Here is a 56,404-nt window from a genome sequence, read left to right as displayed (position 1 = left end):
GCGGCTCGGGTGCGGTCGTGGCGAGCATGTCGATGAGCGACCGGTGCCCGGGCGCGCTGTCGCACACGAAGATCTCCCGTATGCCGCCTGAGAGTTCGGCGGCGCGGCGGGCCGTCTCCAGCAGGGGTGAGACGGTGACGATCCAGTGGGCGCCGCTGTCGCCGAGCTGTTTGGCGAACTCCTCGGGCGTGGCGAGCGGGTGCACCGTGGTGACGGAGGCGCCCGCGCGTGTGGCCGCGTAGAAGGCGGTCGGGAAGGCGATGGTGTTGGGGCTGTGCAGGGCGAGGACGTCGCCCTTGCGCACGCCCGCGTCGGCGAGACCGGCGGCGACGCGCCGGTGGAACCGGTCCAGCTGCTCGTACGTGAGCGTGGTGCCGTCCGTGCCGTCGATGAGGGCGGGGCGCTCGCCGAACTCATCGGCGCGGCCCAGGACGGCCTCGTGGATGGGGAGTGCTACGGGCGGGACGTCTGCGTACTCGCTGCGGAACACGGTTCCTCCAGGACGGTCGGCGCGGCCGCCTAGTACGACTTGGGCAGGCCCAGCGTCTGATGGGAGACGTAGTTGAGAATCATCTCGCGGCTCACCGGGGCAATACGAGCCACGCGTGCGGCCGTTATCAGCGAGGCGAGCCCGAACTCGCGCGTGAGCCCGTTGCCGCCGAGGGTGTGCACGGCCTGGTCGACGGCCTTCACGCAGGCCTCCCCGGCCGCGTACTTGGCCATGTTGGCGGCCTCGCCCGCGCCGATGTCGTCACCGGAGTCGTAGAGGTGGGCCGCCTTCTGCATCATCAGCCGGGCCAGCTCCAGGTCGATGTGCGCCTGCGCCAGGGGGTGGGCGATGGCCTGGTGGGCGCCGATCGGGGACTTCCAGACGGTACGGTCACGGGCGTACTCGATCGCCTTGGCGAGCGCGTACCGGCCCATCCCGACGGCGAACGCGGCGGTCATGATCCGCTCGGGGTTGAGTCCGGCGAACAGTTGCAGCAGACCGGCGTCCTCGTCGCCGACGAGCGCGTCGGCGGGCAGCCGTACGTCGTCCAGGACCAGCTCGAACTGCTTCTCGGCGGCGGCCAGTTCCATGTCGATCGGCCGTTTCTGGAAGCCCTCGGCGTCGGTCGGGACGATGAACAGACAGGGCTTGAGGCGTCCGGTGCGGGCGTCCTCGGTACGGCCGACGATCAGGACGGCGTCGGCCATGTCGACACCGGAGATGAAGACCTTGCGGCCGGTGAGCAGCCAGTCGGCGCCGTCGCGGCGGGCGGTGGTGGTGATGCGGTGGCTGTTGGAGCCGGCGTCGGGTTCGGTGATGCCGAAGGCCATGAGACGGGTGCCGTCGGCGATTCCGGGGAGCCAGGTCTGCTTCTGGGCCTCTGTGCCGAAGCGGGAGATGACCGTTCCGCAGATGGCCGGGGACACGACGAGCATGAGCAGGGGTGCGCCCGCGGCACCCAGCTCTTCGAGGACTATGGAGAGTTCGGCGATGCCGCCGCCTCCGCCGCCGTAGGCCTCCGGCAGGTTGACGCCGAGGTAGCCGAGCTTTCCGGCCTCGGACCAGAGTTCGGTGGGGGGCTTTCCGGCGGCGACCGTCTGGACGAGGTAGTCGCGTCCGTAGCGCTTGCCGAGGGCGGCTACCGCTGAGCGGAGGGCTTTGTGCTCTTCGGTTTCGATGACGGGAGACATGAGGCTCCTAAGAAGAGGTTTCCTGCACTACGGCGAGCAGCGTTCCGGGTTCCACCTGCCGGCCGGTCCTGGCGTGCAGCGCGGTCAGAGTTCCGGTGACCGGTGCCGAGATCTGGTGCTGCATCTTCATCGCCTCCAGCCAGATGAGGCCCTGACCGGCCTGAACCGTTGCCCCCTCCGCCAGGCCATCGGCGATGCGGACGACCGTGCCCGGCATCGGCGCGAGCAGGGAACCGGGGGCGAGCTGGGCGGTGGGATCGGGGAAGCGGGGCAGGGCCGTGAGGCGGGTGGTGCCCACGTACACCTCGTCGCCGTAGCGTGTGATCCTGAACTTCCGTTCCACACCGTCCACTTCGAGTACGACCGCACGCTCTTCGGCGTGCACGACCCGTACCCCGTCCGCAGCCAGGCCCTCCCTCGTGTGCCAGTAGCGGACCTCCTGCTCCTCCCCCGCCACCGCGTACCGCTTCACCTGCGGCTGTGAGGGCAGGTTGCGCCAGCCGCCGAAGCGGGAGCGGCCGTGGGCGTCGGCGAGGGCGGCGGCGAGGGGGGCGTACGGGTCGGGGGCGGGCTCGGTCAGTGCGGTGAGGTGGCGGTCGTAGAAGCCGGTGTCCATGCGGCCGCTGGTGAACTCCTCGTGGCGCAGGGAGCGGACCAGAAGGTCGCGGTTGGTGGCCGGGCCGTGGATCTCCGCGCGCTCCAGCGCTCCGGCGAGCCTGCGGATCGCCTCCGCGCGGGTGGCTGCGTGGGCGACGACCTTGGCGAGCATCGGGTCGTAGTGGACGCCGATGGTGTCGCCGTCGGTGTAGCCGGTGTCCAGGCGGACCCCGGCCGGTACGGCGAGGTGGTGCAGGGTGCCGGTCTGCGGGGCCCAGTCGTGGGCGGGGTCCTCGGCGTACAGGCGGGCCTCGATCGCGTGGCCACGCGCGCGTGGCGGGTCCTTTTCGAGGGTCCCGCCCTCCGCGATCCGGATCTGTTCGGCGACCAGGTCGATGCCGAACGCCTCCTCGGTCACGGGGTGCTCGACCTGGAGGCGGGTGTTCATCTCCAGGAAGTGCGCGCGGCCGTCGGCGACCAGGAACTCGACGGTGCCGGCGCCGACGTAGGCGACGGCGCACGCGGCCTGCACGGCCAGCGCGTACAGGTCCTGCGTGAGCCCCTCGGAGAGGCCGGGCGCCGGGGCCTCCTCGATGACCTTCTGGTGGCGGCGCTGAAGGGAGCAGTCGCGGGTGCCGAGGGGCCAGATCGTGCCGTGGGTGTCGGCGAGGATCTGCACCTCGACATGGCGGCCGTGCTCCAGGTAGGGCTCGATGAACACCTCGCCGTCACCGAAGGCGCTCGCGGCCTCGGCGCGTGCGCTCTCCAGTGCGGCGCTCAATTCCTCCAGACGGCGCACGATCCGCATTCCCCGCCCCCCACCGCCGGCGGCCGCCTTCACCAGCACCGGCAGATCGGCCTCCGTGACCTGCGCCGGGTCGAGGGGCGCGAGACCCATCAGCTCCTTCGCGCGGGTCTTGGACGCCATCGCCTCGATGGCCTCCGGCGGCGGGCCGATCCAGGTCAGGCCGGCATCGAGCACGGCGCGGGCGAAGTCGGGGTTCTCGGAGAGGAAGCCGTAGCCGGGGTGCACGGCGTCCGCGCCGGCGGCGAGGGCCGCCTTCACGATCAGATCACCGCGCAGATACGTCTCGGCGGGCGCCGCGCCCGGCAGCCGTACCGCCGTGTCGGCCACGCGCGCGTGGAGCGCGTTCTCGTCCGCGTCCGAGTGCACGGCGACCGTCCGGATTCCCAACTCACGGCAGGTGCGGAAGATCCGGCAGGCGATCTCGCCCCGGTTGGCGACGAGCAGAGTCGAAATCACGTGATCCCTCACATCCGGAAGACGCCGAAGCCGCCGCGCGCGCCCTCGTAGGGCGCGGTGTGGAGGGCCGACAGGCACAGGCCGAGGACGGTGCGGGTGTCGCGCGGGTCGATGACCCCGTCGTCGTACAGCCGCCCGGACAGGAACATCGGCAGCGACTCGGACTCGATCTGCTGCTCCACCATGGCGCGCAGGGCGGCGTCCGCGTCCTCGTCGTACGGCTGCCCCTTCGCCGCCGCCGACTGGCGGGCGACGATCGACAGCACGCCCGCGAGCTGCTGCGGCCCCATCACGGCGGACTTGGCGCTCGGCCAGGCGAACAGGAACCGGGGGTCGTACGCACGCCCGCACATGCCGTAGTGCCCGGCGCCGTACGACGCCCCCATGAGCACGGACAGGTGCGGGACCCTGCTGTTGCTGACCGCGTTGATCATCATCGATCCGTGCTTGATGATCCCGCCCTGCTCGTACTCCTTGCCGACCATGTAGCCGGTGGTGTTGTGCAGGAAGAGCAGCGGGATGTCGCGCTGGTTGGCGAGCTGGATGAACTGGGCGGCCTTCTGCGACTCCGCGCTGAAGAGCACGCCCTGCGCGTTGGCCAGGATGCCGACCGGATATCCGTGCAGGGCGGCCCAGCCGGTGACCAGACTGGTCCCGTACAGCGGCTTGAACTCGTCGAAGTCGGAGGCGTCGACGATCCGGGCGATGACCTCGCGCGGGTCGAAGGGGATCTTCAGATCGCCGGGGACGATGCCCAGCAGTTCCTCCGGGTCGTACTTGGGCGGCTCGGCGGGGCCGGGATCCGGGTAGGCCTTGCGGTGGTTCAGCCGGGCCACCACCCGGCGGGCCTGGCGCAGGGCATCCGGCTCGTCGACGGCGAAGTAGTCGGCGAGGCCCGACACGCGCGCGTGCATCTCGGCGCCGCCCAGGGACTCGTCGTCGCTCTCCTCGCCGGTGGCCATCTTCACCAGCGGGGGCCCGCCGAGGAAGACCTTCGCCCGCTCCTTGACCATGATCACGTGGTCGGACATGCCGGGGATGTAGGCGCCACCGGCGGTCGAGTTGCCGAAGACGACGGCGACGGTCGGGATGCCTGCGGCGGAGAGGCGGGTCAGATCGCGGAAGATGGCGCCGCCCGGGATGAAGATCTCCTTCTGGGACGGCAGATCGGCCCCTCCCGACTCCACCAGGCTGATGCAGGGCAGCCGGTTGGCGCGCGCGATGTCGTTCGCCCGCAGGGCCTTCTTCAGGCTCCACGGGTTGCTCGCGCCGCCGCGCACGGTCGGGTCGTTCGCGGTGATCAGGCACTCCACGCCCTCGACCACGCCGATGCCGGTGACGATCGAGGCGCCGACCGTGTAGTCACTCCCCCAGGCGGCCAGCGGGGACAGCTCCAGGAAGGGCGTGTCCGGGTCGAGGAGCAGCTCGATCCGCTCCCGCGCGAGCAACTTGCCGCGTTTCCGGTGCCGTTGCACGTACTTCTCGCCGCCGCCCGCGAGCGCCCTGGCGTGCTCGGCCTCCAGTTCGGCGAGCTTGGCGAGCATGGCCTCGCGGTTGGCCCGGTAGTCGGGGCCGGCCGGGTCCAGGGCCGAGGTCAGGGTGGTCACAGCAGGGCCTCCGGGATGTCCAGGTGGCGGGAGCGCAGCCATTCGCCGAGGGCCTTGGCCTGCGGGTCGAAGCGGGCCTGCGCGGCGACGCCCGCGCCGAGGATGCCCTCGACGACGAAGTTGACCGCGCGGAGGTTCGGCAGCAGATGCCGGGTGACGGGCAGGTCCCGGCTCTCGGGGATCAACTGCCGGAAGCTTTCGGCGGTCAGCTCGTGCGCGAGCCACCGCCAGGCCTCGTCACTGCGCGCCCAGACGCCGACATTGGCATTGCCGCCCTTGTCCCCGCTGCGGGCCCCGGCGACCAGGCCGAGCGGTGCGCGGCGGGTCGGCCCGGGCGGAAGGGGATCGGGGAGGGCGGGTTCCGGTACGGCGTCCAGGGGCCGGGTCTCCTGGGGCGGCGCCACGGGGACACGCCGTCCGTCGTGGAGGACGGCCATATGGTCGACGGCGCCATGGGGGACGTACACATCCTCGAAAACCCCATAAGGCGAGCCCTTCCCCGGTGGGGAGAGCACATGGAAGCCCGGGTAGCTGGCCAGCGCCAGCTCCACGGCAGCGCCGCTCAGCGCCCGCCCGACGACCCGCTCGTCCGCGTCCCGTACGACGAGCCGCAGCAGTGCGCTCGCGGTCTCCTCGGTGTCGGCGTCGGCCCGGTCGGTGCGCACGAGTTCCCAGCGGACCTCGGCGGGCGGCGACTTGGCGAGCACGTCGGAGAGCTGCGCCCGCACCAGCTCGGCCTTCGCCTCGATGTCGAGTCCGGTGAGGACGAAGACGACCTCGTTGCGGAAGCCGGCGAGCCGGTTGAGGCCGACTTTCAGGGCCGGCGGCGGTGCCTCGCCGCGCACGCCCTCGATCCGCACCCGGTCCGGCCCGTCCTGGCTCAGCCGTACGGTGTCCAGCCGGGCGGTGACATCGGGGCCGGCGTACCGGCCGCCACCGGTCTCGTACAGCAGCTGCGCGGTGACCGTGCCGACGTCGACCAGGCCGCCGGTGCCGGGGTGCTTGGTGATGACACTGCTGCCGTCGGCGTGGATCTCGGCGAGCGGGAAGCCGGGCCGGCGTACGTCCCCCTCCCGGAAGAACGCGTAGTTTCCGCCGGTGGCCTGCGTCCCGCACTCCAGCACATGCCCGGCGACGCCAGCCCCCGCGAGCCGGTCGTGGTCCGTCCGCGCCCACCCGAAGTGGGCGGCGGCGGGCCCGGTGACCAGGGCCGCGTCCGTCACGCGCCCCGTGACGACGATGTCCGCACCGGCCCGCAGACACTCGGCGATGCCGAAGCCGCCGAGGTAGGCGTGGGCGGCGAGGGCGCCGGGGTGGGAGGCGGTGAGGTCGTCGCCCTCGACGTGCGCGACGCGGACCGGGATGCCGAGGCGGCCGGCCAACTCCCGTACGGCATCGGCGAGTCCGGCCGGATTGAGCCCGCCCGCGTTGGTGACGATCTTCACCCCGCGCTCATGGGCGAGGCCGAGGCAGTCCTCCAGCTGGCGCGGGAAGGTGCGGGCGTAACCGGCGCCGGGGTCCTTCAGCCGGTCGCGGGCGAGGATCAGCATGGTGAGTTCGGCGAGGTAGTCGCCGGTGAGGACGTCGACCTCGCCGCCGGTCAGCATCTCGCGCAGGGCGCCCGTGCGGTCGCCGTAGAAGCCGGAGAAGTTGCCGATGCGGAGGCCGGTCACGCCGGGTCCTCCTTCGGCGGACGGCCGCCGCCGGGCGGGCCCGCGAAGGCCTGGGCGATGTCCAGCCAGCGGTCGGCGTCCGGGCCGACGGCCGTCAGGGCGAGGTCGGCCCGGTGGGCGCGCTGGGTGACGAGGAGGCAGAAGTCGAGAGCGGGGCCGGTGACGCGTTGCGGGGCGTTCTCCGGGCCGTATGCCCACGTCTCCCCCGTCGGTGCGATGAGTTCGACGCGGAACTCTTCGGCGGGAGGGGTGAGCTGGTGGACGGTGTAGGCGAAGTCGCGTGTGCGCACCCCGAGTCGGGCCACATGCCTGAGCCGGTCGGTGGGTGGGCGGACCACACCCAGGGCGTCGGCGATGTCCAGGCCGTGGGCCCAGGTCTCCATGAGGCGGGCGGTGGCCATGGAAGCGGCCGACATGGGTGGGCCGTACCAGGGGAAACGGGCGCCGGGCGGTGCGGTGCGCAGGGCCCGGTCGAGGGCGGTGCGCCCCTCACGCCAGGCCGACAGCAGCTCGACGGGCGCGAGCCGGGCGCCTTCCTCCGCGCCCTCGTCCACGAAGGAGTCGGGGGCGGCGAGCGCCTTCTCCACCAGCGCCTGGAAGGCGTCCGCGTCGGTGACGGCGAGCAGGGCCGAGTGGTCGGTCCAGGCAAGATGCGCGATCTGGTGGGCGAGGGTCCAGCCGGGGGCGGGGGTGGGCAGTGCCCACTGCTCGGGGCTCAACTCGGCCACGAGCAGGTCGAGGTCCTCGCTCTCGGCACGCAGGTCGTCGATGACGGGCGTCGGGTCGGCCATGGGGGGAGCATGGCAGTGCGGGCAGAAACAATCAAGCACGCTTGCATGAATTTGTTTTCCACAGGCCGACTCCTGCATGCACGCAGGTCACTACTCTCGGTGAACGGAGGTGGTGAAGGTGAACATCCGCAAACTCGATCCCAGTGCATCACCGTTGGACTACTACGGCTATGAGCTGCGCAGGGCACGGGAGGCCGCAGGGCTGACATTGAGCCAGCTGGGCGCGATCGTCTTCTGTACCGGCTCGCTGATCGGTCAGATCGAGACGGCGGCGAAGGTGCCTCAGCGCGAGTTCTCCGAGCGGGTGGATGCGGCGCTGGGGACGGACGGGTTGTTCTCGCGGCTGGTCGGGCTGGTGTTGCGGAGCCAGTTGCCGAGTTGGTTCCAGCCGTATGCGGAGATGGAGGCGAAGGCCGCGTACATCTACACATACCAAGCCCAGTTGGTCTACGGGCTTCTCCAGACAGGGGCCTACGCGCGAGCGGTGCTGAGCACCCGGGACGATGGCCGTCTCGAGGGAAGGGTCGCCGCCCGCCTGGAGCGTCAGCGCATCCTGGACCGTGAGCAACCGCCGGTGACCTGGGTGATCTTGAGCGAGGCCGTACTGCATCAGGAGGTCGACGGCCATGAGGTCATGCGGGAGCAACTGGCGCACCTGTTGCATCTGCAGAAGCGCAGGTGGCTGGAGATCCAAGTGTTGCCCTTCGAGGCCGGAGCCCATACCGGCCTGCTCGGCTCATACACGCTTCTCCGGTTCGACAAAGACCGGGACATCGTCTACACCGAGGACTTCGTTCAGGGACACATGACGGCCAATCCGGAAGCTGTCAGGGAAGGTTCGGTCCGTTACGATCATCTGCAGGCCGCCGCGCTCTCCGTGGACGACACGGCGGCGTTGATCGCCCGTGTGATGGAGGAGCGTTATGGAAACGAACCGCAACCTGACGGGCACGATATGGCGTAAGTCGTCGTACAGCGGCGACACCGGAGGCGAGTGCGTCGAGGTCGCCGATCTCACCCCCGCCATAGCCATCCGTGACTCCAAGCACCAGCAGGGGCCCGCCCTCCTCTTCCCCACCCGCGCCTGGTCGGCCTTCGTGCAGTCGGTCAAGGGCTGAAGCGACGGATCAGCCCCCGGCCGGAAGCGGCCGGGGCTGGGATGCGCTGCGTGGACGATCGGCCCCGTCGGCGAATTCACTCCGCGCCGACCGCCCGCCACCTGCTTGTCCAGGAAGGCGGGACGGTACCCGACGAAGCGGAGGTCGTCCGGCAGCACCTCCCCCGCCGCTGCGAGGACGCCCGGTTGGCTCACTGCACGACGAGGTCGATGGGGTGATGCGGGTCCCAAGGGCATACGGCGACGGTCAGGCGACCGCGGCCCGGCGAGACTCCGGTAGGGTCGTTGGCCCACAAGGTGTCCGCGGCTGGCTGGTCTTCGTAGGGGATCCAACTGGTCGTGCTGGGATCCCATTCGCGTTCGTCCGCCGTCAGCAGCGGGGCGAGTTCCGCGCCGCAGACGGAGCAGAGCAACGGCCGTGGCCCCGTAAGAGGCCACGCCACGTACCCGCCGACCTTCCAGCCAGGAGCCGTGGACAGATCCGAGATGTACCGGTCGCCCGCATCCTCAGGCCCTTCCCATGCGGCGATGCGTTCCTGCATGGCAGGGTCGAGCGTCATGAAGTAGGGATGCTCGATGATTTCCTCGGGATCCAGCACGCAAGGGGACGGGACGAGTTCTTCACGGCCGACGACTTCGGGCACCGGCTGCTGCGCCAGCGGTGTTCCGACGTCCTGGGAGTGTCGCCACCGTGGGTGCACGTAGAGTTCGTGGCGAGTGTCTTCGCCGTCCCACTGCCACTGCTCGCTACTCCCGTCGGGGCCGACGCGTGTGAGTAGCCGTCCTTCGGCATCCCAGCCGAAGCGAGACGTCTGGCCAAGCGCGTCGGTGAGTTCGAGGACGTCAGGCCTCCGGGGCCGGTTCCACTCTGGCCTTGCCCCGGCCCACCTGGGTGCGGACCGCGCCGATGCTCGCCGCGATGACCAGGGTGATGGCGGCGGCCTCCGTCAGGGACAGGGACTGGCCGAGGATCAGGAAGCCGGCCGTGGCCGCTATCGCCGGCTCCAGGCTCATCAGGATTGCGAACGTGGATGCGGGAAGGCGGCGCAGGGCCAGGAGTTCGAGGGTGTAGGGCAGGACGGAGGAGAGCAGGGCCACCGCCGAGCCGAGGGCGACGGTGGTGGGGTTCAGGAGGCGGGTGCCTGCCGCGGTGATGCCGATGGGGAGGAAGAGGAGGGCTGCGACCGCCATGGCCAACGCCAGGCCGTCCGCCTGGGGGAAGCGGCGGCCCGTACGGGCGCTGAAGAGGATGTAGATCGCCCACATGGCGCCGGCGCCCAGGGCGAATCCGACACCTGTGGGGTCCAGACTGCTGAAGCCTCCGCCGCTCAGCAGGAAGACGCCGAGCAGGGCGAGGCCCGCCCACAGCGCGTTGATCGCGCGGCGGGAGGTCAGGACGGACAGGGACAGCGGGCCGAGGACCTCCAGGGTGACCGCCGGGCCGAGCGGGATACGGGCCACCGCCTCGTAGAAAAGGCCGTTCATCGCCCCCATGGCGATACCGAACGCGATCACCGTGCCCCAGTCGGCACGCGAGTGGCCGCGCAGACGGGGGCGGCAGACCAGGAGGAGGACCACCGCGGCCGCGAGGAGGCGCAGGGTGACGACGCCCGGTGCGCCCGCGCTCGGCATCAGGGTCACCGCGAGGGCGCCGCCGAACTGGACCGAGATGCCGCCGGCCAGGACCAGGCCGACCGGGCCGAGCGAGCCGAAGCGGCGCGGTCCTCGGGCAGGGGTGACCGGGGTCGGCGTGGCGGTGCTGGAGGTGGCGGTCACGGGCGGTCCTGTGCTTGATCGGGTTCGTTCATCTCGATGTACTACCAGGTCCAGGGTAATGGACCTTGACAGGTGCGTGAACCCTTTAAGCAGCTGTCCCGGATGCTGGAATCAGATACCCGGCCACGCCTCCTCGTCACGGAAGGCGTAGGGGGCGTAACCGTACTGCTGCTGAGAACGGCCTCAGCGCAGGGTCAGGTAGACGTCAAGTGCCTTGTGCAGCAGGCGGTTCAGGGGGAAGCCCCACTCGCCCAGGTACTCCACGGCCTCGCCGCCCGCGCCCACCTTGAAGCGGAGCAGGCCGAGGAGGGGGTCGGACTCCTCCAGGGTGTCGGTGATGCCCCGGAAGTCGTAGACGTCCGCCCCGAGTTCGTGGGCGTCGCACATCATGCGCCACTGCATCGCGTTGCTGGGCTGCACCTCGCGTCTGCGGGCGGTGGAGGCGCCGTAGGAGTACCAGACGTGCCCGCCGACGATCAGCATCGTGGCCGCGGCGAGCACGTCGCCGTCGTGGTGCGCGAGATACAGCCGCATCCGGTCGGGGTCCTCGGCGGTGAGCGCGGTCCACATGCGCTGGAAGTACGGCAGCGGGCGCGGGATGAACCGGTCGCGCCGGGCAGTCTCGGCGTACAGACCGTAGAAAACCGGCAGGTCCTCGTAGCCGCCCCGGACGACCTTCACGCCCGCCTTCTCGGCCTTCTTGATGTTGCGCCGCCACTGCTGGTTGAGGCCCCGGTGGATGTCGTCCAGCGACCGTCCGGCGAACGGCACCTGGCACACATACCGCGGCTGACCGGCGGCGAATCCCTCCTCGCCGCCGGCCTCGGCCTGCCGCCAGCCCATCCGGCGCAGCCGGCCGGCCAGGTCCGCGGCGCCCTGTTCGGACGAGGTCGGCGGCACGTCCCGCAACCGGTGCGCGTCCGGGTCGGCGATCGCGGCCTTGACCGCCTCGGTACTCCAGCGCCGGGCCACCACGGGCGGGCCCATCTTCACCGAGAACGCGCCCAGCGCCTTGAGATGGGCGAGCATCGGCTCCAGCCAGCGCTCCAGGTCGGGCGAGTCCCAGTCGATGACCGGGCCCTCGGGCAGATAGGCCAGATACCGTCTGATCTTCGGCAGTGGCCTGAGCAGCACCAGCCCGGCCCCGGCGAGCCGCCCGTCCGGCTGGAACCAGCCGAGGCTCTCCGCCTTCCAGTCCGCCTTCACATCCCCCCACGACGGCACCTGCATATGACTGACGGAGGGTCGGCCCGCCACGAAGGCGAGGTGCTCGGCACGGGTGATGGCCCGGAGGGTGAGGGTCATGCGCGCTCCTTGGAGATCGCCGGTCAGGTCGTCCTATGAACCATCCCTCCCGTCCTTCGGTCCCCATGCCGCCAGCACCTGAGTGTCCGTCGCCCGGGCGTACAGGTAGTGGTCGGCCCACTCGGCGATCTCCGGGTAGGCGCACTCCGCGGTGAGCCGGGCGACGGCCGCCGGGATGTCGTACGGCGTCACGCGCAGGTCGGTGCCGGGGCCCAGGAGGCACCAGTGGGCGCCGGGGCGGCCGTAGGGCATGCCGACGCTGCCGGGATTGACCACCAGGCGGCCGTGCGCCAGACGGGCGTACGGCATGTGGGTGTGACCGCAGACGACCGTGCCGATGCCGGGGTCGAGGCCGGTGAAGACCTCCGCCCAGCGGTCGGGGCGGGAGTCCACCAGCACCAGCTCCTCGTCGTCGCGCGGGGTGGCATGGCAGAACAGGACCGTGCCGAGGCCGCCGACGCGCAGGGTGAGCGTGCGAGGCAGGCCGGCGAGGAAGTCGATCTGCTCCTCGCGAAGGGCCCGGGCCGCGTGCGGGCCGATGGGGTCGGGGATGTCGGTGCGCTCGCCGCGCCGGTACTCCACCAGCTCCCGGTCGGCGTTTCCCGCGAGCCACAGCACCCGCTCGCCCTGCTCCCGCAGCAGGTCCAGCACCTCGGCCGGCTGCGGGCCCGCCGTGATGTCGCCGGTCAGGACGATACGGTCGGCCGCCGCCACATCGGGTTCCGCCAGCACCGCCGCCAGGGCGGGCAGCACACCGTGGATGTCGGACAGCACGGCCACCCTGCTGTATTCCTCGGTCACTTCAAGTCCCTCGTCACTACGCTCCCCCTCGGTCACTTCACCTCTCCCGCCGGCTGGTCCAGCGCCTCCGCCAGCACCTCCGCCAGGTGCCGCCCCCGCACCCCGGCCAGCTGTGCCAGCTGGGTGCGGCAGGAGAAGCCGTCGGCCAGGATCACGGTCTGCTCGGATGCCTCACGGACCGCGGGCAGGAGCTGTTCCTCCGCGCAGGCCCGGGACACCTCGAAGTGGCCTTTCTCGAAGCCGAAGTTGCCGGCGAGGCCGCAGCAGCCGCCGCTCAGCTCGCCGGTGAGGCCCGCGGCCGCTCGCAGCCGGCGGTCGGGGGCGTCGCCGAGCACCGCGTGCTGGTGGCAGTGGGTCTGGCCGGCGACCGGGCGGTCCACCGCGGGTGGGGTCCAGTGCGGGGCGTGCCGCTGAAGGGCCTCGGCGAAGGTGACGACGGCCGCGGAGAGGCGGGCGGCGCGCGGGTCGTCGTGCAGGAGTTCCGGCAGGTCGGTGCGGAGGGCCGCGGCACAGCTCGGTTCCAGGACGACGACCGGGACCCCGGCCCGCAGCACCGGCTCCATCAGGTCCAGCGTGCGCCGCAGCACGGCACGGGCGCGGTCGAGCTGGCCGGTGGAGACATAGGTGAGGCCGCAGCAGACCCGGGCCCGGCGGGCGGTGAGCAGCGCGGTGGCCGGCCTGCTCCGGCCGTCGTCGGTTCCGCCGATCCTTCCCCCGCGCAGCAGCAGCGTCGGCGGCAGGGCCACCCGCAGCCCGGCGGCCTCCAGCACCCGGACGGCGGCCCGGCCGACGGACGGTGACAGATGCTCGGTAAAGGTGTCCGGCCAGAGCACGACCAGGTCCTCCGGGCCCGAGCCGCCCGGCGCCGGCCCCCCGGTGCCGCTGTGTGCGGGCTTCCTGCCGCGCCACCAGCCGGTGAACGTCCGTGTCGCCAGCCGGGGAATCTCCCGCTCGGGCGCGATCCCGCCCAGGCGTTTGCCGACACCGGCCAGCGGCCGCACCGAGGCGAGGGCGTTGAGCAGCGGCGCCGTGCGGGTGGCGGCGACCCAGCGCAGCCACTGCGGCAGCCGGCCCATGGAGATGTGCGCGGCGGGACGGCGCCGGCCGGCGTAGTGGTGGTGCAGGAACTCCGCCTTGTAGGTGGCCATGTCGACGCCGACCGGGCAGTCGGAGCGGCAGCCCTTGCAGGACAGGCACAGGTCGAGGGCGTCCCGCACCTCGGTCGAACGCCAGCCGTCGGTGACCAGTTCGCCGGCCAGCATCTCGTGCAGCAGCCGGGCCCGGCCGCGCGTGGAGTGCTCCTCCTCGCCGGTCGCCCGGAAGGACGGGCACATCACGGCCGGGCCGGACACGGTCGTCGTACGGCACTTGGCGACGCCGACGCAGCGGCGGACGGCGGCGCGGAAGTCGCCTTCGTCGGCCGGGTAGCCGAAGGCCACGTCGACCGGGTCGCGGGGCAGGACCGAGAAGCGGAGGTTCTCGTCCAGCCGGGCCGGGCGGACCAGCATCCCCGGGTTCAGCAGGTCGTCCGGGTCCCAGACCGCCTTGGCCCGCTCGAAGAGCCGGACGGTCTGCGCGCCGTACATGCGCGGCAGCAGCTCGGCGCGGGCCTGTCCGTCGCCGTGCTCCCCGGACAGGGAGCCGCCGTGCTCCACCACCAGGTCGGCCAGTTCCTCGGAGAAGCGGCGGAAACGGCCGATGCCGGCCCCGGTGAGCAGGTCGAAGTCGATGCGGACGTGGATGCAGCCGTCGCCGAAGTGGCCGTACGGCGTGCCGCGCAGGCCGTGCGCCGACAGCAGGGCGCGGAAGTCGCGCAGATAGGCGCCGAGCCGGGCGGGCGGCACCGCGCAGTCCTCCCAGCCCGGCCAGGCCTCGCTGCCGTCCGGCATACGCGTCGCCGTACCGCTCGCGTCCTCGCGGATGCGCCACAGGGTCCGCTGGGCGGCCGGGTCGGTCACCACCAGGGAGTCGGTCACGCCGGCCGCGCGGACGATGGCCTCCGCTTGTGCGCGTGCCGCGGCCGCCGAGTCCCCGCCGGTCTCCACGAACAGCCAGGCACCCCCCTTCGGCAGACCGGCCGGCGTGCGCACCAGGTCGGCCGCCATGCCCTCCACCGTCAGCGGGCCGTAGGGCAGCAGACCGGCGGCGGCCTCGGCAGCGGCGCTCTCGTCGCCGTACGCCAGCACGGCCAGGGCACGCGCGTGGGGGGCCTGGACGAGCTGGACGACGGCCGCGGTGAGGATGCCGAGGGTGCCCTCGGAACCGCAGAAGGACCGGGCGACATCGGCGCCCTTCTCGGGCAGCAGCGCGTCCAGCGCGTACCCGGAGATACGGCGGGGCAGCTCGGGGAAGCCGGTGCGCAGCCGCGCCAATTCCCCCTCGGCCAGCTCGCGCAGCCCGTCCGGCGCGCCCGCCCAGCCCTGCCCGAGCCGCAGCCGACGGCCGCGCGCGGTGACGACGGACAGCTCCCGCACGCTGTCCGCGGTCGTGCCCCAGGCGACCGAGTGCGAGCCGCAGGAGTTGTTGCCGATCATCCCGCCGAGCGTGCACCGGCTGTGGGTGGACGGGTCCGGGCCGAAGCGCAGGCCGTGCGGGGCCGCGGCCTCCTGGAGCCGGTCGAGGACGAGACCCGGTTGGACGACGGCCGTTCGGGTGCCGGGGTCCAGCTCCAGCAGGCCGTTCATATGCCGGGTGAAGTCCAGCACCACGCCGGTGCCGGTCGCCTGCCCGGCGATCGACGTGCCCCCGCCGCGCGCCACCACCGGCACCCCGCGCGCCCGGCAGACCTCCAGCACGGCGGCCACGTCGTCGGCGTCTCTCGGGGCAACGACACCCGCCGGAACGCGCCGGTAGTTGGACGCGTCCATGGTGACCAGCGCCCGGGAGGCGGTGTCGAAACCGACCTCGCCCCGGACGGCGCCGCGCAGCTCCGCTTCGAGACCCGAGTGATCCGTCATGCGTCCAGGATGCATCCGCTCACGGACAGTCACCGGAAGTTTTCCACAGCCTCCCGCAGATCGTCGTACGAATTCACGAGTCCAGGGCCCGGCGATCTCGTCTCATCGGACGGACACGGTTCCGCCCGGTTTCGCCCACCGGATACCCTCCGACTCGTGGCCGACATCCAGATTCCCGCTGACATCAAGCCCGCCGACGGACGTTTCGGCGCGGGCCCCTCCAAGGTGCGCACCGAGGCGCTCGACGCCCTCGCCGCGACCGGAAGCTCCCTGCTCGGCACCTCCCACCGCCAGGCGCCCGTCAAGAACCTGGTCGGCAAGGTCCGTGAGGGCATCTCCGAGCTGTTCTCCCTGCCCGAGGGCTACGAGGTGGTCCTCGGCAACGGCGGCTCGACCGCCTTCTGGGACATCGCCACCCATGGCCTGATCGAGAACAAGTCCCAGCACCTGAGCTTCGGCGAGTTCTCCTCCAAGTTCGCCAAGGCCGCGAGGCTCGCCCCGTGGCTGGCCGAGCCCACCGTCATCTCCAGCGACCCCGGCACCCACCCCGAGGCGCGGGCCGAGGCCGGCGTCGACGTGTACGCCTTCACCCACAACGAGACCTCGACGGGCGTCGCGATGCCCATCAAGCGTGTCGAAGGCGCGGACTCCGGTTCCCTGGTCCTCGTGGACGCCACCTCCGGCGCCGGCGGCCTCCCGGTCGACGTGTCCGAGACGGACGTCTACTACTTCGCCCCGCAGAAGTCCTTCGCCTCCGACGGCGGCCTGTGGATCGGCGTCTTCTCCCCGGCCGCGATCGAGCGCGCCGAGCGCGTCCACGCCTCCGGCCGCCACGTCCCGGAGTTCTTCTCGCTGCCCACGGCGATCGACAACTCCCGCAAGAACCAGACGTACAACACCCCGGCCCTCGGCACCCTGTTCCTGCTGAACCAGCAGCTGGAGTGGCTGAACGGCCAGGGCGGTCTCGCCTGGTCCACGGCCCGCACCAAGGACTCCTCGACCCGCCTGTACTCCTGGGCGGAGGAGTCGAAGTACGCCACCCCGTTCGTCACCGACCCGGCCAAGCGCTCGCAGGTCATCGGCACGATCGACTTCTCCGACGAGATCGACGCGGCCGCCGTCGCCAAGGCCCTGCGCGCCAACGGCATCGTCGACACCGAGCCCTACCGCAAGCTCGGCCGCAACCAGCTGCGCGTCGCGATGTTCCCGGCGATCGACCCGGCGGACGTCGAGGCGCTGACGCACTGCATCGACTACGTGATCGAGAAGCTCTGACCTCTCGGGTACGCCGATCTCGGGCACGATCCCAGGTACGACGATGAAGGGCGCCCGGCGAACACCGGGCGCCCTTCGGTCATGTCGCCGTGCGACGCGGCCTCATCGGCGCCGCCGCAGCCGCCGCAGCCCGAACAGGGCCGCCAGCCCGACGGCGACGACGACGGCGGCACCCGCCTTCAGACCGTCCCCGGTCCCGGCCGCACTCCCCGCCGAACCCGAACTCGCGCTCGCCGACGGGGACTTGGCGTCCGGCCGGCTCGGCGCCTGCTTCGCCACGACCTCGCTGCCCGCGCCCTCGCTGCTGTAGAGCAGCTCGGTCCCGTCGGGGGAGTACGAGACGCCCTCGCCCTGTCCCTGAAGGGGCACGTCGAGCTGGCCCTCCCGCTTGATCCGGCCGCCGTTCCAGTCGTAGTAGATCCCGCCCAGGTACCCGCGCACGGCGAGCTGCCGCCCGTCCGGTGAGAAGGCCGCGTCCGTGGCCCAGAGGTCGACGGGGGCGATCGGCTCGAAGATGTTCGCGCCGGAGGTGGAGAGGGTCGCCGGGCCCTCGTACAGGTGCCCGCCGTCCTCCTTCTTGTCGATGATGTAGACCCGCCCGGTCTTCGGGTGGACGATCAGCGACTCCGCGTCGCGCGGCCCGTTCGCGTACTTCACGACGTACTGCGTGGCGGTGACCGTCTGGTCCTTCAGCTCCTCGGGCTCGGGCAGCCGGTAGATCCACACGTACGGCCATCTGCCGCCGTAGTTGTCGCCGATGTCGCCCAGGTAGATCTCGTTGTGCGGCCCGATGGAGATGGCCTCGTCGTCACGCGGGGTGCCGATGCCGCGCAGGGTGATCCGGGCGACGGTCTTCCCGGTCCGGCTGTCCACGGCGTAGATGTACGGCCCGTCGCCGCTGTCGTTGTGCGTCCAGTAGATGCCAGGGTGGAGGTGGGAGGCGGCGAGCCCGCTGGACTCGGTGATCCGCGGGTCCTTGAGGGTGAACCCCTGGTCGCCGGCCCCGTCGGCGCTCTCGGCGGCGGAGGCGGGCAGCGTACAGGCGGCGGCGAGCAGCAACCCGGCGAGGAGGGCGGACGATGGACGCATGGGCCAAGACTGCCATTCCCTCCCAGGGGTGACCGGGCATGCTGCCGACGGGTCCCGTGGACGTGGTGGGCCTCACATCCCATCGGCGCGCGTGATCGTCCATCATGAGCGGATGCTTAGGTTCATGCCCGTAGGTGACTCCATGACGATCGGGAGCGCGGGCGAGCACACATGGCGTTACCGGCTGTGGCGGCATCTGTGCGACACGTACGGCGGCCCGTTCACCTTCGTCGGACCGCGCGAGGAGCTGTACGACAAGGCGACCGAGGCGCCGACCTCCCACGCCTACGCCGAGCCCGGCTTCCCCCGCCGCCACCTGGCCGGCTGGGGCGAGGGCTGGCTGCACATGGCTCCGCTGATCGGCGAGGCGATACGGGAGCACCCGGCCGACGTGCTGCTGGTCTCCCTCGGACTGATCGACCTGGGCTTCTACACCAACGCCGAGCAGACGGCTCAGAACGTGCGCGCCTTCGTCGCCGGGGCGCGGGCGGCCGAGCCGCGCATCCGCATGGTGCTGCTGCCGGTGATCCCGAACATCCGGGCCGCGGCGGACGGTTCCTTCGCCGAGCAGGTCGACCGCTTCAACGTCCTGCTCGCCAAGGCGGTCGCCGACCTGGACGAACCCCGGTCGCCGATCCTGCTGGCCTCGCCGCCGGAGTCGTACGACATCCACGTCGACACCTACGACGGCACCCATCCCAACGTGAGCGGGGAGCACCGGATCGCGGCGGCGTTCGCGGGGGCGATGTGGGAGGCGTGGGGGGTCGGACAGGCGTACGTAGCCGGAACAGGTTGACCGAATTACGGCGTCCCCTGGTCACGGTGCGTATCGTTGGACCGCGCGGCTGCACTCGTCCGTGGGCAGCCGGGGAGGAGCGCCACGATGACCATCCTGGAAGACAGGATCGAGATCAAGATGGCCGACGAGAACGCCACCTACCTGGACCAGTGGTTCGAGCGGTTCGAGCGCATGCCCGTCCCCGAGGGATACAAGGTCGAGATCGTCGGGGGCAACATCTTCATGACGCCACAGCGGGACATCCACTGGGAGACCATTCGCCATATCATCTGGGCACTTGAGGACCGCTTCGGAAGGCGTGCGCGGATTTTCACGGACGTCCGTATCGACTTCCCCGGCCCCAAGAACGGCTTCTGCCCCGACGTGGCCAAAATGCGCGAGGGCGCCGCGAAGGACGACGAGGGCCGCTGGCGGTACGAAGACATCGAGTTCGTCGCTGAGGTCACCTCGAAGGGCACCGCCCACAACGACTACGGCCCCAAGAAGACCGCCTACGCGGTGGCCGAGATCCCCGTGTACCTCATCGCGGACCCTTACCAGGGCCGGTGCTACGTGTACACCGAACCCAAGAAGGGCGAGTACACCTGTGAACTGCGCGTCAGTTATGGAACTGACGTTGACATGACCACCACCCCCCTCCGTCTCACCTTCAAAACCGCCGAGTTGCCTCGCGACTGACACCCGGTCCTCCCGAAAGCCCTTGCTTCGAGCGCACTTCAAGCCGTTGGCTGGAGAACCATGAAGTACACGCAGCTTGGACGCACGGGACTCAAGGTCAGCCGACTCGTCCTCGGGACGATGAACTTCGGGCCGCAGACCGACGAGGCCGACAGCCACACCATCATGGACGCGGCGCTGGACGCGGGCATCAACTTCTTCGACACGGCCAATGTGTACGGGTGGGGCGAGAACAAGGGCCGCACCGAGACGATCATCGGCAACTGGTTCGCCCGGGGCGGCGAGCGCCGTGACAAGGTCGTCATCGCCACCAAGGTCTACGGCAACATGGCCCCCGACGGCGAGACCGCCTGGCCCAACCACGACAAGCTCTCCGCGCTGAACATCCGCCGCGCCGTGGACGCCAGCCTGCAGCGGCTGCGGACCGACTACATCGACCTCTACCAGTTCCACCACATCGACCGCAGCACCCCGTTCGAGGAGATCTGGCAGGCCATCGACACCCTGGTCCAGCAGGGGAAGATCCTGTACGCCGGCTCCTCCAACTTCCCCGGCTACAAGATCGCCCAGGCCAACGAGATCGCCGCCCGCCGCGGCGGCACCATCGGCCTGGTCAGCGAGCAGTGCCTGTACAACCTCGCCGAGCGCCGCGCCGAGATGGAGGTCATCCCGGCCGCGCAGGACTACGGCCTCGGGGTCATCCCGTGGTCGCCGCTGCACGGCGGTCTGCTCGGCGGGATCATCAAGAAGGAGGTCCAGGGCGGCCGCCGCGCCACCGGCCGGGCCGCCGACACCCTCAAGGATCCGGCCGCCCGCGCCCGGATCCAGGCGTACGAGGACCTGGTCGACAAGCACGGCCTGGAGCCCGGCGAGGTGGCCCTGGCCTGGCTGCTCACCCGCCCGGGTGTGACGGGTCCCATCGTCGGCCCGCGTACGGCCGAACAGCTGGAGTCCGCGATCAGGGCTTCGGAGCTGGAGCTGACCGAGGAGCTGCTGGCCGGCCTGGACGAGATCTTCCCGGGGCCGGGCCCGTCCCCGGAGGCCTTCGCCTGGTAGTTCCGGGAGGTGCCGACGCCCCGTAAGGAGGGCGGGGCTGCGTTTGATACGCGGCCCCGCCGCGCGGGCGCGACCTGCCCCGACGGGCCTACACCCGGCAACCGGCCGCAGTTCCCCGCCGCCGCTCCTCCGTCACACCGCTACCTGACGGCCGCCGAGACAGCCACCACCACGAACATCAGCACAAGCACGCCGGCCATGATCCGGTTCCGAGTCTTAGGGTCCACACCGTCGAGCCTAACGGCCGGCGCCCAGTGCCCAGCGGGCGACCGCCTCATAGCGCGGCTGCTCCCCCACCATCCCCGACCGCGGCAGGTTGCTCCGCACCAGCACCAGCTCGTTCACCGTCCAGGTCCGGCTGGTGAACTCGCGGAGCAGATCGACATACGGCCGTACGTCCACCGAGTCCCGGCCGCGCGCCACCGTCAGGTGGGCCTTGTACCGCCGGTGCTCCCCCATCGACACGCCCGCCTTCCGCGCCGCCGACTCCGCCCGGTCGGCCAGCAGCCGCATCGCCTCCACCTCGCCGTAGGCGCCGGTCCACAGGGCCTTGCCGTGCCCGAACTGGCCGCCGCCGGAGAGGGCGAGGTCGAAGGGCGCCGTACGGCCGGCCGCGCGGGCCAGGCGGTCCGACAGGTCCGGTACGAGGTCCTCGGCGACCTCGCCGTAGAAGGCGAGGGTGAAGTGCCAGCCCGGCCGGTTGGTCCAGCGCAGCCGCTCGGCCCCGGGCAGCCGTTTCAACTTGGCCACTTCGACGGCGAGTTCATGGATGACATGCTCCGGAGGGAGCACCGCGGCGAAGAGTCTCATGCCTTCACCTTCGCAGACCCGTGCGGGCAGGATGGCCCCATGACGATCACCATGCGCGAAGGCGGCCCCGACGACCTGCCGGCGATACTCGGCATGCTCGACAGCAGTGTGCGGTGGCTGGTCTCACACGGGCGCACCGAGCAGTGGGGAAGCGAGCCGCTGTCGCAGAACCCGAGGGTCGCGGAATCGGTCGCCGGGTACATGACGCAGGGCACCACCTACCTCGCCGAGATCGACGGCGTACCGGCCGCCACCCTCACCCTCACGGACGCGCCCGGCGCCTACCTGTCGCATCTGCCGGCGCCGGGCGAGCCCGAGCGGTACATCCACTGGCTCGCCTCCGACCGCCGGTTCAAGGGACGGGGCGCCGGTGCCGCGCTGCTCGCGCACGCGGCCGAGGAGACCCGGCGGGCCGGGGTCTCCCTGTTGCGGGTGGACTGCTACGCGGGGGGCGACCGCAAGCTCGTCGCCTTCTACGAGGCGAACGGTTTCACGCCGACGCAGGCGTACACCACCGGCGAGAACGACTGGCAGGGGCAGGTGCTCGCCCGGCGGGTGTGACCGCGGGCGAGCACCTCACTACGCTACGGCCGACGGATCAGCGCTCGGCACGCAGGGTGCCGAGGAGCCCGTCCTTCTCGCCGTTGATGCCCGCGGCGAACCAGACGCTGTCCCTGCCGCCGGACCGGTCGGTGCCCTGCTGCAGGCCCCACAGGCCGTCGATCACGATCGCCCGGCCGTTGCGGTCCCTCAGGGTCCCCTCGAACCGGCCGCTGTTCAGGTCGAAGGCGTGGATGCGCCCGTCCCCGAAGTTGCCGACGAGCAGGTCACCGGCGAACTTCCCGAACCCCCTGGGCGCGACCTCCAGGCCCCAGGGCGAGTTGAGCTTCCAGTCGCTCGCGAAGCGCTTGATCAGCTTGCCCTTGGTGGTGAACACGTCGATGAAGCCGTTGCCCGGACCGGGGACGTCGTCGTGCTTGTCCGCGTCCTGCTTGGCGTAGGTGACGAAGATCCTGCCGCCGATGTCCTTGACGTCGAAGGGCGCGAACCCGTCGGGGATGTTCGGGTCCCGGAACGCGCCGGGCCGGTTCAGCCGGACGAAGCGGGAGTTGAAGACGTCGATGCGTGCGTCACGGAAGTTCGCGACGAGAAGGCGCGGCTCCTCGCATGAGCCGCTCTGGCCGTACCCCGCGCTCTTCTCGTGCTTCCTCTCGCAGTCCACGAGGGTCAGGCCCTTGAAGACGGCGTCGTCCTCCTGGACGACCTTGACCGCGTGCGTCGGATCCACGTTCGCGTTGAAGGCGAAGAGGCCGCCGCCCTCCCCCGCGAAGATGTACCGCGCGGGAGCCGACCTCTGGGAGACGGTGAAGCGGAAGTCGCCGGTGTCGTTGCGCACGATTCCGGTCGGGTCGGCGTCCTGGGGGAGCTGGATGACGGGAGACAGGGCGATGACCGGCCGGTTGTCCCGGGCGCCCGTGTACACCGTGGAGGTGTTGGTTCCGTTGTTGGAAACCCTGATCGCACCGCTCGGTGTGCGGACGAGGCCCCAGGGGTTGACCAGGTTGGGGTCCTGCAGCTCCGCCCTGTTCGCCTGGTCGGAGACGAGATCGCGCTCGCGGAAGCCGTGGTCGGCGCGGCGCGGCGCGTCCACCGCCCCGGACGGCACGGCGGCGGCGAGCGCGCCGACCGTGCCGAGGGTCAGCGCGACCGCCGCCAGCCGCCGCACGCGGGAGCGGGATCTCGGGGTCGATGCCGGTGATGCCATGCGGGTGCTCCTGTTCCCCTACGGGTGCCAGATAGGACTTACCGGCAGAAGTAATCTCATATAGGGGCAATCGCGCCCGCGATCGACACGCAGACGCACATCCGTACGAGCACTGGCGGTGGCGGTTCCTACGCCGCCGCCGTCGCCAGCCGCTCCCGCTCGCGCGGGACGAAGCGGACCCGCGGATGGCCGTGGTGCCAGCCGACCGCCAGCCGCAGACCGCCGATACGGGCCAGGACCAGGCCGATACCGGCGGCGGCCGCGGCCGAGATCAGGCCGCCGAGGGCGAAGCCGACCCGGGCGCCGTAGGTGTCGGTGATCCAGCCGACGACCGGCGCGCCCAGCGGCGTACCGCCCATGAACACCATCATGAACAGGGACATCACCCGGCCGCGCATGGCCGGGTCGGTGGCCATCTGCACGGCGGTGTTCGCGGTGACGTTGACCGTCAGGCCGAAGACCCCGATCGGGACCATGAGCAGCGCGAACAGCCAGTACGACGGGGCCAGTGCGGCCACCACCTCAAGTGTGCCGAAGGCGAGCGCGGCGGCGATCAGGATGCGCAGCCGGGCCGTGCCGCGCCGGGCGGCCAGCAGGGCGCCGCCCAGTGAGCCGACGGCCATCAGGGTGTTGAAGAGGCTGTAGGAGCCGGCGCCGGAGTGGAAGACGCCGTTCGCGTACGCCGACAGCCACACCGGGAAGTTGAAGCCGAAGGTGCCGATGAAGCCGACGAGGACGATCGGCCAGATCAGCTCGGGGCGCCCCGCCACGTACCGCAGGCCCTCGCGCAGCTGGCCCTTGCCGCGGGGCGCGCGCCGGACCGCGTGCAGTTCACGGGCGCGCATCAGCAGCAGACCGGTGATGGGCGCGACGAAGGACAGTCCGTTGGCGAGGAACGCCCAGCCGGTGCCCACGCCGGTGATCATCACACCGGCGACCGCGGGGCCGACCAGGCGGGCGGACTGGAAGTTCGCCGAGTTCAGGCTGACCGCGTTCTGCAGCTGCTCGGGGCCGACCATCTCGGAGACGAAGGACTGGCGGGCCGGGTTGTCGAGCACCGTGGCGAGGCCGACGGTGAAGGCGGCGACGTAGACGTGCCAGACCTGGACATGGCCGCTGAGCGTGAGGAAGGCGAGCGCCAGGCCCGTCACGGCCATGGCGGCCTGCGTGACCAACAGCGTGGGGCGCTTGGGGAGGCGGTCGACCAGGACTCCGCCGTAGAGGCCGAAGAGGAGCATCGGCAGGAACTGCAGGGCCGTTGTGATGCCCACGGCGGCGGAGGAGCCGGTGAGGCTGAGGACCAGCCAGTCCTGGGCGATGCGCTGCATCCAGGTGCCGGTGTTGGAGACGACCTGGCCGATGAAGAAGAGGCGGTAGTTCCTGATCCTCAGCGAGCTGAACATCGAGCCCTTGCGGGCGGCGGGGGTAGTAGTGACGGTCGGTGCGGGGGCGGAAGGTGTTCCGGATCCCGTACTCAAAAGGATTCGCCTCCTCGACAGCGGTTATAGGTGTGCGAGCTTCTCCAGCACGGGGGCGGCGGCGCGCAGTTTGGCCCACTCGTCCTCGTCGAGGCCCTCGACCAGGCCGGCCAGGAACGCGTTGCGCTTGCGGCGGCTCTCCTCGAGCATCGCCTCGGCCCGCTCGGTCTGGGTGACGACCTTCTGGCGCCGGTCCTCGGGGTGCGGCTCCAGCCGGACCAGCCCCTTGGCCTCCAGCAGCGCGACGATGCGGGTCATCGACGGCGGCTGGACGTGCTCCTTGCGTGCGAGCTCGCCCGGGGTGGCCGAGCCACAGCGGGCCAGGGTGCCGAGCACCGACATCTCGGTGGGGCTCAGCGACTCGTCGACCCGCTGGTGCTTGAGCCGACGGGACAGTCGCATCACGGCGGAGCGGAGGGCGTTCACGGCGGCAGCGTCGTCGCCATGGGTGAGGTCCGGCATGTTCTTTAGAGTAACTCATTACCCTCTCTAAAGAACACTGCGACACGCCCGAAGGCCCGTGATACCCGCCACTGAACCAATCGATCACCCAAACGAGTGAGTCGGTTCCCGAAAGTGACGCATGGGACGGCCCTATGTGGCGACCCTCGTACGCATGGCGACCAGTGTGCTCAGCCTGCGCATAGACGGAGAGCTGCTCGAAAGAATCCGGCAGCACGCGGCGAAAAGAGGAATGAGCGTGCAGGACTATGTGGTCCGCACGCTCATCCGGGACGACTTCGACGAGCGGTTCCAGGCCGCCGTCGAGGAGACGGAGCGGTTCTACGACGTCACGTGATGCCGTGGAACCGTGACGCCGTAGAACCGCAGCGGGCTCAGGTCAGGCCCAGGGCCGGCATCAGGTAGTAGAAGGCGAAGACCGCCGAGACGACGTACATGGCGGCCGGGATCTCCCGGAACCGGCCGGCGGCCAGGCGCAGCACCGTGAAGGTGATGAAGCCCATGCCGATGCCGTTGGTGATCGAGTAGGTGAACGGCATCATCAGCATCGTCACGAACGCCGGGATCGCGATGGTGTAGTCGGCCCAGTCGATCTCCTTGATCGAGTTCGACAGGATCAGGAAGCCGACCGCGACCAGCGCCGGGGTCGCCGCCTGGGACGGGACCATCGTGGCGACCGGGGTGAGGAACAGCGCGGCGGCGAAGAGGCCGCCCGTGACGACGTTCGCGAGGCCCGTGCGGGCGCCCTCGCCGACGCCGGCCGTGGACTCCACGAACGCCGTGGTGGCCGAGGAGGAACTGGCGCCGCCCGCCGCGACCGCGAGGCCGTCGATGAACAGGACCTTGTTGATGCCGGGCATGTAGCCCTCGGCGTCGGTCAGCTTGGCCTCGTCGCTGACGCCCATGATCGTGCCCATCGCGTCGAAGAAGCACGACAGCAGAACCGTGAAGACGAAGAGGACGCCGGTCAGCACGCCGACCTTGGAGAAGCCGCCGAACAGGCTGACGTGGCCGACCAGCCCGAAGTCGGGGGTGGCGACCGGGTTGCCCGGCCACTTCGGGACCGTCAGACCCCAGGACGGGATCGTGGTGACCGCGTTGAGGACGAGGGCGAGGACGGTCATGCCGACGATCGAGATCAGGATCGCGCCCGGCACCTTGCGGACGATCAGCGCGAAGGTCAGCAGCGCGCCCAGGATGAAGACCAGCACCGGCCAGCCGTGCAGATGACCGCCGGTGCCGAGCTGGACCGGGACGGTGGTCTGGGCGGCGTCCGGCATCCGGGTGACGAAGCCCGAGTCGACCAGGCCGATCAGCATGATGAACAGGCCGATACCGATCGAGATCGCCTTGCGCAGCCCGAACGGCACGGCGTTCATCACGCGCTCGCGCAGCCCCGTGGCGACCAGCAGCATGACCACGAAGCCCGCGAGGACGACCATGCCCATCGCGTCCGGCCAGGACATCCGGGGCGCCAGCTGGAGGGCGACGACCGAGTTCACGCCGAGGCCGGCGGCGAGGGCGATCGGGACGTTGCCGATGACCCCCATGAGGAGGGTGGTGAACGCGGCCGTCAGCGCGGTCGCCGTCACCAGCTGGCCATTGTCCAGGTGGTGCCCGTACATGTCCTTCGCGCTGCCGAGAATGATCGGATTCAGCACGATGATGTAGGCCATCGCGAAGAAGGTGGCGAAACCGCCACGGATCTCGCGAGCGACGGAGCTGCCGCGCTCGGAGATCCTGAAGTAACGGTCAAGGGCGCCCTGAGCGGGCACACCGCCCGGAATCTCGGGGGTGGGGGCCTTGGCGGGTGCCGAGGTGGACATGCGGGTCTCCATCACCAACGGGGTTCCCCCGAGCCTCGTTGGAGTTTCATACGAACAGAAGCGGACACAGACAAACGGTTTCAGTATGAACGTATGAGTACGAGATCGCCATCTCCGCGCGTAGAACGACCATCCGCTTAAGCTGTGCACATGGCCAAGTGGACCCCCAAGCACGAGGCGCCCGAGCCCCTGGAGGGCCCCGTGGTCGCCACCATCACCGGCGGCACGATCGTCTGGTTCGTCCTCTTCCTCGTCCAGCTCCCCTTCTACGGCTGGTTCCACGAGCACGGACATCTGTGGTGGCTGTGGACCTGCCTGGCCGGGGGCGGACTGGGGCTGATCGGCATCTGGTACGTCAGGAAGCGGGACGCGGCGATCAAGCGGGCGGTGGCCCTGCGGTCGACGTCGGCCGAGTAACCCGTAAAGCGGGCGAGGGGGCAAAACCGCACGTACCGTCGGATGCATGACCGACATAGACGCGGGCGCGGAACTCGACCCCGTGCATCCGGTGGCCCTGCCGATGACCAGGTCGGCAGGGCTGACCCGCGCCGAGGTCGCGGAACGCGTCACCCGCGGCCAGGTCAACGACGTACCGGTGCGCAGCAGCCGGTCACTGGGCGAGATCGTCCGGGCCAACGTCCTCACCCGGTTCAACGCGATCATCGGTGTGCTCTGGCTGGTCATGCTGTGCGTCGCGCCGATCCAGGACAGCCTCTTCGGCTTTGTGATCCTCGCCAACACCGGCATCGGCATCATCCAGGAGTGGCGGGCCAAGCAGACCCTCGACTCGCTCGCGGTGATCGGCGAGGCCCGGCCCACGGTACGAAGAGACGGCACGGCCATCGAGGTCGCCGTCCATGAGATCGTCCTCGACGACCTCATACAGATCGGTCCCGGCGACAAGGCCGTGGTGGACGGGGTCTGCGTCGAGGCCGACGGGCTGGAGATCGACGAGTCGCTGCTCACCGGTGAGGCCAACCCCGTCGTCAAACGCCCCGGCGATCCGGTCATGTCCGGCAGCTTCGTCGTCGCGGGCGGCGGCGCCTACCAGGCGACCAAGGTCGGCCGCGAGGCCTACGCCGCCCAGCTCGCCGAGGAGGCCTCCCGCTTCACCCTGGTCCACTCCGAGCTGCGCACCGGCATCTCCACGATCCTCAAGTACGTCACCTGGATGATGGTCCCGGCGGCGGTCGGGCTCGTCATCACCCAGCTCGTCGTCAAGAGCAACGGCTTCAAGGACTCCATCGCCCGCACGGTCGGCGGCATCGTCCCGATGGTCCCGGAGGGGCTCGTCCTGCTCACCTCGGTCGCCTTCGCCATCGGAGTCATCCGGCTCGGCCGGAAACAGTGTCTGGTGCAGGAGCTGCCGGCGATCGAGGGGCTGGCCCGCGTCGACACCGTCTGCCTGGACAAGACCGGCACGCTCACCGAAGGCGGCATGGACGTCACCGAGCTACGGGCGCTCGACGGGGCCGACGAGGGTTACGTCCGCAGGGTGCTCGGCGCCCTCGGCGAGTCGGATCCGCGCCCCAACGCCTCCCTCCAGGCCATCATCGACGCCTACCCGGACAGCGAGGACTGGCGCTGCGTGGAGTCGCTGCCCTTCTCCTCGGCCCGCAAGTACAGCGGGGCGGCGTTCAGCGAGGCCGACGGCGAGACCAGCACATGGCTGCTCGGCGCCCCCGACGTCCTCCTCACCGACGGCGACCCGGCCCTGGCCGAGACCGAGCGCCTCAACAAGCAGGGCCTGCGGGTGCTGCTGCTGACCCGGACGAGCCGTGACCTGGACGACCCCGAGCCGGCCCACGGCGCCCGCCCCACCGCCCTCGTCGTCCTGGAACAGCGGCTGCGGGCGGATGCCGCCGACACCCTGCGCTACTTCGCGGACCAGGACGTCCGCGCCAAGGTCGTCTCCGGCGACAACGCGGTGTCGGTCGGCGCGGTCGCCGCCAAGCTGGGCCTGGAGGGCAGGACGGTGGACGCGCGGCACTTGCCCGCCGACCGGCCGGGCATGGCGGACGCGCTGGACCAGGGGACGATCTTCGGGCGGGTCAGCCCGCAGCAGAAGCGGGACATGGTCGGGGCGCTGCAGTCGCACGGGCACACGGTCGCGATGACCGGCGACGGCGTGAACGACGTGCTCGCGCTGAAGGACGCCGACATCGGGGTCGCCATGGGCTCCGGTTCGGAGGCGACGCGGGCGGTGGCACAGATCGTGCTGCTGAACAACAGCTTCGCCAGCCTGCCGTCGGTGGTCGGCGAGGGCCGCCGGGTGATCGGCAACATCACGCGCGTGGCGACGCTCTTCCTGGTGAAGACGGTCTATTCGGTGCTGCTGGCCGTCCTGGTGGTGTGCTGGCAGGTGGAGTATCCGTTCCTGCCCCGGCATCTGACCCTGCTGTCCACCCTCACCATCGGCGTCCCGGCGTTCTTCCTGGCCCTGGCACCCAACAAGGAGCGGGCGAAACCGCACTTCGTGCGCAGGGTCATGCGGTACGCGATCCCGGGCGGTGTGGTGGCGGGGGTGGCGACCTTCGTGACGTACCTGGTCGCCCGTGACCACTACACGGGAGCCGGCCGGCTGGACGCGCAGACCAGCGCGGCCACCCTCACGCTCTTCCTGGTCTCCATGTGGATCCTGGCGATCGTCGCCCGCCCCTACACCTGGTGGCGGGTGACCCTGGTGGCGGCGATGGGCGTGGCGTTCCTGCTGGTCCTGGCCGTCCCGGCGCTCCAGGGCTTCTTCGCGCTGAAGCTGGTGGGGGTCACGATGCCGTGGACCGCCGTCGGCATCGCGGTGGTGGCGGCGGCCGCCCTGGAGTGGCTGTGGAAGTGGGTCGACCGCCGCTTTCCCGACTAGGGGATGACTACTTCGCGCCCACGTGCACACCCGTGGCGCTGACCGCCGGGGTCGTCGAGACGCCGGCGAAGGAGTAACGCCAGTAGCCGCTGGAGTTCACGGTGGCCGAGGTCTTCACGTTGCCGTACGAGTCGGTGGTCACCGTCTTGATCGTGGTGTACGTGCTCGTGCCGGCCTTGCGGAACTGGAGCTTGACGGGCTGGCCGCCGAAGTTGTTGTACGTGTGGTGCTCCCAGTCGGCCCGGGTCAGCTTGCCCGACACCGTGACGCTCTTGCCCTTGTAGACGGACGTCGAGCTCACGGTGGTCGTCAGCTTGGAGTTGCGCTGCACCAGGCTGGTGCCGAGGCCGCTCTGGTCCTTGAAGCCGACCTTGCTCATGTCGGGGTTCTGCTGGTCCTGGCCGTTGAAGGCGACGGCCTCGGCGGCCACGCTCCAGCTGCCGGCCCAGGCGTTCTTCAGGTCGCCGTCGGCCGGGCGGATGTTGATGGAGCCCTTGCATGTGGCCGTCGTCGACGAGGTGGCGGTGCAGGTCGCCGGGTTGTCGCCGTACAGCTCGGGGGCGGTGTCGCTGTAGGTGCCGTGGTAGAGGAAGGCGTCCGTGTAGAAGTCCTTCGCGGCGATGTTGACGGTGGAGCCGTGCGTCAGCGTGTACGAGTACGCGACGGTCACCTCGCTGGTGGTGCCCACCTTGATCGACTTGGCGATCGAGACGTTGGAGAAGCTTGCGTTCAGCGTGTACGGCGCGCCCGAGTCGGTGACGGCCTGCGCGGCCGGGACTGCGAGGGCGGAGAGGGCCAGGGCGCCGGAGACGGCGGCCACGGTGGCACGGATGCGCATGTGCGTTTCCCCTGGAGGGAGAAGTGATCGTGGAATCGGTTGACTCACGCGATCAGATCCGCGGGGGGTGCCGCTGGTTGTACGGCGGTTGCCCCCGCGGACCAGATTTTGTGCCGCGCTTACTGATCCGTTACCGCACGTCGACGAAGTCGCCCGTGGCGCTGACCGCCGGGGTGGTCGTGGTGCCCGCGAAGGAGAAGCGCCAGTAGCCGTCGACCGACGCGGTGGCCGTGGTCTTCAGGTTGCCCGTGGAGTCCGACTTGATGGTCTTCAGCGTGGTGTAGGTGCTGGAGCCGTACTTGCGGAACTGGAGCTGCACGGACTGGTTGGTGTAGCCGTGGTACTGGTGGTCCTCCCAGTTGGCCCGGGAGAGCTTGCCGGTGATCGTGAGCGTCTTGCCCTTGGCGATCGGCTCGGGGCCGGCGTTGACCGTCAGCTTGGAGTAGCGCTGGACCTTGGTGGTGCCCAGGCCGCCCTGCACGGAACCGTCCCCGGTGCTGTACTGCAGCGCCAGCGCGCCGGCGTTCCAGGTGCCCGCGTCGGAGTTGAGCAGCTCGTCGTCGGCGGGGTAGATGTCGATGAGGCCCTTGCAGTTGGCGGTCGTCGACGAGGTGGCGGTGCAGCTGGCCGGGGCGTCGCCGAGCAGGATGTTGCTCGCGGTGTCCGGCGAGGAACCCTTGTAGATGAAGGGGCCGGTGGCGAAGTCGTCCGACGCGATGTCGTAGTTGGCTCCGTGGGTCAGCGTGTAGGTGACCGTGGTGGAGACGTGGTTGGTCGTACCGACCTTGACCGCCGAGGCGATCTTGAGGTTCGAGAAGGTCACGCCGAGGTCCGCGCCCTCGGCGGTGCTGAACGCGGACTTGCCGGAGGCATGGAGCGCCTTCGCGGCCTCCGTCTGGTACGACGGGGCGGAGCCGGCGGCCTGGGCGGCCGGCACGACGAAGGCGGAGAGGGCCAGGGCGCCGGAGACGGCGGCCACGGTGGCACGGATGCGCATGCGTTCCCCTGTGTGGAGAAAGTGGACACGAGGTCCAGTGATCAAGGAGTCAGACGACTCGCGTGATCAGACCCGTGAAGGAATGAAGTGGTTGTACGAGTGATGCCGTGAGTTTCCGGCGGATTCACCGGACGGCTACTGCACGTCGACGAAGTCACCGGCGGCGCTGACCGCGGAAATGGTCGAGTTGCCCGCGAAGGAGAAGCGGTGGTAGCCGTCGGCCTGCGCGGCCGGGACGGCGAGGGCGGACAGGGCCAGAGCGCCGCCGACGACGGCGACACAGGCGCGGCGGAAGCGGACGTTCCGGGGTGCCGTCAGTCGAACCAGCGGTCCCTGGCCAGCTCCTCCGTCCGCGAGGGGTCCTCCAGCAGGGCCGCCACCTCGAACCGCCGGGGCCACTGACCGGCCGCCCACGCGAGCCCGGCCGCGACCCCCTCCAGGGTGGCCGCATGCAGCACACCGTCGTCGGTGAGCCGCCAGTCGATCTCCACGCCGTCCACGACCAGTTCCTCGTGCTCGACATAGGTCCCGGGCGTACCCGGCCCGAGCAGCACCCGCACCGACTCCGGCACGTCGTGCTCGGTCCCCTCGGAGTGCACCTCGCCGGTGACGGACTCGCTCAGCCGCCGCACCTGGAACAGCTCCGCCAGCTCGGCCGCGCGGGACGGCCGTACCGGCAGCAGCGCGACCCCGCCGGTGAACGGCAGCAGATCGGGCGAGTCGACCACGACCGCCTCCCCCGCGTCCACGACCTCCACCCGGCCGTCGACCACGGCCCGCAGCTCGTCCGGCAGCGTCACCTGCTCCGGGTCCAGCTCCGCCAACGCCCCGTACAGTGCGTGCAGTTGGCTCGGGGTGACCGGCCGGTCGGGGTCGGCCAGCCGGTCCAGCAGCTCCGCGGCACCGCCGGGCTCGTCCAGCAGGGCCGCGACGGAGGTGCGCACCCCCAGGGCCCGCAGCACCTGCTCGTCCTCGAACCCGGTCGCGTCGGCCTCGTCGTACAGGCCTCGCAGCAGCGGATCACCGCCCGCCGCGAGCAGACCGGCGGGCCGGCGCCCGTCGAGCACGGGATGACCGCGCAGCCACCACGCCGTGTACGGCCGCACGACGTCGTGCGTGCCGTCGTGCAGCAGGATGCGCACCGGCTGGGTGAGGGCGTCCCGCAGCGGCGGCTGCGCGAGCAGCGCGAGCGCTTGCGGCCAGTGCTCGTCGTCCACCAGGTCCAGATCGCGTACGGCGACCAGCTCGGTGGCGACCGGAGGCACCGGGCTGTCCGGGAAGCGGTCGAGGATGTCCTCGCACCACACGTCGACCGCGTCCAGCAGCCCGGCGTCGTCGGGCTCGGCGAAGTCGCTCTCCCGGGGCTCCAGTTCGTCCGGGTCGAGGACCACGTCGGTGGCGCGGACCAGCGCGAAGTTCGCGAGTACGCCACAGGCGGCCAGCGGCTGCTCGCCCCACTTGTCGGCCAGCTCGTGGTCCACGGCGGCCAGTTCGCCCTCGCGGATCACCCGGGCGAACGGACTGCCGGGGAAGACGAGTTCCCCGGCGGGGGCCAGTTCCCCGTCCTCGTCGGGCAGGGCGAGGGCGCCGAGCCAGGGTTCGTCCCCGGGCTCCAGGTCCGCGTCCCGCACCAGCCCGAGCACGGTCTCGGCCAGTTCCTCCGCGTCCGGAGCGTCCTCCTCCCAGCCCCCGAGCGCGCCCTCCTCGTCCAGCGAGGCGGCGACGGCGGCCCGCACCTGCGGGGTGGTGAGCACCGCGCGCGGGGTCGCGGGCAGCGCGCCGAGCTTCTCCAGCAGCGGATGCGCGGCGTCCTCGTGGGCCACCTTCAGCCCGAGTCGGCCGAGGACGTCCGCGTCGATCCGGGCGGCGTCCGGGGTGGGCAGCAGCACCTGCCGGGGACCGATGGTGGTCCGTCCGTCCGCCAGCGGCACCGGCAGCCCGGACAGCCGGTCGGGGTCGACCCCGGCGAGGCTGTCGTAGAGCCGCCACCACCAGTCGGGGTCCTTCTCCAGGCCGGCGAGCCGGTCGACGGCGTCGGCGAGCCGCAGCCGGGCGACCCCGAGGGTGCGCAGCTCCACGCGCCGTTCGAGACCGGCCGGCAGCAGCGTGGGCAGCACCTCGGCGAGCACGCGGACGGTGGCGGCCCCGGCGCCCTCCACGATCTCCGCGTCCCTGGGGCGCAGCGCCTGAGGAAGCTCGTGGTCGTCGTCCGCCTTCGCCGCCACCGCCGGGGGCAGGAAGGCCGTGCGCGGCAGCCGCTCCAGCACGGCCTGCCGCAGCGCCCCGTCCAGCTCGCCCTTGCCGAGCGGTCCCGGCACGAGGTCGATGATCCCGTCCGTCACCGGCCGCCAGTCGGCGAGCAGTTCGGTGTAGACGTCGGCGGCGCGCTGCACCAGGAAGTCGGTGAGCGGACCGGGAGCCGTGTGCCGGCGGGTGGTGTCGAGGGGGAAGGAGGCGATGAGCAGTGCGGGAACGCCGAGGGGTTCGTCACTGGGCGTGGGTGCGTGCACCACGGGCGTCGTACGAGGCCGCACCGGGCGCCCGCCCTCGTCCTCGGGCACGGCCCAGGTCACCGACCAGTGGGGCCGCAGCCGCTCCTCCACCGGCCGGTCGGCGAGCAGATCGGGCGTGAGCGCCCCATGGGCGGACGCGGTACGCCACCGGGTGACCCCCTCGCGCGAGTCCTCCACGACGACGGCGGCGCCCTCGGCACGGCGCCGCAGCACCCGCTGCGCCTCGCCCCCGACCTCGATGACGACCTCCTCCAGGCCCGGCAGGGCGAGGAGCAGCGCGTCGTCGACGGAGTGCAGCAGCCGCTCGGCGAGATCGGCAGCGGCCGCGTCCCGCAGGGGCAGGATGACGGCGGTGTCGTACGGGTCCGGGGCGGTGCCCTCGGCGGCGAACGGCAGCCGGAGCAGCGGCACATGCCCGTCCCGGCGCCGGATCTCGTCCCCCAGCCCCGGGCTGTGCCGGGCGGTCTCGGCGGCCCGCTCCCGTGCCTCGCCGAGCGACCACCGCACACCCCCGTGCCGCCCGACGATCGCGGGTTCGTCGGTCACCGCGAGTACGGCGGCGAAGCCGACGCCGAACCGTCCGACGGCGCCCTGGGTGGCATCGCTGTCCCGCTTGGCCGAGGCGCGCAGCGTGGACAGCGACTCGACTCCGGCCGCGTCCAGCGGGGCACCGGTGTTGGCGGCGACGAGGACCCCGTCGCGCAGGGTGAGCCGCAGCCGCCCCGGCACCCGCGCCCGGGCGGCGGCGTCGGCGGCGTTCTGGGCCAGCTCGACCACGAGCCGGTCCCGGTAGCCGCCGAGGACCAGGTCCTCCTCGGCGTTGGCGTCCTCACGGAACCGGGCGGGGCTGGTGGCCCAGGCGTCGAGGACACCACGGCGCAGCCGGGCCGTCCCGAAGGGATCGGCGCCTTCGGCCGCAGGCCGCACGTACTTGCTGCTCACGCTTACCCATCCTCCCGGCTTCCTGCGAGGAGCCCCTGGCATCGCGCCGGGGTGGAGCGCCTCGCGCCTGCGGATCGTATCCCGTGGCAGCGACACCGGGCGTCGGCCGCCGCCCGCTGCGGGCAGCCGCAACCCGGCCAAATCCTTCAGGGCAAGTGTGTTGCCGGGGGATGCCGTTGGACCTGGGCGGCGCGGCGGTCACGAACGGTGCGCGTCGGACACGTCGGACATCGGCGCGCGGGCGTACCCGGGCCGCCCGCGGTCAGGAGTGGCCCAGTTCCGCCGTCTCCTCGTCGCCCGCCTCCGGGACCGAGCCCGAGTCGCGGGCGGGGCGCAGGGGGAAGGGGTCCACCCGGGTCTCGTCGATGACCGGCGGGGCCGGCTGCGGGGGCTTGGGCATGACCGCGGCCTCCGAGTGGCCGCCGCAGCCGTAGGACAGGGAGACCACACGGCCGTCGGCCGGGGAGAACTCGTTGGCGCACACGCCGAAGGCCTGGCCGAGGGAGCCGCCGATCGGGGCGAGGAAACCGCAGGTCATACAGGTGGCCGGGGCCGCCTGGGCCATCGCGGTCTTCGGGCCGTACGACTCCTCCCAGCGGTCCGCGGCGACATGCAGGCCGTAGCGGGACAGGACGCGGGCCCGGCGCATGCCCAGTTCCTCCGCGACCGCGGCGATCGTGCCCCGGGTGGGGACCGTGGGCTGGGTGGCGGGGGCGCCGGGCGTGACGTCGGCGTCCTCGGCCTCCGCCAGTTCCGCCATCTCGTGCGAGACCACCGAGTTCGGCGGCGGCTCCTCCTCGCCCGTGTAGCCGGGCTCCAGGCGCAGGTCGTCCTGGTCGGTGGGGAGCAGGTCGCCGGGGCCGAGGTCACCGGGGCGCAGCCGCTCGCTCCACGGGACCCACTCCGGGGCGAGCAGGGCGTCGGGGCCGGGGAGGAGGACCACCTCGTCGAGCGTGACGATCTTGGCGCGGGAGGCGCGGGCCACGGTCACCGCCCAGCGCCAGCCGCGGTAGCCCAGTTCCTTGCACTCGAAGAAGTGCGTGACAACGCGGTCGCCCTCGGAGACGAGGCCGGCGTGCTCCCCGACCACACCGGGGGCCGCGGCCTCCTCGGCGGCGGCACGGGCGAGATCGACCGCCTCGGCGCACAGGCGGTCGGGGGTGCGGCTTCGCGTTGTCGCTGCGCTCACAGGTATCGCTTCTCTCCTACGCCGTCTCGTCGAGTGCGGCTGCCTGACGGCGGCTCTGCCGACGGAGCGGACCGGAGGACCGCATCGACGTCTGCATCCGCGCGCTGGGCGCACCTCTGCCATCCATTCTGCGTTATGGCTGAGATAGGCACGCTACACCGAACGAGATTCATCGCCGCCACGCGGCAATTTTTCCTGCCCGCACACCCGGCCCTGCACACCGCCTCGTGGTTCGGTTCGGCGCCATGCGCGTCGTATGGGCACTATCCGGCCGCTTCTCGGGGCACTATGAAGCACGTGGCGACCGCGGACAGGCGTGGTGTTCGGGGTGGCGGTGCGAGCCGGGCCGGTGGCGCCGTCCGTTCCGTCGGGCGTGCCCTGCACTTCCCGGTCACCGGGGCCGCGCGCGGGATCCGGAAGGCCACGCATGCGCACGGGGCGGGCGAGTCGGGGCTCGGCAAGCTGATCGAGCTGCACGCGGTGAACGGCGCCGGCGATGTCATGATCACCGTGGCGCTGGCCTCCACGGTGTTCTTCTCCGTGCCGACCGACGAGGCCCGCGGGCGGGTCGCGCTCTACCTCGCCATCACCATGGCGCCCTTCACCGTCCTCGCCCCGGTCATCGGCCCCCTCCTCGACCGGCTGCCGCACGGCCGGCGCGCCGCGATGGCCGGGGCCATGCTGGCCCGTGCCCTGCTCGCGCTGGTGATCTCGGGGGCCGTGGCGAGCGGCAGCCTGGAGCTGTATCCCGCCGCGCTGGGCGTGCTGGTGGCGTCGAAGGCGTACGGGGTGGTCCGCAGTGCGGTGGTGCCCAGGCTGCTGCCGCCCCGGTTCTCGCTGGTGAAAGCCAACTCGCGGGTCACCCTGGCGGGACTGCTGGCCACCGGTGTGGCCGCGCCGGTCGCGGCGGGGCTGCACCAGGTCGGCGACCCCTGGCCGCTGTACGGCGCCTTCGTGATCTTCGTCGCGGGAACGTTCCTGTCCTTCTCCCTGCCGCCCAAGGTGGACTCGGCCAAGGGCGAGGACGTGGCTCTGCTCGCGGCCGACGAGCGGCATCTGCACGGGCCGCAGCGCAGGAAGGAGCAGGCGAAGCGGCCGGGGCTGCGGACCGTGGGCCCCGCCGTCACCCACGCGCTCGGCGCCAACGCCGCCCTGCGCTGCCTCTCCGGCTTCCTGATCTTCTTCCTCGCCTTCCTGCTGCGCGAGCACCCGCTGACCGGCGAGAGCGCGGCGGTCTCGCTCGGCATCGTCGGTGTCGCCGCCGGCGTGGGCAACGCGCTGGGTACGGCCGTCGGGGCCTGGCTGAGATCACGCGCCCCGGAGATCATCATCGTCACCGTCGTCGCGGTGGTGCTCGGTACGGCGCTCGTGGCCGCCCTGTTCTTCGGGGCGCTGCTGGTGGCCTGTCTCGCGGCGGTCGCCGGGTTCGGGCAGGCGCTGGCCAAGCTGGCCCTGGACGCGCTGATCCAGCGGGACGTGCCGGAGCTGGTGCGCACCTCGGCGTTCGCCCGCTCGGAGACGCTGCTGCAGATGGCGTGGGTGTTCGGCGGCGCCGTCGGCATCGTGCTGCCGCTCAACGGCACCGTCGGCCTGCTGGTCGGCGCGGTGTTCGTGGCGGTCGGCTGGCTGACCACCCTCAAGGGCCTCCTCGCCTCGGCCCGCCACGGCGGCCGCGCCCACCCCCGCGTCGCCTGACCCACCCACCCCGACCCCACGCCACCCCACATCCCGACCGGGCCCCACGCCACCGCACGCCGCCCGCCGTCCCAACCCGACCCCGCGTCGCCTGACACGCCCGCCCTGGCCACACACCACCCGACCCAACCCCACGCCGCCCACCGCCCGCCGTCCCAACTCGACCCCGCGCCGCCTGACGCGCCCACCCCGACCCCACGCCACCCCACATCCCGACCGGGCCCCACGCCACCGCACGCCGCCTGCCGCCCCAACCCGGCCCCGCGTCGCCTGACACGCCCGCCCTGGCCCCACGCCACCCGACCCAACCCCACGCTGGCCGACGCCCCGGCCGGGCCCGACCCCACCCCTCGCCACCCCACGCCGCCCGCCGTCCCAACCCGGCCCCGCGCCGCCTGACACGCCCGCCCTGGCCACACACCACCCCACATCCCGACCGGGCCCCACGCCACCCCACGCCGCCCGCCGTCCCAACCCGGCCCCGGGTCGCCGGACACGCCCGCCCCGGCCACACGCCACCCGGCGTCCCGACCGGGCCCGACGCCACCCGACTCAGCCCCAACCCCACGCCGCCCCACGCCGCCGACCCAACCCCACGCCACCCGACGTCCCGACCCACCCCCACGCCGCCCCACGTGCCCGACAGCACCCCCACCTCGGCATCGCGCCCGGCGCAATTCTGGCCTCGGCATAACGAAGCGGACACGGTTTCCCGAACCGCAGGCACGGCTGGCGTAACGAACCGGGCACGCCGCACCCCGCATGGGCGGACGGCTCCGGCCGCCAGATAGCCTTCGGTCATGACCACGCTGCAATCCGTTGTGCGACGCCGCCGCGCCGTCGCCGCCGCCGGCGCCGTTTCCGCCGGACTGCTCCTGCTCTCCGCCTGCGAGAAGCCGACGCCTGTCGCGACGGTCACCGTCGGCGACAGCTCGGTCAACTCCGAGGCCATGTGCTACAACGACGGCAACGCGCTGGACGCCAAGTCGCTGGCGACGTGCGTCAAGAACGTCGGCAAGGCCAAGTCGATCAAGGTCGACCAGGACGAGACGGTCCGCATCGGCGTCGACCCGAAGATCGCGGACGCCGGCTGGGTCCTGCTGGTGAACGGCCAGCAGTTCACCGACGTCAGCAAGAAGACCTACCGCACCATCCCGGGCAGCGCGTTCTTCAACCAGCAGTACGGCACCCAGGGCGACATCAACACGGTCACGATCCGGATGGGCGAGAAGTCCAACCAGGGCATGTGGTCGTTCAAGCTGACGAAGGCCTGATCACGGCTTCCGTGCGCGTCCTTGTGGCCACCGCGGTCCCCGTCGAGCGGGACGCGGTGGCACTGGCGTTTCCCGGAGCCGGGAGCGGGACACGGCTCCCCGGCGCGCTCCTGTGCCGTACCGCGACGGGCTGTGATCTGCTCGCCGCCGGCGTCGGCCCGGCCCTCGCCGCCGCCTCCACCGCCGCCGCGCTGACCGCCGCCGCCCTCGAAGGCACCCCGTACGACCTGGTCGTCTCGGCCGGGATCGGCGGTGGCTTCCAGCCCGAGGCGCCCGTCGGCTCGCTCGTCGTCGCCGACGCGATCACCGTGGCCGACCTGGGCGCCGAGACCGCCGACGGCTTCCTCCCGGTCACCGAACTCGGCTTCGGGACCGTCACCCACCGGCCGCCGCTGCCGGTCGTACACGCCGCGGCCGAGGCGACCGGCGCCCGCACCGGCACCATCCTGACCGTCTCCACCGTCACCGGCACCGCCACCCGCGCCGCCGAGCTGCGGGCCCGGCATCCGCGGGCGCTCGCCGAGGGCATGGAGGGCTTCGGGGTGGCGGAGGCGGCCGCCGCGCACGGCACGCCGGTGCTGGAGATCCGCGCGGTCTCCAACCCGGTCGGCCCGCGCGACCGCGCCGCCTGGCGCATCGGCGACGCCCTCACCGCCCTCACCGAGGCGTTCGGGAAGCTCCTCCCGGTACTGGAGAGTTGGAACCCACATGACCAGTGAGCCCTTGCAGATCGCCTACTCCCCCTGCCCCAACGACACCTTCGTCTTCGACGCCCTCGCCCACGGCCGGGTCCCCGGCGCCCCCGCGCTGGACGTGACCTTCGCCGACATCGACATCACCAACGGCATGGCCGAGCGCGGCGAGTTCGACGTGCTGAAGGTGTCGTACGCCGTCCTGCCGTACATCCTCGGCGCGTACACGCTGCTGCCGTGCGGCGGTGCGCTGGGGCGGGGCTGCGGGCCGCTGGTGCTCACGCGCGAGCCGGGGGACGACCTGACGGGCCGTACGGTCGCGGTGCCCAGCGAGAAGTCGACGGCGTATCTGCTGTTCCGGCTGTGGGCCGCGGACACCCTTCCGGAGGGGGTCGGCGAGATCGTGGTCCTGCCGTTCCACGAGATCATGCCGGCCGTGCGGGACGGCAAGGTGGACGCCGGTCTGGTCATCCACGAGGCCCGGTTCACCTACCGGAACTACGGGCTGCACAAGCTCGCCGACATGGGCGAGCACTGGGAGCGGACCACCGGACTGCCGATCCCGCTCGGCGCGATCGTGGCCAAGCGCTCGCTCGGCGCCGGCACGCTGACACGGCTCGCCGACTCCATCCGCGCCTCGGTGCGCGCCGCCTGGGACGACCCCGAGGCGTCCCGGCCGTACGTCATGGCACACGCCCAGGAGATGGACCCGGCCGTGGCGGACCAGCACATCGGCCTGTACGTGAACGAGTTCACCGCCGACCTCGGCGAGGACGGCTACGCCGCGATCCGCGGCCTGCTCACACGCGCGGCGGCCGAGGGGCTGGTGCCGCCCCTCGGCCCGGATGCGCTCGCGTTTCCCTGACGGGTGCCTATACGTCCAGCTGGTCGGCGACCGCCCGCAGCAGACCGGCGATCTTCTTGCCGGAGGCCTTCTCCGGGTACCGGCCCTTCTCCAGCATCGGCGTGATGTTCTCCAGAAGGGTCGTCAGGTCCTGCACGATGGAGGCCAGCTCGTCCGGCTTCTTGCGCTGGGCCGCGGCGACCGACGGCGTCGGGTCCAGCACGGTCACCGACAGCGCCTGGTCACCGCGCTGACCGGCCACGACGCCGAACTCCACACGCTGTCCCGGCTTGAGTGCGTCGACTCCGGCGGGGAGAACAGAGGAATGGACGAAGACGTCACCGCCGTCGTCGCGGGAGAGAAAGCCGAAGCCCTTCTCGCTGTTGAACCATTTGACACGCCCGGTCGGCACCGTCTGTCCTCGTCCTCGTACTAGTCGGGAAAAGTGCTCTTGATAGCACTAGAGCGGGTCCACCGTGACCCGCCGCTATCAAGGCTAATGGTCTCGGGGCGGGTGACAAGACGTCCCCCGGTTGTTCCCTCGCGCTGGGAACTACCCTGGTCCGGTGCGTGACAAAACCCAAACGAATTCCGCCGCGCCCGGCGACCGGCTGATCCGCGCCGGTGCGATCGTCTTCTTCATCGGGGCCGTGGCCACTCTGGTCACGGTGGCCCCCCTGTTCCTTGGCGCAAAACCCTTTCCGACGTACATGTTCGGTTTGAGCATGCTCATGGCGGTCGGTTTCCTCGTCGCCGGCGCGGGCGTCCTGCGGTCGATCGCCGCCGGCCGGCGTCAGGCGCGGGGCGCCTCGCGGTAGGCGTCCAGCCACGCCGGGAAGACGGACAGGTCCGCCAGGACCACGTCCGCACCGGCGGCGCGCAGCTCGTCGGCGGGGCAGGGTCCGGTCGCCACGGCGACCGACAGCGCCCCCGCCGTACGGGCCCCGCGCACGTCCCCGACGTGATCGCCGACGTACACGCCGGCGCGGTACTCGCGCAGCGCCTGCGCCTTCTGCTCGGCCCACAGGTCGCCCACGACCACGTCCGGCTCGATGCCGAGGTGGCTCAGGTGCAGCTTGGCGTTGGGCTCGTACTTCGCCGTGACCACCATCGTCCGCCCGCCGGCCGCCCGCACCGCGGCTATCGCCTCCCGGGCGCCGTCCATGGCGGGGGTCGCGGCGATGGCGATCGCCGGATACATCTCCCGGTACAGGTCGGCCATCGCGGGCACCTGCTCCTCCGGGAACCAGTTGATCAGCTCCTCGGCGAGCGGCGGTCCGAGCCGGGTCACCGCCAGATCGGCGTCGATATGGGTCCCGGTCCGCTCGGACAGCGCCAGGTAGCAGGCGTGGATACCGGGCCGGGAATCGATCAGGGTCATGTCGAGGTCGAATCCGACGGTGAATGTCATATGCGGCATTGTGTCAGGGCCGGTGCCTCCGGCGGTTCGGTCGGACGGGCGTGCGCCACAGGGTCACCGTCGTCTGCCGGGTGCGGTCCGCCGTGGGCTGGTCGCGCAGTTCCCCGCGCTCCTTCGGGGCGCGCCTCACCTGGTCCTCTGCGACCGCCACACCAGGAACAGCGCCGAAGCCACCGCCGCCCCCCGGACCACCCACGGCCATGTCCCGGCGACCGCGTCGTTCATGTGGCCCTGGGCGATCGGCTGGCCCCAGCGGCCGTTGACCCTTCCCCACAGCCACACGGTCCCCGCCGCGACCGCCGTACCCGGCAGGACCATCACGGCCGTCTTGGTCTCCGCGGGCGTCAGCCGCCGGGAGCCGTAGGCGATCACCCAGCCGAGGAGTAGCGCGAACCAGTTCCCGAGCACCGCACCGGCGACCAGCGCGGCGGCGGCCAGCAGCAGGAGGGGGTTGGTCCAGCCGGCCGCGGGGCGGGGGAGCAGACGCCGGCGCGCGGCGGAGGGCGCGGGGTCGGCCTCGGTCGCCTCCGGTTCCGGCTTGGCCGGCGCCGGGGCCCGGTCCGCCGGCTCCCGCTCCTTCGGCGGCCGCCTGAGCAGCTCCGGGATCTCCACCCCGCCCACGAACCCCGGCACCGAGTCCGTCTCGGCGGCCACACCGAAGGAACCGCCACCGGCTCGCCACCAGTCGGGCTGTACGGCGCTGTCCCCGAGTTCGTGCGCGGCGGCCAGGTGCGGCGGGGACGGGGCGTCGCGCGGGACGAAGGGCTCGGACCGGGTCTCGTCGGGGCGGGGGCGGGGGACGGCCCGGCGCAGCGCCTTCAGGCCCCTCGGACCGTTCTGGCGTTCCCCGTCCGCCGGATCCGGCGCCTTCGGGTTCCGTTCGCGCGGCGCGGGCTGCACCGGCACGGCGGCGGGCGGCTGTGCGACCCCGCCGGTGCCGGACGTGCCGCCCGCGGCCGCGACGACCTCGTCCGGGGTGCCCAGCCGGTCCAGGATGCGGCGGACCGCGGCGGGACTGTCGACCGTCGCCCTGGCCCGGTGCCGGTCGATCTCGTTGCGCAGCTCCGACACGAGCCGCATCCGCGTGGCCGACGGCAGCTGCCGTTGCTGAGCGATGTCTCCGACACGGCTCAGGTACTCGTAGACGACCTGGTCGCTCTCGATCCCCAACGGAACCCCTCCGGGGCGACGGTGATGAAACCCCGTGAGGACGGTAGCGCAGAGACCTGGCGCCGAACCCGCACCCCGAGTGGGGACCTCCGGGGACGCCCCCTCGGCGACGGCACCCGCTACCGTGGGTCAGATGAGCCAAGCGGCCCACCCCGCTCCCCGTTCCCTCGCGGAAGCGCTCCGCGCGCGGGACGACGCCTTGCTGGCCGCGCTGCTGCGCAGCCGCCCCGACCTCATCACGCCTGTCCCGACCGACCTCACCCAGCTGGCCACCCGCGCCGGCACCCGTGCCTCGGTGCTGCGCGCGCTGGAGCGGCTGGACCGGTTCGCGCTGCAGACGGCGGAGGCGCTGGCCGTGGCCCCGGACCCGGCGTCCTACGACACGCTCCTCGCTCTGATGGCCGGGGACGCCGGGGACGAGAAGGTCGCCGCCGCGCTGCCGCACGCCCTCGGCACCCTGCGCGAACAGGCGCTGGTGTGGGGCGAGGACGAGCGGCTGCGGCTGGTGCGCACGGCCCGCGAACTCCTCGCGCCGTCCCCGCAGCACCCCTCCCCGACCGGGCTCGGCCCCAGCGTGCAGGAGGCCACCTCGGGCATGTCGCCGGGCCGGATCCAGGAGATCGTCACGGCGGCCGGGCTGCCCTCGACGCACGACTCGGTGTCCGCCGTGACCGCGCTCGCCGCGCTGTTCGACGACCGCAAGAAGATGGGCAAGCTGCTGGCCGGCGCCCCGGAACCCGCCCGCGAGGTGCTGGCGCGGCTGGTGTGGGGGCCGCCGTACGGGCAGGTCACCCCGGAACCGGCGGCGCATCTGCGCTGGCTGCTCGACCGCGGTCTGCTGCTGCCGACCGCGCCCGGCACGGTCGTCCTGCCGCGCGAGGTAGCCCTGCATCTGCGCGAGGGCCGGGCGCACCGCGCACCCGAGCCGCTGCCGCCCGCCGTGGAGGCGGCCGCGGCATACGGTCCGCAGGTGGTGGACGCGACGGCGGCCGGGCAGGCGTACACCGCGCTCGCCACGGTCGAGGAGCTGCTGAAGGACTGGGACGAGGGCGGCCCGGCCGTGCTGCGGGCCGGCGGTCTCAGCGTCCGCGATCTGAAGCGGACCGCCGTCGCCCTGGACGTGTCCGAGCCGGTCGCCGCGTTCTGGGTGGAACTGGCGTACGCGGCCGGGCTGATCGCCTCCGACGGCGAGGCCGACGAGCGGTACGCGGCCACGCCCGCCTACGACGAGTGGCTGGAGCGGCCCGCCGCCGAGCGCTGGTCCCAGCTGGCGGCGGCCTGGCTGGCGGCCACCCGGACGCCGGGGCTGGTCGGCGGGCGGGACGCCAAGGACCGTACGCTCGCCGCGCTCGGCCCCGGCCTGGACCGCTCGGCCGCGCCCGAGGTACGGCACCGGGTGCTGACCCTGCTGGCCGGGCTGCCGGCGGGAGCCGCACCGGACACCGGGTCGGTGCTGGCCCGGTTGCGCTGGGAACGGCCCCTGCGCGGACCCCAGCAGCGGGACGGCGACGAGGACCTGCGCTCCCGGCTCGCCCGCTGGACCCTGTCCGAGGCGGAGCTGCTGGGCGTCACCGGACGGGGCGCGCTGTCGGCACACGGCCGGGCGCTGCTGGGCGCACCGGCACCGGCACCGGGGACGGGAACGGGCTCGCGCACCGCGTCGGGCGCTCCTCGCACGCCGGGCGCCTCCGGCTCGGCGGCCGCCTCCGTCGGCTCGCTCGACACCGTCACCACCGCCCTCACCGAGCCCACCGGCCCCGGCGACAAGCTGCCCGTCCACCATCACCACCGTCCCGGCCCCGCCCTCACCCCGCTCTCCCCCGCCGAGCAGGCCGTGGCGACGGCCGCCGCCGCCCGGCTCCTCGCGCCGCTCCTGCCCGAGCCGCTGGACCACGTGCTGCTCCAGGCCGATCTGACGGCGGTGGCACCCGGACCGCTGCAACGCCCCCTCGCCGATCTGCTGGACGTGCTGGCGGACGTCGAGTCCAAGGGCGGCGCGACGGTGTACCGCTTCACCCCGGCCTCCGTACGGCGGGCCCTGGACGCCGGCCGTACCGCCGCCGATCTGCACGCCTTCCTCGCCGAGCACTCCCGCACCCCGGTGCCGCAGCCGCTCGCGTATCTGATCGACGACGTGGCCCGCAAGCACGGGCATCTCCGGGTCGGCGCGGCCTCGGCGTATGTGCGCTGCGACGACGACGCCCTGCTGAACGAGATCCTCGCCGACCGGCGCGCCGCCGCCCTGCGGCTGCGCCGGCTCGCCCCGACCGTGCTGGCCGCCCAGTGCGACCCGGCCACGCTGCTGGAGGGCCTGCGCGCGATGGGCTACGCGCCGGCCGCCGAGTCCGCCGAGGGTGACGTCCTGATCACCCGCGCCCACGCCCACCGCACCCCGCCGCGCACCGCCCCCGAGCCGGTCCCGGACGGCCCGCCGCCGCCCGACGCCACGCTGCTCACGGCGGCGATCCGGGCGATCCGGGCCGGCGACCTGGCCGCCACCGCCCCGCGCAAGACCCCCGGGGCCGGGGCTCCGCTGCCGGGCGGCGAACTGCCCCGCACCTCCTCCGCCGAGACCCTGGCCACCGTGCAGGCCGCCGTCCTGACCGGCGCGTCCCTCTGGATCGGCTACGTCAACCCCGAGGGCACCGCCAGCCAGCGCGTCATCGCCCCGGTCAAGGTGGAGGGCGGTTTCGTCACGGCGTACGACCACACCGCGGACGAGGTACGCACCTATCCGCTGCACCGGATCACCGGCGTGGCGGAGCTCGCGGAAGACTGACGGTGATCGTCGGCGTTTAGGGCAGACTGGACGTTTGGTTGTTGTGGAAAGGGTGTGTGCCGCACGTGAACGGACCACTGATCGTCCAGTCCGACAAGACCCTGCTCCTGGAGGTCGACCACGAGCGGGCCGACGACTGCCGGCGTGCCATCGCGCCGTTCGCCGAGCTGGAGCGTGCGCCCGAGCACATCCACACCTATCGGGTCACCCCGCTCGGGCTGTGGAACGCGCGGGCCGCGGGGCATGACGCCGAGCAGGTCGTGGACGCGCTCGTGCAGTACAGCCGGTATCCGGTCCCGCACGCGCTGCTCGTGGACATCGCCGAGACGATGGACCGGTACGGGCGGCTCACGCTCAGCAAGCACCCGGCACACGGGCTCGTGCTGACCACCACCGACCGGCCGGTGCTGGAGGAGGTGCTGAAGTCCAAGCGGATCGTCCCGCTGGTGGGGGCGCGGATCGATGCGGACTCGGTCGTCGTGCACCCGTCCGAGCGCGGGCAGATCAAGCAGGTGCTGCTGAAGCTGGGCTGGCCGGCCGAGGACCTCGCCGGGTACGTCGACGGCGAGGCGCATCCGATCGAGCTGCTGGAGGACGGCTGGGCGCTTCGGCCGTACCAGAAGCAGGCCGTGGAGAACTTCTGGCACGGCGGCAGCGGTGTCGTGGTGCTGCCCTGTGGCGCCGGGAAGACGCTGGTCGGCGCCGGGTCCATGGCCCAGGCCAAGTCCACGACCCTGATCCTCGTCACCAACACCGTCTCGGCGCGGCAGTGGAAGCACGAGCTGGTGAAGCGGACCTCGCTGACCGAGGACGAGATCGGCGAGTACAGCGGTACCAGGAAGGAGATCCGCCCGGTCACCATCGCCACCTACCAGGTGCTGACGACCAAGCGGAAGGGTGTCTATCCGCACCTGGAGCTGTTCGACTCCCGGGACTGGGGTCTGATCGTCTACGACGAGGTGCATCTGCTGCCCGCTCCTGTCTTCAAGTTCACCGCCGATCTGCAGGCGCGCCGCCGGCTGGGCCTCACCGCGACCCTCGTCCGCGAGGACGGCCGCGAGTCGGACGTGTTCTCCCTCATCGGGCCGAAGCGGTTCGACGCGCCCTGGAAGGAGATCGAGGCGCAGGGGTACATCGCTCCGGCCGACTGTGTCGAGGTCCGGGTGAATCTGACGGACGCCGAGCGGCTGTCGTACGCGACGGCCGAGACGGAGGAGAAGTACCGCTTCTGTGCGACGACGGACACCAAGCGGAAGGTGACGGAGGCGATCGTCCGCCGTTTCGCCGGCCAGCAGATCCTCGTCATCGGCCAGTACATCGACCAACTCGACGAGCTGGGCGAGCACTTGAACGCGCCCGTCATCAAGGGCGAGACTTCCAACGCCCAGCGCGAGAAGCTCTTCGACGCCTTCCGCGAGGGCGAGATCAGCGTGCTGGTGGTGTCGAAGGTCGCGAACTTCTCCATCGACCTGCCGGAGGCGACGGTCGCCATCCAGGTGTCCGGCACCTTCGGCTCCCGCCAGGAGGAGGCCCAGCGCCTCGGCCGGGTCCTGCGCCCGAAGGCCGACGGCCACCAGGCGCACTTCTACTCGGTCGTCGCCCGCGACACCATCGACCAGGACTTCGCCGCCCACCGCCAGCGCTTCCTGGCCGAACAGGGCTACGCCTACCGGATCGTGGACGCGGACGAGATCCTGGCGGAGGACAGCACCGGCTGAGCCGCGACCGCGAGCAGGAGCGCGTTGCCCGCGACGGCTACTTGCGGCGTATGCCCGCTTCCTCGCCGTACTCGCCGAGGATGATCACGCCGAACGCGGCCTCCGCGAACACCTTGATGGCGCGCAGGGCGTTGCCGAGCGGGTGGTGATGCGGGCCGTCCACGGCTGTGGCGCCGGTCGGCGGTCGGACAGGGCCTGGGGAGATGGTTGCTGCGCTCATGTCTCCATGGTGGATCGCCGGACGCGCCACCCGCATCGGTCTGCAGAGCCAATCCCGGACGGCCCCGCGTAGATCTACGGGTGGACCCCGGCCCCTACTTCGGGGGCTGCCCGTCCCCTAGGGGTCGGAGCGGGCCGGACAGGGCCGTGACAGGGGCCGGACAGGGGGCGGAAAAACCATTGGCCCCCGCCGCGCGCACCCGCCTAGAATCTCCGCTCTTGCCCGCCTCCCCTCCCGGAGTGCCGTCGCCCGGTCGGAAACCGGACGGCTTCGTCATAGTCACCCAGCAGGTCCACCGGAGGCACCCCCTTGTCCACGTCCACTCCCGCCGACGACCCACTCGCCCGAGAGCGATCCCACCTCGCCGACTCCCGCGCCGCTCTGCGCGCCATGCGCGAGGACGTGGAGTCGCTGGACATCCGGGACGTCACCGCCAACTGGGTCAACGCCGAAGTACTGTCCCGCCAGATCGACGAGCGGATCAAGGCGCTGGCCGACCTGAGCGACACCCCGCTGTTCTTCGGCCGGCTGGACTATCTGCACGCGCCTCGCGCGGACGAGGCAGAGGGCGCGGAGGGCGAGCAGTTCTACATCGGGCGGCGGCATGTGCACGACGCCGACGGCGACCCCATGGTCATCGACTGGCGCGCCCCGGTCTCGCAGCCGTTCTACCGGGCGTCCAAGAAGGACCCGATGGACGTCGGCCTGCGCCGCCGCTTCGGCTACACCGGCGGCGACCTGACCGCGTACGAGGACGAGCACCTCTCCGACCCGGCCGAGGCGGCGGCCACCAGCAAGCTGCTCCAGCAGGAGATCGAGCGGCCGCGTGTCGGCCCCATGCGGGACATCGTCGCCACCATCCAGCCCGAGCAGGACGAGATCGTCCGCTCCGGCCTGTCCGGCACGGTCTGCGTCCAGGGCGGCCCCGGCACCGGAAAGACCGCCGTCGGCCTGCACCGGGTCGCCTACCTCCTCTACGCCCACCGGGAGCGGCTCGCCCGCACCGGCACCCTGGTGATCGGCCCGAACAGGTCCTTCCTGCACTACATCGAGCAGGTCCTGCCCGCACTGGGCGAGTTGACCGTCCAGCAGGCGACCGTCGACGACCTGGTCGCCCATGTCGAGGTGCGCGGCACGGACGAGGCGGCCGCCGCCATGATCAAGGGCGACGCCCGGATGGCCGAGGTGCTGCGCCGGGCCCTGTACTCCCATGTGAACCTGCCGACGGAGGCGGTCGTGGTGGTGCGCGGCTCCCGGCGCTGGCGGGTGCCGGCGCACGAACTGGAGGACATCGTCCGGGAGTTGCTGCAGCGGGACATCCGGTACGGCGCGGCCCGCGAGGCCCTGCCGCAGCGGATCGCGCACGCGGTGCTGGTGCAGATGGAGCGCTCGGGCGAGGCGCCGGACGACCGGGTGCAGGACGCGGTGGCCCGCAACAGCGCGGTGAAGGCGGCCGTGAAGGAGATCTGGCCGGCCGTGGACCCGGCGAAGCTCGTGCTGCGCCTGCTGACGGACGCGGACTTCCTCGCCGAGCACGCCGCCGGGGTCCTGGACGAGGACGAGCAGAAGACGATCCTGTGGGCCAGGCCGGTGCGCAGCGTGAAGTCGGCCAAGTGGTCGGCGGCGGACGCGGTGCTGATCGACGAGGCAGCCGATCTGATCCAGCGCACCCACTCGCTGGGCCATGTCGTCCTGGACGAGGCGCAGGACCTGTCCCCCATGCAGTACCGGGCCGTCGGCCGCCGCTGCACGACGGGCAGCGCGACGGTGCTGGGCGACCTGGCGCAGGGCACGACTCCCTGGGCGACCCGCAGCTGGGACGAAGCCCTCGCCCACCTCGGCAAGACGGAGGGCGTCATCGAGGAGCTGACGGCGGGCTTCCGCGTCCCCACGGACGTCATCACCTACGCCTCCCGCCTGCTCCCGCACACCGCACCGGGCCTCACCCCGGTCGAGTCGGTCCGCGAGAACCCGGGCTTCTTCGAGGTCCGTACGACGACGGAGACGTCCGAAGTCATCGCCGCCTGCGAGGAGTTGCTGCGCAACGAGGGTTCGACGGGCCTGATCGCCGCCGACGCCCGGATCCCGGTCCTGGCCGAGGCCCTGACGGCGGCTGGGCTCCCCCACCTCGCCCCCGGCGAGGAGACCACCCGGGAGACCCGCCTCACCCTCGTCCCGGCCTCCCTCGCCAAGGGCCTGGAGTACGACTACGTGGTCCTGGACGAGCCCCAGGCGGTGGTGGACGGCGAGCCGGACGAACGCACCGGCCTGCGACGCCTGTACGTGGCGCTGACGCGTGCGGTCTCGGGCCTGATCGTGACGCACTCGGCACCGCTGCCGGCGCAGTTGGCCTGACGGCGCACCGCTAGGGTGTCGTGCCGTTGCGGCATGTCCCCATGGAAAGGCCTCCGTTGAGCACTCCACCGCCTTCGCACCCCGCGTACCAGCAGTACCCCGGTCCCTACCAGCAGGCACCCGCGGGCCACCCGCAGGCGCCGGGGCCGTATCAGCAGGCCCCCGCGGGTTATCCGCAGGCGCCGGTGGGACAGCAGCCGCAGCCCGCCGGGCCGTACGGGCAGGCACCGGGCGGCTACGGGCAGGCACCGGGCGGCTACGGGCAGGCTCCCTACCCGCAGGCGCCCGCCGACTTCGGCCAGGCCGGGTATCAGCAGGCCCCCGGCGCGTACCCGGCCGCTCCCGGCGTCGGGTGCGAGGTGTGCGGAGCGGCGCCCGCCGAGCGGGTGACGATCCGCGGCCACCAGGGCATGCTGATCGTGATGCGGAACCTGTGGCGGAAGGGCACCTTCTGCCAGACCTGCGCGCTCGCCGTCTTCCGGAAGATGCAGTCGGACACCATGGCGCAGGGGTGGTGGGGTCCGGCGTCGATGCTCATCACACCCGTCACGCTGCTGATCAACCTCTTCGCCCTGGCCAAGATCCGTAAGCTCCCCGCACCGGCCGGCGCCCAGGGCCCCGGGCTGGACCCGGGCCGCCCGGTGCTGCGGCGCCCGGCCGGAATCCTGGGCCTCTTCCCGCTCACCGGCTTCGCCCTGGTGCTGCTCCTCGTGCTCGTCGGGATGGCGGCCGGGTGACGGCCGACAGCACCGCGGCTCCGTAAGAGGCACGGGGGCTGTGCCGCGCCCGGCTAACGACCCGCGGGCCCGGGGCGCTACCCCGCGTCCAACGCCCTCCGCCACTCCCGCACGGCCCCCTCGGAAACCGGCCCCTCCCACCCGGAGTGCCGGGCCGCGCCGCCGATGTGGAAGGCGTCGATACCGGCGGCCCGAAGCCGCGGCACATGCTCCAGGCGCAGGCCGCCGCCGACCAGGAGGGTCTGGCCGTACCCCGGCTCCCCCCGCCGGCCCGCCTCCGCGACCAGCGTCGGCAGGCCCTCGTCCACCCCGCCGGCGGCGCCCGCGGTGAGGTAGGTGTCGAGGCCGGGCAGGTCGGCGAGCTGTTTGCGCAGGGCGTCGCGGTCGGCGGCCCGGTCGATCGCCCGGTGGAAGGTCCACGCGCAGCCGTCCAGCGCCTGGACCACCCGCTCCACCGCCGCCAGGTGAACCGCGCCGTCCGCGTCGAGGAAGCCGAGGACGAACTGGTCGGCGCCGGCCTCGCGCAGGCCGCCGGCCACCCGGACCAGACCGTCCACGTCTCCGGCCGCGAACCCGTCCGCGAGGCGGAGCATCACGCGCAGGTCGATGTCGACGGCGGCCCGGATCCGGGCGACGGTGGCGGGCGCCGGGCTGAGCCCGTCGGCCGCCATGTCGGTGACCAGCTCCAGGCGGTCCGCGCCTCCGGCCTGGGCGGCGACCGCGTCCTCGACGTCGAGCGCGATCACCTCCAGGACTGCACGCTTGCTCATGGCACCCCATTCATCGTCGGCCACTACAGGTCTAGTCCAATTCCAAGACTACGCCTGTGCGCGAGCAGGTGGGGTCCGCGTCAGGGCGCCGACGGACAGGCGTCACGGCGGAACGACGGCGCGCGGCGCGGAAGAATGGGCCCATGGCCGACCTCGATGCCCTGCGTCTCCGTTTCGCCCGTGCGCTGGAAGCCGCCCGTGCCCCCGGGGGCGGGCCCGATCCCGCGCCGTACGCCGACAGCCTGCTCGCCCGCTGGCAGGAGCCGCAGCGCCGGTACCACACGCCGGCCCACCTCGCCGCGGTGCTCGACCACATCGACGTACTGGAGAAGTACGCCGCCGACCCGGACGTCGTGCGCCTGGCCGCCTGGTTCCACGACGCCGTCTACCTCCCGGAACGGTCGGAGAACGAGGAGCGCTCGGCCCGCCTCGCCGAGCGCGCGCTCCCCGAGGCCGGGGTCCGTGCGGAGACGACCGCCGAGGTGGCCCGGCTGGTCCGGCTCACCTTCACGCACGACCCGGCCGACGACGACCGCAACGGCGAGGTGCTGTGCGACGCCGACCTCGCGATCCTGGCCGCGCCCCCGTCGGCGTACGCCGTCTACACCGCCGAGGTGCGCGAGGAGTACCACTTCGTGCCGAACGACGCCTTCAAGGAGGGCCGTTCGGCGGTCCTGCGCCAACTCCTCGCCCTCCCCCGGTTGTTCCGCACCCCCTACGGCCAGGAGCACTGGGAGGCCACCGCCCGCTACAACCTCGCCTCCGAGCTGGAAATGCTGTCGACCTGAGGGGTACGGCCCCCTAGGGTTCGCTCCATGCGACCGATAAACGGGGACGATGTGACCGAGGCCGTGGCAGGCTGCACGGCGGCACTGCGCGCGGCGGTGGACCGGGACTGGCGGGCCGTACCGGCCGGGCGGCTGGAGTGGGACTGCCACACCACCGCCGTCCATGTCGCCGACGACCTCATCGCCTACGCCGCCAACCTGGCCGGACGCGCGCAGGACGGCTACCTCCCCTTCGAGCTCACCCTCGACGAGGGCACCGACAACGCGGGTCTGCTGCACGTCATCGAGACGACCGGCGCGCTCCTCGCCGCCGCCGTCCGCACCGCCCTGCCCGGCGTCCGCGCCTTCCACCCCTACCCCTTCCGCAGCGCCGACGCCCAGGGCTTCGCCGCGATGGGCATCGCCGAGGTGCTGCTGCACACCCACGACATGGCCGAGGGGCTCGGGATCGCCTACGAGCCGCCGGCCGAGCTCGTCGAGTCCCTCCTCGCCTGCCTCTTCCCGCACGTCCAGCCCGGCCCCGCCCCCTGGCCGACCCTGCTGTGGGCCACCGGCCGCGGCGAGCTGCCCGGTCGCGCCCCGGTCACCGAGTGGCGCTGGAACAACAACCTGGTCATCCCGGCAGAGCGCCTCACCCTGGTCGGCGTCCGCCCGGCCGCCGCCCACGGTCTGCGCCTGGGCGGCGACGGCGGCTTCACCTGGCTCGACGGCGGCCCGTACGAGGGCACCCGGGAGGCCGCCTCCTTCCTGCTGAAGGCGTACGAAGCCGGTGTGCACCGGCCGGAGTTCGGGGTCTTCGCCCTCGTCCGGCAGGAGGACGGCCGTGCGATCGGCGGCATCGGCTTCCACGGCGTCCCGGACGAGGACGGCCGGGTGGAGATCGGCTACGACCTGGTCGAGGGCGCCCGCGGTCAGGGGTACGCCACCGAGGCCCTGCGCGCGCTCGCGGACTGGGCGCTGGCCCGCGACGACGTCGGCTCCCTGTTCGCGACCGTCGAGCGGGACAACACCGCCTCGCAGGCGGTGGTCACCCGGGCCGGGTTCACTCAGGTCAGCGACGAGGGTGCCGAGTTCGCCTACGAACTGCGCCGCTGAACGAGCCCCTTGCGCCGGCGCAGGCCCGAGGCGTGCAGCAGCCGCACCACCTCGCGGCTGCCCACCTCCACCGCGCCGGCCGCCACCGCCTCCGCGTACCGGTGCGACGGAAGGTCGTAGTGGTCGCGCTCGAAGGCGCGCCTCGGCACGCCCAGCCGCTCGGCGAACGCGTGGAGTTCGGCGTAGGACACGTCGCTGACCAGGTGCGACCACATGCGGCCGTGTCCCGGCCAGGTCGGCGGGTCGATGTAGAGGGTCACGAAGAGGCCATTCCGCCCCTGGCCGAGCCCAACGAGCCCACCGCGGCGACCTTCACGCCCGCCTTGTGGCACACCCAGTGCGGATCGGGGCCCAGTTCGGGCTCCACGTCCAGCGCGTGCGGGTCGCCGGAGCCGCACACCGGGCACAGCGGCCAGCGGCCGTACCGGTCCAGCAGCGCGTCCTGTACGTCCTGTGCGACCAGCCCCGCGATATAGGTGGCGCCGTCCGGCCACTGCTCGACCCACCAGCGGCGCTCGGCGACGGAGTCCTCGACGAGCGAGACCACGTCCGCCTCCGCGACCTCGCCGGCGATCAGATCGGCGAGCACGAGGGCTCGGGCGGCATGCAGGGCCTGCTCAAGGGGTGTGATGGGCTCCATGGAACCCATTGTGCGCACTCTTGACCCCGACGCCGAGCCGAAAATACCTTTCATATGTGACCCAGGACGTGAAGGAAAGTTTCGGCAGCCCGGGCGGTTCCCTCGCCGCCAAGGTGCGCACCCTCGCCCCGTCCATGACCCGCTCCATGCAGCGCGTCGCGGAGGCCGTCGCGAGCGACCCGGCCGGCTGCGCCGCCCTCACGGTCACCGGCCTCGCCGAGCTCACCGGCACCAGCGAGGCCACGGTCGTCCGCACCGCCCGGCTCCTCGGCTACCCCGGCTACCGCGACCTGCGGCTCGCCCTCGCCGGGCTCGCCGCGCAACAGCAGTCGGGCCGGGCGCCCGCGATCACGACCGACATCGCGGTGGACGACCCCATCGCCGACGTCGTCACCAAACTCGCCTACGAGGAGCAGCAGACCCTCGCCGACACGGCCGCCGGGCTCGACACCGTCCAGCTCGGGGCCGCTGTGAGCGCGCTGGCCGGGGCCCGGCGCACCGATGTGTACGGCATAGGGGCCTCGGGGCTCGTCGCCCAGGACCTCACCCAGAAGCTGCTCCGCATAGGCCTCATAGCCCACGCCCACAGCGATCCGCACCTCGCCGTGACCAACGCGGTGCAGCTCCGCTCGGGTGACGTGGCGATCGCGATCACCCACTCGGGCTCGACGGGGGACGTCATCGAGCCGCTGCGGGTCGCCTTCGAGCACGGGGCCACGACCGTGGCCGTCACCGGCCGGCCGGACTCGCCGGTCACCCAGTACGCCGACCACGTGCTGACCACGTCCACCTCACGGGAGAGCGAGCTGCGACCCGCCGCGATGTCCTCGCGGACGAGTCAACTGCTCGTGGTGGACTGCCTGTTCGTGGGAGTGGCCCAGCGCACGTACGAGTCGGCGGCGCCCGCGTTGGCGGCGTCGTACGAGGCGCTCGCTCACCGGCATCGCACCGGCCGCAGGTGACCGACCGAGGTGACCGGCCCCAGGTGACCGACCCCGGGTGGGCAACAGCACGCACAACGGCACCCAGACCTGAGAAAGCCACCCCCATGACCTCCCATGACCTGCGTCAGCAGTTGGCTTCCCTGACCACCGAAGCCTTCCGGCCCGAGCTCGCCGAGATCGACCGCCTTCCCACCCTCGACATCGCCCGCCTCATGAACGGCGAGGACGCCGGAGTGCCCGCCGCCGTCGCCGCCCAGTTGCCCCGGATCGCCGCCGCCATCGACGCCGTCGCCGAACGCATGGCCCGCGGCGGACGGCTGATCTACGCCGGCGCCGGCACCGCCGGCCGGCTCGGCGTGCTGGACGCCGCCGAGTGCCCGCCCACCTTCAACACCGACCCCGCGCAGGTCGTCGGCGTGCTCGCGGGCGGCCGGGAGGCAATGGTGACCTCCGTCGAGGGCGCGGAGGACTCCGGGGAACTGGCCCGCCGCGACCTGGACGCGCTGGCGCTCACCCCCGCCGACACCGTGGTCGGCATCTCCGCCTCCGGCCGTACCCCCTACGCGATCGGCGCCGTCGAGCACGCCCGGGCCCTGGGCGCGCTGACCGTCGGCCTGGCCTGCAACGAGCACAGCGCGCTGGCGGCCGCCGCCGAGCACGGCATCGAGGTCGTGGTCGGCCCCGAACTGATCACCGGCTCCACGCGCCTGAAGGCGGGCACGGCCCAGAAGCTGGTCCTGAACATGCTGTCGACGATCACGATGATCCGGCTCGGCAAGACCTACGGGAACCTGATGGTCGACGTCCGCGCCTCCAACGACAAACTCCGCGCCCGCTCCCGCCGGATCGTCTCCCTGGCCACGGGCGCCTCGGACGAGGAGATCGAGAAGTCCCTCACCGAGTCCGGCGGCGAGGTGAAGCACGCGATCCTCGCCCTCCTCGCCGGTGTCGACGGCCCGACGGCCGCCCGTCTTCTGGAGGAGTCCGGCGGCCATCTGCGTGCCGCGCTGGCGCACGCGGCCCGCTGACCCGCACACCCGGGGCGTGCGCAACGACCCCGCCTCCACCGCGACCGCCCTCCTCACCCGGGTCGGCGGCCCGGCCGACATCGCCGCCGT

The 56,404-nt window shown here is 72.0% G+C and carries 51 protein-coding genes (1 of these 51 running past the window's edge); 23 read left to right on the top strand and 28 right to left on the bottom strand.

What is annotated here, in order from left to right; translation table 11 throughout:
• The 6 genes in view from ACZ5NH_RS27515 to ACZ5NH_RS27490 are tightly spaced (at most 29 nt apart) and all read right to left on the bottom strand, a layout consistent with a single transcriptional unit that may run on beyond the window.
• A protein-coding gene (locus ACZ5NH_RS27515) for a 4-coumarate--CoA ligase family protein (RefSeq protein WP_468778899.1) crosses the window boundary here: on the bottom strand, window positions 1-490 show its beginning. 1,082 nt of this gene lie to the left of the window's left edge; 490 of the gene's 1,572 nt are visible here — the first part of the coding sequence; its start codon is at window positions 488-490; its stop codon lies beyond the left edge, outside the window.
• A gap of 29 nt (window positions 491-519) precedes the next feature.
• Window positions 520-1,680, bottom strand: a complete 1,161-nt coding sequence (locus ACZ5NH_RS27510; RefSeq protein ID WP_388630512.1) for an acyl-CoA dehydrogenase family protein — start codon at window positions 1,678-1,680, stop codon at window positions 520-522.
• 7 nt (window positions 1,681-1,687) lie between these two features.
• Window positions 1,688-3,541 carry an acetyl/propionyl/methylcrotonyl-CoA carboxylase subunit alpha gene (locus ACZ5NH_RS27505; RefSeq protein ID WP_468778897.1) on the bottom strand — a complete coding sequence of 618 codons (1,854 nt, stop codon included), beginning with the start codon at window positions 3,539-3,541 and terminating at the stop codon, window positions 1,688-1,690.
• Window positions 3,542-3,549: 8 nt separating this feature from the next.
• Entirely contained in the window at window positions 3,550-5,148 is a 1,599-nt protein-coding gene (locus ACZ5NH_RS27500; protein WP_468778895.1) for an acyl-CoA carboxylase subunit beta, read from the bottom strand.
• Window positions 5,145-6,821: an acyclic terpene utilization AtuA family protein gene (locus ACZ5NH_RS27495; protein ID WP_468778893.1), complete on the bottom strand. Its 1,677-nt coding sequence runs from the start codon at window positions 6,819-6,821 to the stop codon at window positions 5,145-5,147. The genes ACZ5NH_RS27500 and ACZ5NH_RS27495 overlap by 4 nt, the downstream gene beginning before the upstream one ends.
• Entirely contained in the window at window positions 6,818-7,612 is a 795-nt protein-coding gene (locus ACZ5NH_RS27490; RefSeq protein WP_468778891.1) for a TIGR03084 family metal-binding protein, read from the bottom strand. The genes ACZ5NH_RS27495 and ACZ5NH_RS27490 overlap by 4 nt, the downstream gene beginning before the upstream one ends.
• Before the next feature lie 118 nt (window positions 7,613-7,730).
• Here ACZ5NH_RS27490 and ACZ5NH_RS27485 point away from each other — a divergent pair, with 118 nt between their 5' ends.
• Together ACZ5NH_RS27485 and ACZ5NH_RS27480 are read left to right on the top strand one after the other, a co-directional pair.
• Window positions 7,731-8,576 (top strand): helix-turn-helix domain-containing protein, encoded by an 846-nt coding sequence (locus tag ACZ5NH_RS27485; protein WP_468778889.1) that lies wholly within the window; start codon window positions 7,731-7,733, stop codon window positions 8,574-8,576.
• Window positions 8,536-8,730 carry a DUF397 domain-containing protein gene (locus tag ACZ5NH_RS27480; protein ID WP_468778887.1) on the top strand — a complete coding sequence of 65 codons (195 nt, stop codon included), beginning with the start codon at window positions 8,536-8,538 and terminating at the stop codon, window positions 8,728-8,730. The genes ACZ5NH_RS27485 and ACZ5NH_RS27480 overlap by 41 nt, the downstream gene beginning before the upstream one ends.
• Before the next feature lie 190 nt (window positions 8,731-8,920).
• Here the strand turns inward: ACZ5NH_RS27480 and ACZ5NH_RS27475 are convergent, their stop codons facing one another.
• From ACZ5NH_RS27475 to ACZ5NH_RS27455, 5 genes are all read right to left on the bottom strand, one after another.
• Window positions 8,921-9,373 carry a hypothetical protein gene (locus ACZ5NH_RS27475; protein WP_468778885.1) on the bottom strand — a complete coding sequence of 151 codons (453 nt, stop codon included), beginning with the start codon at window positions 9,371-9,373 and terminating at the stop codon, window positions 8,921-8,923.
• Between the two features lie 199 nt (window positions 9,374-9,572).
• A complete protein-coding gene (locus ACZ5NH_RS27470) occupies window positions 9,573-10,505 on the bottom strand; it encodes an EamA family transporter (RefSeq protein ID WP_468778883.1) in 933 nt (310 codons plus the stop codon).
• Between the two features lie 183 nt (window positions 10,506-10,688).
• Window positions 10,689-11,810 (bottom strand): lipid II:glycine glycyltransferase FemX, encoded by a 1,122-nt coding sequence (locus ACZ5NH_RS27465; protein WP_468778881.1) that lies wholly within the window; start codon window positions 11,808-11,810, stop codon window positions 10,689-10,691.
• A gap of 33 nt (window positions 11,811-11,843) precedes the next feature.
• Window positions 11,844-12,611: a metallophosphoesterase family protein gene (locus ACZ5NH_RS27460; protein WP_468778879.1), complete on the bottom strand. Its 768-nt coding sequence runs from the start codon at window positions 12,609-12,611 to the stop codon at window positions 11,844-11,846.
• A 32-nt stretch (window positions 12,612-12,643) separates the two neighbouring features.
• Window positions 12,644-15,568 (bottom strand): FAD-binding and (Fe-S)-binding domain-containing protein, encoded by a 2,925-nt coding sequence (locus ACZ5NH_RS27455; protein ID WP_468778877.1) that lies wholly within the window; start codon window positions 15,566-15,568, stop codon window positions 12,644-12,646.
• A gap of 156 nt (window positions 15,569-15,724) precedes the next feature.
• Between ACZ5NH_RS27455 and serC the strand changes: the two genes are divergently transcribed.
• Window positions 15,725-16,843 carry a phosphoserine transaminase gene (gene serC, locus ACZ5NH_RS27450; protein ID WP_468778875.1) on the top strand — a complete coding sequence of 373 codons (1,119 nt, stop codon included), beginning with the start codon at window positions 15,725-15,727 and terminating at the stop codon, window positions 16,841-16,843.
• 102 nt (window positions 16,844-16,945) lie between these two features.
• Here serC and ACZ5NH_RS27445 read toward each other — a convergent pair whose 3' ends face one another.
• The gene (locus ACZ5NH_RS27445; RefSeq protein ID WP_388630546.1) at window positions 16,946-17,932 is read right to left on the bottom strand and encodes a WD40 repeat domain-containing protein; all 987 of its coding nucleotides are present in this window, start codon (window positions 17,930-17,932) and stop codon (window positions 16,946-16,948) included.
• Window positions 17,933-18,044: 112 nt separating this feature from the next.
• Between ACZ5NH_RS27445 and ACZ5NH_RS27440 the strand changes: the two genes are divergently transcribed.
• The 3 genes from ACZ5NH_RS27440 (at window position 18,045) to ACZ5NH_RS27430 (ending at window position 20,465) form a co-directional block, all read left to right on the top strand.
• The gene (locus ACZ5NH_RS27440; RefSeq protein WP_468778873.1) at window positions 18,045-18,728 is read left to right on the top strand and encodes a GDSL-type esterase/lipase family protein; all 684 of its coding nucleotides are present in this window, start codon (window positions 18,045-18,047) and stop codon (window positions 18,726-18,728) included.
• Between the two features lie 87 nt (window positions 18,729-18,815).
• Window positions 18,816-19,409 carry a Uma2 family endonuclease gene (locus tag ACZ5NH_RS27435; RefSeq protein WP_468778871.1) on the top strand — a complete coding sequence of 198 codons (594 nt, stop codon included), beginning with the start codon at window positions 18,816-18,818 and terminating at the stop codon, window positions 19,407-19,409.
• 60 nt (window positions 19,410-19,469) lie between these two features.
• Entirely contained in the window at window positions 19,470-20,465 is a 996-nt protein-coding gene (locus tag ACZ5NH_RS27430) for an aldo/keto reductase (RefSeq protein ID WP_451555651.1), read from the top strand.
• A gap of 237 nt (window positions 20,466-20,702) precedes the next feature.
• On the opposite strand, the gene thpR is transcribed toward ACZ5NH_RS27430, so the two are convergent.
• Window positions 20,703-21,275 (bottom strand): RNA 2',3'-cyclic phosphodiesterase, encoded by a 573-nt coding sequence (thpR, locus tag ACZ5NH_RS27425; protein ID WP_468778869.1) that lies wholly within the window; start codon window positions 21,273-21,275, stop codon window positions 20,703-20,705.
• 39 nt (window positions 21,276-21,314) lie between these two features.
• Here thpR and ACZ5NH_RS27420 point away from each other — a divergent pair, with 39 nt between their 5' ends.
• Complete coding sequence (locus ACZ5NH_RS27420; RefSeq protein ID WP_468778867.1) at window positions 21,315-21,836, top strand: GNAT family N-acetyltransferase; 522 nt, start codon at window positions 21,315-21,317, stop codon at window positions 21,834-21,836.
• Between the two features lie 37 nt (window positions 21,837-21,873).
• Here the strand turns inward: ACZ5NH_RS27420 and ACZ5NH_RS27415 are convergent, their stop codons facing one another.
• From ACZ5NH_RS27415 to ACZ5NH_RS27405, 3 genes are all read right to left on the bottom strand, one after another.
• Entirely contained in the window at window positions 21,874-23,040 is a 1,167-nt protein-coding gene (locus ACZ5NH_RS27415) for a TIGR03118 family protein (protein WP_468778865.1), read from the bottom strand.
• Between the two features lie 128 nt (window positions 23,041-23,168).
• A complete protein-coding gene (locus ACZ5NH_RS27410; protein WP_468778863.1) occupies window positions 23,169-24,518 on the bottom strand; it encodes an MFS transporter in 1,350 nt (449 codons plus the stop codon).
• A 24-nt stretch (window positions 24,519-24,542) separates the two neighbouring features.
• Entirely contained in the window at window positions 24,543-24,980 is a 438-nt protein-coding gene (locus ACZ5NH_RS27405) for a MarR family winged helix-turn-helix transcriptional regulator (protein ID WP_388630570.1), read from the bottom strand.
• A gap of 121 nt (window positions 24,981-25,101) precedes the next feature.
• Between ACZ5NH_RS27405 and ACZ5NH_RS27400 the strand changes: the two genes are divergently transcribed.
• The gene (locus ACZ5NH_RS27400) at window positions 25,102-25,317 is read left to right on the top strand and encodes a ribbon-helix-helix protein, CopG family (RefSeq protein ID WP_468778861.1); all 216 of its coding nucleotides are present in this window, start codon (window positions 25,102-25,104) and stop codon (window positions 25,315-25,317) included.
• A gap of 37 nt (window positions 25,318-25,354) precedes the next feature.
• Here ACZ5NH_RS27400 and ACZ5NH_RS27395 read toward each other — a convergent pair whose 3' ends face one another.
• Complete coding sequence (locus ACZ5NH_RS27395) at window positions 25,355-26,806, bottom strand: NCS2 family permease (RefSeq protein ID WP_468778859.1); 1,452 nt, start codon at window positions 26,804-26,806, stop codon at window positions 25,355-25,357.
• A 150-nt stretch (window positions 26,807-26,956) separates the two neighbouring features.
• Between ACZ5NH_RS27395 and ACZ5NH_RS27390 the strand changes: the two genes are divergently transcribed.
• The gene (locus tag ACZ5NH_RS27390) at window positions 26,957-27,223 is read left to right on the top strand and encodes a DUF2530 domain-containing protein (RefSeq protein ID WP_388630578.1); all 267 of its coding nucleotides are present in this window, start codon (window positions 26,957-26,959) and stop codon (window positions 27,221-27,223) included.
• A 46-nt stretch (window positions 27,224-27,269) separates the two neighbouring features.
• Entirely contained in the window at window positions 27,270-29,666 is a 2,397-nt protein-coding gene (locus tag ACZ5NH_RS27385) for an HAD-IC family P-type ATPase (RefSeq protein WP_468778857.1), read from the top strand.
• Between the two features lie 7 nt (window positions 29,667-29,673).
• On the opposite strand, the gene ACZ5NH_RS27380 is transcribed toward ACZ5NH_RS27385, so the two are convergent.
• The 4 genes from ACZ5NH_RS27380 to ACZ5NH_RS27365 form a co-directional block, all read right to left on the bottom strand.
• Window positions 29,674-30,504 carry a hypothetical protein gene (locus ACZ5NH_RS27380; RefSeq protein WP_468778855.1) on the bottom strand — a complete coding sequence of 277 codons (831 nt, stop codon included), beginning with the start codon at window positions 30,502-30,504 and terminating at the stop codon, window positions 29,674-29,676.
• A 130-nt stretch (window positions 30,505-30,634) separates the two neighbouring features.
• Window positions 30,635-31,501, bottom strand: a complete 867-nt coding sequence (locus ACZ5NH_RS27375; protein ID WP_388630587.1) for a hypothetical protein — start codon at window positions 31,499-31,501, stop codon at window positions 30,635-30,637.
• A 314-nt stretch (window positions 31,502-31,815) separates the two neighbouring features.
• Window positions 31,816-34,998 (bottom strand): sacsin N-terminal ATP-binding-like domain-containing protein, encoded by a 3,183-nt coding sequence (locus ACZ5NH_RS27370; protein WP_468778853.1) that lies wholly within the window; start codon window positions 34,996-34,998, stop codon window positions 31,816-31,818.
• A gap of 220 nt (window positions 34,999-35,218) precedes the next feature.
• The gene (locus ACZ5NH_RS27365; protein WP_388630592.1) at window positions 35,219-36,145 is read right to left on the bottom strand and encodes a DUF3027 domain-containing protein; all 927 of its coding nucleotides are present in this window, start codon (window positions 36,143-36,145) and stop codon (window positions 35,219-35,221) included.
• Between the two features lie 288 nt (window positions 36,146-36,433).
• Between ACZ5NH_RS27365 and ACZ5NH_RS27360 the strand changes: the two genes are divergently transcribed.
• The 4 genes from ACZ5NH_RS27360 (at window position 36,434) to ACZ5NH_RS27345 (ending at window position 40,671) form a co-directional block, all read left to right on the top strand.
• Window positions 36,434-37,840, top strand: a complete 1,407-nt coding sequence (locus tag ACZ5NH_RS27360; RefSeq protein ID WP_388630594.1) for an MFS transporter — start codon at window positions 36,434-36,436, stop codon at window positions 37,838-37,840.
• A gap of 800 nt (window positions 37,841-38,640) precedes the next feature.
• On the top strand, window positions 38,641-39,114 hold the full coding sequence (locus ACZ5NH_RS27355; RefSeq protein ID WP_388630597.1) for a DUF2771 domain-containing protein: 474 nt from the start codon (window positions 38,641-38,643) through the stop codon (window positions 39,112-39,114).
• Window positions 39,115-39,125: 11 nt separating this feature from the next.
• Window positions 39,126-39,833 (top strand): futalosine hydrolase, encoded by a 708-nt coding sequence (locus ACZ5NH_RS27350; protein ID WP_468778851.1) that lies wholly within the window; start codon window positions 39,126-39,128, stop codon window positions 39,831-39,833.
• Complete coding sequence (locus tag ACZ5NH_RS27345) at window positions 39,823-40,671, top strand: 1,4-dihydroxy-6-naphthoate synthase (protein WP_388630603.1); 849 nt, start codon at window positions 39,823-39,825, stop codon at window positions 40,669-40,671. The genes ACZ5NH_RS27350 and ACZ5NH_RS27345 overlap by 11 nt, the downstream gene beginning before the upstream one ends.
• A gap of 7 nt (window positions 40,672-40,678) precedes the next feature.
• On the opposite strand, the gene ACZ5NH_RS27340 is transcribed toward ACZ5NH_RS27345, so the two are convergent.
• Entirely contained in the window at window positions 40,679-41,062 is a 384-nt protein-coding gene (locus ACZ5NH_RS27340; RefSeq protein ID WP_351805449.1) for a cold-shock protein, read from the bottom strand.
• Between the two features lie 154 nt (window positions 41,063-41,216).
• On the opposite strand from ACZ5NH_RS27340, the gene ACZ5NH_RS27335 reads away from it, so the two are divergent.
• Window positions 41,217-41,468, top strand: a complete 252-nt coding sequence (locus tag ACZ5NH_RS27335) for a hypothetical protein (protein ID WP_356303861.1) — start codon at window positions 41,217-41,219, stop codon at window positions 41,466-41,468.
• On the opposite strand, the gene ACZ5NH_RS27330 is transcribed toward ACZ5NH_RS27335, so the two are convergent.
• Together ACZ5NH_RS27330 and ACZ5NH_RS27325 are read right to left on the bottom strand one after the other, a co-directional pair.
• The gene (locus ACZ5NH_RS27330) at window positions 41,444-42,070 is read right to left on the bottom strand and encodes an HAD family hydrolase (protein ID WP_388630607.1); all 627 of its coding nucleotides are present in this window, start codon (window positions 42,068-42,070) and stop codon (window positions 41,444-41,446) included. The two genes, ACZ5NH_RS27335 and ACZ5NH_RS27330, sit on opposite strands and share 25 nt — an antisense overlap.
• 126 nt (window positions 42,071-42,196) lie before the next feature.
• Window positions 42,197-43,240 (bottom strand): hypothetical protein, encoded by a 1,044-nt coding sequence (locus ACZ5NH_RS27325; RefSeq protein ID WP_468778848.1) that lies wholly within the window; start codon window positions 43,238-43,240, stop codon window positions 42,197-42,199.
• 133 nt (window positions 43,241-43,373) lie between these two features.
• Here ACZ5NH_RS27325 and ACZ5NH_RS27320 point away from each other — a divergent pair, with 133 nt between their 5' ends.
• Both ACZ5NH_RS27320 and ACZ5NH_RS27315 read left to right on the top strand, forming a co-directional pair.
• The gene (locus ACZ5NH_RS27320) at window positions 43,374-46,019 is read left to right on the top strand and encodes a helicase-associated domain-containing protein (RefSeq protein ID WP_468778846.1); all 2,646 of its coding nucleotides are present in this window, start codon (window positions 43,374-43,376) and stop codon (window positions 46,017-46,019) included.
• 65 nt (window positions 46,020-46,084) lie between these two features.
• Window positions 46,085-47,737 (top strand): DNA repair helicase XPB, encoded by a 1,653-nt coding sequence (locus ACZ5NH_RS27315; protein ID WP_468778844.1) that lies wholly within the window; start codon window positions 46,085-46,087, stop codon window positions 47,735-47,737.
• A gap of 37 nt (window positions 47,738-47,774) precedes the next feature.
• On the opposite strand, the gene ACZ5NH_RS27310 is transcribed toward ACZ5NH_RS27315, so the two are convergent.
• A complete protein-coding gene (locus ACZ5NH_RS27310; RefSeq protein ID WP_451554801.1) occupies window positions 47,775-47,957 on the bottom strand; it encodes a hypothetical protein in 183 nt (60 codons plus the stop codon).
• Between the two features lie 309 nt (window positions 47,958-48,266).
• On the opposite strand from ACZ5NH_RS27310, the gene ACZ5NH_RS27305 reads away from it, so the two are divergent.
• Entirely contained in the window at window positions 48,267-50,312 is a 2,046-nt protein-coding gene (locus ACZ5NH_RS27305) for a HelD family protein (protein WP_468778842.1), read from the top strand.
• Between the two features lie 56 nt (window positions 50,313-50,368).
• Window positions 50,369-51,049 (top strand): LppU/SCO3897 family protein, encoded by a 681-nt coding sequence (locus ACZ5NH_RS27300; RefSeq protein ID WP_468778840.1) that lies wholly within the window; start codon window positions 50,369-50,371, stop codon window positions 51,047-51,049.
• 77 nt (window positions 51,050-51,126) lie between these two features.
• Here the strand turns inward: ACZ5NH_RS27300 and ACZ5NH_RS27295 are convergent, their stop codons facing one another.
• Window positions 51,127-51,819 (bottom strand): copper homeostasis protein CutC, encoded by a 693-nt coding sequence (locus tag ACZ5NH_RS27295; protein ID WP_468778838.1) that lies wholly within the window; start codon window positions 51,817-51,819, stop codon window positions 51,127-51,129.
• Between the two features lie 143 nt (window positions 51,820-51,962).
• Between ACZ5NH_RS27295 and ACZ5NH_RS27290 the strand changes: the two genes are divergently transcribed.
• Window positions 51,963-52,607, top strand: coding sequence for an HD domain-containing protein (locus tag ACZ5NH_RS27290; protein WP_468778836.1), 645 nt, complete (start codon window positions 51,963-51,965; stop codon window positions 52,605-52,607).
• 27 nt (window positions 52,608-52,634) lie between these two features.
• Window positions 52,635-53,702, top strand: a complete 1,068-nt coding sequence (locus ACZ5NH_RS27285) for a GNAT family N-acetyltransferase (RefSeq protein ID WP_388630631.1) — start codon at window positions 52,635-52,637, stop codon at window positions 53,700-53,702.
• Here ACZ5NH_RS27285 and ACZ5NH_RS27280 read toward each other — a convergent pair.
• The gene (locus ACZ5NH_RS27280) at window positions 53,684-53,962 is read right to left on the bottom strand and encodes a DUF4031 domain-containing protein (protein WP_388630634.1); all 279 of its coding nucleotides are present in this window, start codon (window positions 53,960-53,962) and stop codon (window positions 53,684-53,686) included. The genes ACZ5NH_RS27285 and ACZ5NH_RS27280 overlap by 19 nt on opposite strands.
• Window positions 53,959-54,342: a hypothetical protein gene (locus ACZ5NH_RS27275; RefSeq protein ID WP_468778834.1), complete on the bottom strand. Its 384-nt coding sequence runs from the start codon at window positions 54,340-54,342 to the stop codon at window positions 53,959-53,961. Before ACZ5NH_RS27275 ends, ACZ5NH_RS27280 begins: the two co-directional genes overlap by 4 nt.
• Window positions 54,343-54,398: 56 nt before the next feature.
• On the opposite strand from ACZ5NH_RS27275, the gene ACZ5NH_RS27270 reads away from it, so the two are divergent.
• Both ACZ5NH_RS27270 and murQ read left to right on the top strand, forming a co-directional pair.
• Window positions 54,399-55,304, top strand: a complete 906-nt coding sequence (locus ACZ5NH_RS27270) for a MurR/RpiR family transcriptional regulator (RefSeq protein ID WP_468778832.1) — start codon at window positions 54,399-54,401, stop codon at window positions 55,302-55,304.
• An 86-nt stretch (window positions 55,305-55,390) separates the two neighbouring features.
• Window positions 55,391-56,314, top strand: a complete 924-nt coding sequence (gene murQ, locus ACZ5NH_RS27265) for an N-acetylmuramic acid 6-phosphate etherase (RefSeq protein ID WP_468778830.1) — start codon at window positions 55,391-55,393, stop codon at window positions 56,312-56,314.
• The last annotated feature ends 90 nt before the right edge of the window (window positions 56,315-56,404 follow it).

It is taken from the genome of Streptomyces sp. NPDC031426, assembly GCF_055581585.1.
The sequence above is the reverse complement of the archived record's forward strand: the minus strand, read 5'-3'. Positions and strand labels throughout refer to the sequence as shown.

Excerpts from the sequence above, each read along its gene's own strand:
- ACZ5NH_RS27440 (WP_468778873.1), top strand. The coding sequence starts at position 18,045 with ATGCTTAGGTTCATGCCCGTAGGTGACTCCATGACGATCGGGAGCGCG.
- ACZ5NH_RS27445 (WP_388630546.1), bottom strand. The coding sequence starts at position 17,932 with ATGCGTCCATCGTCCGCCCTCCTCGCCGGGTTGCTGCTCGCCGCCGCC.
- ACZ5NH_RS27295 (WP_468778838.1), bottom strand. The coding sequence starts at position 51,819 with ATGAGCAAGCGTGCAGTCCTGGAGGTGATCGCGCTCGACGTCGAGGAC.
- ACZ5NH_RS27465 (WP_468778881.1), bottom strand. The coding sequence starts at position 11,810 with ATGACCCTCACCCTCCGGGCCATCACCCGTGCCGAGCACCTCGCCTTC.
- ACZ5NH_RS27285 (WP_388630631.1), top strand. The coding sequence starts at position 52,635 with ATGCGACCGATAAACGGGGACGATGTGACCGAGGCCGTGGCAGGCTGC.
- ACZ5NH_RS27320 (WP_468778846.1), top strand. The coding sequence starts at position 43,374 with ATGAGCCAAGCGGCCCACCCCGCTCCCCGTTCCCTCGCGGAAGCGCTC.
- ACZ5NH_RS27435 (WP_468778871.1), top strand. The coding sequence starts at position 18,816 with ATGACCATCCTGGAAGACAGGATCGAGATCAAGATGGCCGACGAGAAC.
- ACZ5NH_RS27360 (WP_388630594.1), top strand. The coding sequence starts at position 36,434 with ATGAAGCACGTGGCGACCGCGGACAGGCGTGGTGTTCGGGGTGGCGGT.
- ACZ5NH_RS27420 (WP_468778867.1), top strand. The coding sequence starts at position 21,315 with ATGACGATCACCATGCGCGAAGGCGGCCCCGACGACCTGCCGGCGATA.
- thpR (WP_468778869.1), bottom strand. The coding sequence starts at position 21,275 with ATGAGACTCTTCGCCGCGGTGCTCCCTCCGGAGCATGTCATCCATGAA.
- ACZ5NH_RS27395 (WP_468778859.1), bottom strand. The coding sequence starts at position 26,806 with ATGTCCACCTCGGCACCCGCCAAGGCCCCCACCCCCGAGATTCCGGGC.
- ACZ5NH_RS27310 (WP_451554801.1), bottom strand. The coding sequence starts at position 47,957 with ATGAGCGCAGCAACCATCTCCCCAGGCCCTGTCCGACCGCCGACCGGC.
- ACZ5NH_RS27430 (WP_451555651.1), top strand. The coding sequence starts at position 19,470 with ATGAAGTACACGCAGCTTGGACGCACGGGACTCAAGGTCAGCCGACTC.
- ACZ5NH_RS27455 (WP_468778877.1), bottom strand. The coding sequence starts at position 15,568 with ATGACGGATCACTCGGGTCTCGAAGCGGAGCTGCGCGGCGCCGTCCGG.
- ACZ5NH_RS27415 (WP_468778865.1), bottom strand. The coding sequence starts at position 23,040 with ATGGCATCACCGGCATCGACCCCGAGATCCCGCTCCCGCGTGCGGCGG.
- ACZ5NH_RS27385 (WP_468778857.1), top strand. The coding sequence starts at position 27,270 with ATGACCGACATAGACGCGGGCGCGGAACTCGACCCCGTGCATCCGGTG.
- ACZ5NH_RS27400 (WP_468778861.1), top strand. The coding sequence starts at position 25,102 with ATGGGACGGCCCTATGTGGCGACCCTCGTACGCATGGCGACCAGTGTG.
- ACZ5NH_RS27380 (WP_468778855.1), bottom strand. The coding sequence starts at position 30,504 with ATGCGCATCCGTGCCACCGTGGCCGCCGTCTCCGGCGCCCTGGCCCTC.
- ACZ5NH_RS27330 (WP_388630607.1), bottom strand. The coding sequence starts at position 42,070 with ATGCCGCATATGACATTCACCGTCGGATTCGACCTCGACATGACCCTG.
- ACZ5NH_RS27355 (WP_388630597.1), top strand. The coding sequence starts at position 38,641 with ATGACCACGCTGCAATCCGTTGTGCGACGCCGCCGCGCCGTCGCCGCC.
- ACZ5NH_RS27290 (WP_468778836.1), top strand. The coding sequence starts at position 51,963 with ATGGCCGACCTCGATGCCCTGCGTCTCCGTTTCGCCCGTGCGCTGGAA.
- ACZ5NH_RS27275 (WP_468778834.1), bottom strand. The coding sequence starts at position 54,342 with ATGGAGCCCATCACACCCCTTGAGCAGGCCCTGCATGCCGCCCGAGCC.
- ACZ5NH_RS27390 (WP_388630578.1), top strand. The coding sequence starts at position 26,957 with ATGGCCAAGTGGACCCCCAAGCACGAGGCGCCCGAGCCCCTGGAGGGC.
- ACZ5NH_RS27375 (WP_388630587.1), bottom strand. The coding sequence starts at position 31,501 with ATGCGCATCCGTGCCACCGTGGCCGCCGTCTCCGGCGCCCTGGCCCTC.
- ACZ5NH_RS27480 (WP_468778887.1), top strand. The coding sequence starts at position 8,536 with ATGGAAACGAACCGCAACCTGACGGGCACGATATGGCGTAAGTCGTCG.
- murQ (WP_468778830.1), top strand. The coding sequence starts at position 55,391 with ATGACCTCCCATGACCTGCGTCAGCAGTTGGCTTCCCTGACCACCGAA.
- ACZ5NH_RS27345 (WP_388630603.1), top strand. The coding sequence starts at position 39,823 with ATGACCAGTGAGCCCTTGCAGATCGCCTACTCCCCCTGCCCCAACGAC.
- ACZ5NH_RS27405 (WP_388630570.1), bottom strand. The coding sequence starts at position 24,980 with ATGCCGGACCTCACCCATGGCGACGACGCTGCCGCCGTGAACGCCCTC.
- ACZ5NH_RS27370 (WP_468778853.1), bottom strand. The coding sequence starts at position 34,998 with ATGCCAGGGGCTCCTCGCAGGAAGCCGGGAGGATGGGTAAGCGTGAGC.
- ACZ5NH_RS27510 (WP_388630512.1), bottom strand. The coding sequence starts at position 1,680 with ATGTCTCCCGTCATCGAAACCGAAGAGCACAAAGCCCTCCGCTCAGCG.
- ACZ5NH_RS27490 (WP_468778891.1), bottom strand. The coding sequence starts at position 7,612 with ATGGCCGACCCGACGCCCGTCATCGACGACCTGCGTGCCGAGAGCGAG.